Annotated in this window: 50 protein-coding genes (1 of these 50 cut by a window edge); 19 read left to right on the forward strand and 31 right to left on the reverse strand. The window is 72.6% G+C overall.

Annotated features, from left to right (window positions below; translation table 11 throughout):
• Positions 1 to 128: 128 nt before the first annotated feature.
• The gene (locus D0D15_RS07085; RefSeq protein ID WP_094008230.1) at positions 129 to 527 is read right to left on the reverse strand and encodes a winged helix-turn-helix transcriptional regulator; all 399 of its coding nucleotides are present in this window, start codon (positions 525 to 527) and stop codon (positions 129 to 131) included.
• A gap of 118 nt (positions 528 to 645) precedes the next feature.
• On the opposite strand from D0D15_RS07085, the gene D0D15_RS07090 reads away from it, so the two are divergent.
• Together D0D15_RS07090 and D0D15_RS07095 are read left to right on the forward strand one after the other, a co-directional pair.
• Complete coding sequence (locus tag D0D15_RS07090; RefSeq protein ID WP_115944319.1) at positions 646 to 1497, forward strand: SDR family oxidoreductase; 852 nt, start codon at positions 646 to 648, stop codon at positions 1495 to 1497.
• A 354-nt stretch (positions 1498 to 1851) separates the two neighbouring features.
• A complete protein-coding gene (locus tag D0D15_RS07095) occupies positions 1852 to 2652 on the forward strand; it encodes an alpha/beta fold hydrolase (protein WP_094008232.1) in 801 nt (266 codons plus the stop codon).
• Positions 2653 to 2856: 204 nt separating this feature from the next.
• Here the strand turns inward: D0D15_RS07095 and D0D15_RS07100 are convergent, their stop codons facing one another.
• The 8 genes from D0D15_RS07100 to D0D15_RS07135 all read right to left on the reverse strand — a co-directional run bounded on the left by D0D15_RS07100 (position 2857) and on the right by D0D15_RS07135 (position 10041).
• On the reverse strand, positions 2857 to 4077 hold the full coding sequence (locus D0D15_RS07100) for a metal-dependent hydrolase family protein (RefSeq protein ID WP_094008233.1): 1221 nt from the start codon (positions 4075 to 4077) through the stop codon (positions 2857 to 2859).
• On the reverse strand, positions 4074 to 5282 hold the full coding sequence (locus D0D15_RS07105; protein WP_115944320.1) for a M20 metallopeptidase family protein: 1209 nt from the start codon (positions 5280 to 5282) through the stop codon (positions 4074 to 4076). The genes D0D15_RS07100 and D0D15_RS07105 overlap by 4 nt, the downstream gene beginning before the upstream one ends.
• 32 nt (positions 5283 to 5314) lie before the next feature.
• Positions 5315 to 5704, reverse strand: coding sequence for a RidA family protein (locus D0D15_RS07110; protein ID WP_094008235.1), 390 nt, complete (start codon positions 5702 to 5704; stop codon positions 5315 to 5317).
• Positions 5705 to 5798: 94 nt separating this feature from the next.
• Positions 5799 to 6935, reverse strand: coding sequence for an epoxide hydrolase family protein (locus D0D15_RS07115; protein WP_094008236.1), 1137 nt, complete (start codon positions 6933 to 6935; stop codon positions 5799 to 5801).
• A complete protein-coding gene (locus D0D15_RS07120) occupies positions 6932 to 7864 on the reverse strand; it encodes a shikimate dehydrogenase (RefSeq protein WP_115944321.1) in 933 nt (310 codons plus the stop codon). Before D0D15_RS07120 ends, D0D15_RS07115 begins: the two co-directional genes overlap by 4 nt.
• Positions 7849 to 8604 (reverse strand): phosphoenolpyruvate hydrolase family protein, encoded by a 756-nt coding sequence (locus D0D15_RS07125; protein ID WP_158224476.1) that lies wholly within the window; start codon positions 8602 to 8604, stop codon positions 7849 to 7851. The genes D0D15_RS07120 and D0D15_RS07125 overlap by 16 nt, the downstream gene beginning before the upstream one ends.
• Positions 8601 to 9149, reverse strand: a complete 549-nt coding sequence (locus D0D15_RS07130; protein WP_094008238.1) for an SIS domain-containing protein — start codon at positions 9147 to 9149, stop codon at positions 8601 to 8603. Before D0D15_RS07130 ends, D0D15_RS07125 begins: the two co-directional genes overlap by 4 nt.
• On the reverse strand, positions 9142 to 10041 hold the full coding sequence (locus D0D15_RS07135; protein WP_338024620.1) for an NADP-dependent phosphogluconate dehydrogenase: 900 nt from the start codon (positions 10039 to 10041) through the stop codon (positions 9142 to 9144). The genes D0D15_RS07130 and D0D15_RS07135 overlap by 8 nt, the downstream gene beginning before the upstream one ends.
• 95 nt (positions 10042 to 10136) lie before the next feature.
• Between D0D15_RS07135 and D0D15_RS07140 the strand changes: the two genes are divergently transcribed.
• From D0D15_RS07140 to D0D15_RS07150, 3 genes are read left to right on the forward strand one after another with little or no spacing between them, the layout of a single operon-like run.
• The gene (locus D0D15_RS07140; RefSeq protein ID WP_094008240.1) at positions 10137 to 11552 is read left to right on the forward strand and encodes an aminotransferase-like domain-containing protein; all 1416 of its coding nucleotides are present in this window, start codon (positions 10137 to 10139) and stop codon (positions 11550 to 11552) included.
• On the forward strand, positions 11549 to 12400 hold the full coding sequence (locus tag D0D15_RS07145) for an ROK family protein (RefSeq protein WP_162830515.1): 852 nt from the start codon (positions 11549 to 11551) through the stop codon (positions 12398 to 12400). Before D0D15_RS07140 ends, D0D15_RS07145 begins: the two co-directional genes overlap by 4 nt.
• Before the next feature lie 42 nt (positions 12401 to 12442).
• Complete coding sequence (locus D0D15_RS07150; RefSeq protein ID WP_094008242.1) at positions 12443 to 14044, forward strand: alpha-amylase family glycosyl hydrolase; 1602 nt, start codon at positions 12443 to 12445, stop codon at positions 14042 to 14044.
• Here the strand turns inward: D0D15_RS07150 and hsaB are convergent.
• The 5 genes from hsaB to D0D15_RS07175 form a co-directional block, all read right to left on the reverse strand.
• Positions 14013 to 14543 carry a 3-hydroxy-9,10-secoandrosta-1,3,5(10)-triene-9,17-dione monooxygenase reductase subunit gene (gene hsaB, locus D0D15_RS07155; protein ID WP_094008243.1) on the reverse strand — a complete coding sequence of 177 codons (531 nt, stop codon included), beginning with the start codon at positions 14541 to 14543 and terminating at the stop codon, positions 14013 to 14015. The two genes, D0D15_RS07150 and hsaB, sit on opposite strands and share 32 nt — an antisense overlap.
• Positions 14540 to 15442 (reverse strand): iron-dependent extradiol dioxygenase HsaC, encoded by a 903-nt coding sequence (hsaC, locus tag D0D15_RS07160; protein ID WP_094008244.1) that lies wholly within the window; start codon positions 15440 to 15442, stop codon positions 14540 to 14542. The genes hsaB and hsaC overlap by 4 nt, the downstream gene beginning before the upstream one ends.
• A 1-nt stretch (position 15443) precedes the next feature.
• Entirely contained in the window at positions 15444 to 16289 is an 846-nt protein-coding gene (gene hsaD, locus D0D15_RS07165; protein WP_094008245.1) for a 4,5:9,10-diseco-3-hydroxy-5,9,17-trioxoandrosta-1(10),2-diene-4-oate hydrolase, read from the reverse strand.
• Position 16290: 1 nt separating this feature from the next.
• Positions 16291 to 17469: a 3-hydroxy-9,10-secoandrosta-1,3,5(10)-triene-9,17-dione monooxygenase oxygenase subunit gene (gene hsaA / locus D0D15_RS07170; protein WP_094008246.1), complete on the reverse strand. Its 1179-nt coding sequence runs from the start codon at positions 17467 to 17469 to the stop codon at positions 16291 to 16293.
• A gap of 69 nt (positions 17470 to 17538) precedes the next feature.
• Positions 17539 to 19122, reverse strand: a complete 1584-nt coding sequence (locus D0D15_RS07175) for an FAD-binding protein (protein WP_094008247.1) — start codon at positions 19120 to 19122, stop codon at positions 17539 to 17541.
• Between the two features lie 99 nt (positions 19123 to 19221).
• Between D0D15_RS07175 and kstD the strand changes: the two genes are divergently transcribed.
• Genes kstD through D0D15_RS07200 form a run of 5 tightly spaced genes read left to right on the forward strand, consistent with a single transcriptional unit; the run spans position 19222 to position 24163 of the window.
• The gene (kstD, locus tag D0D15_RS07180) at positions 19222 to 20889 is read left to right on the forward strand and encodes a 3-oxosteroid 1-dehydrogenase (protein ID WP_094008248.1); all 1668 of its coding nucleotides are present in this window, start codon (positions 19222 to 19224) and stop codon (positions 20887 to 20889) included.
• Positions 20886 to 22022, forward strand: a complete 1137-nt coding sequence (locus tag D0D15_RS07185) for a 3-ketosteroid-9-alpha-monooxygenase, oxygenase component (RefSeq protein ID WP_369806832.1) — start codon at positions 20886 to 20888, stop codon at positions 22020 to 22022. Before kstD ends, D0D15_RS07185 begins: the two co-directional genes overlap by 4 nt.
• Positions 22019 to 22285 (forward strand): hypothetical protein, encoded by a 267-nt coding sequence (locus D0D15_RS07190; protein WP_094008250.1) that lies wholly within the window; start codon positions 22019 to 22021, stop codon positions 22283 to 22285. The genes D0D15_RS07185 and D0D15_RS07190 overlap by 4 nt, the downstream gene beginning before the upstream one ends.
• A complete protein-coding gene (locus tag D0D15_RS07195; protein WP_094008251.1) occupies positions 22275 to 23288 on the forward strand; it encodes a ferredoxin--NADP reductase in 1014 nt (337 codons plus the stop codon). Before D0D15_RS07190 ends, D0D15_RS07195 begins: the two co-directional genes overlap by 11 nt.
• An 11-nt stretch (positions 23289 to 23299) precedes the next feature.
• Positions 23300 to 24163 (forward strand): MaoC/PaaZ C-terminal domain-containing protein, encoded by an 864-nt coding sequence (locus D0D15_RS07200; protein ID WP_094008318.1) that lies wholly within the window; start codon positions 23300 to 23302, stop codon positions 24161 to 24163.
• On the opposite strand, the gene D0D15_RS07205 is transcribed toward D0D15_RS07200, so the two are convergent.
• The 7 genes from D0D15_RS07205 to D0D15_RS07235 all read right to left on the reverse strand — a co-directional run bounded on the left by D0D15_RS07205 (position 24150) and on the right by D0D15_RS07235 (position 31004).
• On the reverse strand, positions 24150 to 24716 hold the full coding sequence (locus D0D15_RS07205) for a DUF5134 domain-containing protein (protein WP_094008252.1): 567 nt from the start codon (positions 24714 to 24716) through the stop codon (positions 24150 to 24152). The genes D0D15_RS07200 and D0D15_RS07205 overlap by 14 nt on opposite strands.
• Before the next feature lie 256 nt (positions 24717 to 24972).
• Positions 24973 to 26142, reverse strand: a complete 1170-nt coding sequence (locus tag D0D15_RS07210) for a lipid-transfer protein (RefSeq protein ID WP_115944323.1) — start codon at positions 26140 to 26142, stop codon at positions 24973 to 24975.
• The gene (locus D0D15_RS07215; protein WP_094008254.1) at positions 26139 to 26525 is read right to left on the reverse strand and encodes a MaoC family dehydratase; all 387 of its coding nucleotides are present in this window, start codon (positions 26523 to 26525) and stop codon (positions 26139 to 26141) included. The genes D0D15_RS07210 and D0D15_RS07215 overlap by 4 nt, the downstream gene beginning before the upstream one ends.
• Positions 26522 to 27388, reverse strand: coding sequence for a bifunctional MaoC family dehydratase N-terminal/OB-fold nucleic acid binding domain-containing protein (locus D0D15_RS07220; protein WP_094008255.1), 867 nt, complete (start codon positions 27386 to 27388; stop codon positions 26522 to 26524). Before D0D15_RS07220 ends, D0D15_RS07215 begins: the two co-directional genes overlap by 4 nt.
• Positions 27385 to 28527: an acyl-CoA dehydrogenase family protein gene (locus D0D15_RS07225; RefSeq protein WP_094008256.1), complete on the reverse strand. Its 1143-nt coding sequence runs from the start codon at positions 28525 to 28527 to the stop codon at positions 27385 to 27387. The genes D0D15_RS07220 and D0D15_RS07225 overlap by 4 nt, the downstream gene beginning before the upstream one ends.
• Positions 28527 to 29549: an acyl-CoA dehydrogenase family protein gene (locus D0D15_RS07230; RefSeq protein ID WP_094008257.1), complete on the reverse strand. Its 1023-nt coding sequence runs from the start codon at positions 29547 to 29549 to the stop codon at positions 28527 to 28529. The genes D0D15_RS07225 and D0D15_RS07230 overlap by 1 nt, the downstream gene beginning before the upstream one ends.
• A 57-nt stretch (positions 29550 to 29606) precedes the next feature.
• Entirely contained in the window at positions 29607 to 31004 is a 1398-nt protein-coding gene (locus tag D0D15_RS07235; RefSeq protein WP_094008258.1) for a WS/DGAT/MGAT family O-acyltransferase, read from the reverse strand.
• A 38-nt stretch (positions 31005 to 31042) separates the two neighbouring features.
• Between D0D15_RS07235 and D0D15_RS07240 the strand changes: the two genes are divergently transcribed.
• Positions 31043 to 32287 (forward strand): alpha/beta hydrolase, encoded by a 1245-nt coding sequence (locus tag D0D15_RS07240; protein WP_094008259.1) that lies wholly within the window; start codon positions 31043 to 31045, stop codon positions 32285 to 32287.
• Here D0D15_RS07240 and D0D15_RS07245 read toward each other — a convergent pair.
• Complete coding sequence (locus tag D0D15_RS07245; RefSeq protein WP_094008260.1) at positions 32284 to 32667, reverse strand: YybH family protein; 384 nt, start codon at positions 32665 to 32667, stop codon at positions 32284 to 32286. The two genes, D0D15_RS07240 and D0D15_RS07245, sit on opposite strands and share 4 nt — an antisense overlap.
• Before the next feature lie 106 nt (positions 32668 to 32773).
• On the opposite strand from D0D15_RS07245, the gene D0D15_RS07250 reads away from it, so the two are divergent.
• Positions 32774 to 33091: a winged helix-turn-helix transcriptional regulator gene (locus tag D0D15_RS07250; RefSeq protein WP_233157481.1), complete on the forward strand. Its 318-nt coding sequence runs from the start codon at positions 32774 to 32776 to the stop codon at positions 33089 to 33091.
• A gap of 82 nt (positions 33092 to 33173) precedes the next feature.
• Here D0D15_RS07250 and D0D15_RS07255 read toward each other — a convergent pair whose 3' ends face one another.
• Together D0D15_RS07255 and D0D15_RS07260 are read right to left on the reverse strand one after the other, a co-directional pair.
• The gene (locus tag D0D15_RS07255; RefSeq protein WP_094008319.1) at positions 33174 to 35837 is read right to left on the reverse strand and encodes a DEAD/DEAH box helicase; all 2664 of its coding nucleotides are present in this window, start codon (positions 35835 to 35837) and stop codon (positions 33174 to 33176) included.
• A 40-nt stretch (positions 35838 to 35877) separates the two neighbouring features.
• The gene (locus D0D15_RS07260) at positions 35878 to 37872 is read right to left on the reverse strand and encodes an acyl-CoA dehydrogenase family protein (RefSeq protein ID WP_115944327.1); all 1995 of its coding nucleotides are present in this window, start codon (positions 37870 to 37872) and stop codon (positions 35878 to 35880) included.
• Between the two features lie 117 nt (positions 37873 to 37989).
• Here D0D15_RS07260 and kstR point away from each other — a divergent pair, with 117 nt between their 5' ends.
• Positions 37990 to 38625, forward strand: coding sequence for a cholesterol catabolism transcriptional regulator KstR (kstR, locus tag D0D15_RS07265; protein WP_094008263.1), 636 nt, complete (start codon positions 37990 to 37992; stop codon positions 38623 to 38625).
• Positions 38626 to 38753: 128 nt separating this feature from the next.
• Positions 38754 to 39680, forward strand: coding sequence for a serine hydrolase (locus tag D0D15_RS07270; RefSeq protein WP_233157482.1), 927 nt, complete (start codon positions 38754 to 38756; stop codon positions 39678 to 39680).
• Positions 39681 to 39836: 156 nt separating this feature from the next.
• Here D0D15_RS07270 and D0D15_RS07275 read toward each other — a convergent pair whose 3' ends face one another.
• The 7 genes from D0D15_RS07275 to D0D15_RS07305 all read right to left on the reverse strand — a co-directional run bounded on the left by D0D15_RS07275 (position 39837) and on the right by D0D15_RS07305 (position 51262).
• The gene (locus tag D0D15_RS07275) at positions 39837 to 40646 is read right to left on the reverse strand and encodes an LLM class F420-dependent oxidoreductase (protein WP_094008265.1); all 810 of its coding nucleotides are present in this window, start codon (positions 40644 to 40646) and stop codon (positions 39837 to 39839) included.
• Positions 40643 to 41473 carry an LLM class F420-dependent oxidoreductase gene (locus D0D15_RS07280; protein ID WP_094008266.1) on the reverse strand — a complete coding sequence of 277 codons (831 nt, stop codon included), beginning with the start codon at positions 41471 to 41473 and terminating at the stop codon, positions 40643 to 40645. The genes D0D15_RS07275 and D0D15_RS07280 overlap by 4 nt, the downstream gene beginning before the upstream one ends.
• A gap of 103 nt (positions 41474 to 41576) precedes the next feature.
• On the reverse strand, positions 41577 to 44813 hold the full coding sequence (icmF, locus tag D0D15_RS07285) for a fused isobutyryl-CoA mutase/GTPase IcmF (protein WP_094008267.1): 3237 nt from the start codon (positions 44811 to 44813) through the stop codon (positions 41577 to 41579).
• Between the two features lie 163 nt (positions 44814 to 44976).
• Positions 44977 to 45588 (reverse strand): GTP-binding protein, encoded by a 612-nt coding sequence (locus D0D15_RS07290; protein ID WP_094008268.1) that lies wholly within the window; start codon positions 45586 to 45588, stop codon positions 44977 to 44979.
• Positions 45569 to 46291, reverse strand: a complete 723-nt coding sequence (locus D0D15_RS36950) for a DUF742 domain-containing protein (RefSeq protein WP_094008269.1) — start codon at positions 46289 to 46291, stop codon at positions 45569 to 45571. Before D0D15_RS36950 ends, D0D15_RS07290 begins: the two co-directional genes overlap by 20 nt.
• A gap of 7 nt (positions 46292 to 46298) precedes the next feature.
• On the reverse strand, positions 46299 to 46739 hold the full coding sequence (locus tag D0D15_RS07300; protein ID WP_094008270.1) for a roadblock/LC7 domain-containing protein: 441 nt from the start codon (positions 46737 to 46739) through the stop codon (positions 46299 to 46301).
• Entirely contained in the window at positions 46736 to 51262 is a 4527-nt protein-coding gene (locus tag D0D15_RS07305) for a nitrate- and nitrite sensing domain-containing protein (RefSeq protein ID WP_115944324.1), read from the reverse strand. The genes D0D15_RS07300 and D0D15_RS07305 overlap by 4 nt, the downstream gene beginning before the upstream one ends.
• Before the next feature lie 877 nt (positions 51263 to 52139).
• Here D0D15_RS07305 and D0D15_RS07310 point away from each other — a divergent pair.
• The 5 genes in view from D0D15_RS07310 to D0D15_RS07330 are tightly spaced (at most 12 nt apart) and all read left to right on the forward strand, a layout consistent with a single transcriptional unit that may run on beyond the window.
• Complete coding sequence (locus tag D0D15_RS07310; protein WP_094008272.1) at positions 52140 to 52556, forward strand: DUF485 domain-containing protein; 417 nt, start codon at positions 52140 to 52142, stop codon at positions 52554 to 52556.
• Positions 52557 to 52560: 4 nt separating this feature from the next.
• A complete protein-coding gene (locus tag D0D15_RS07315; RefSeq protein ID WP_094008273.1) occupies positions 52561 to 54159 on the forward strand; it encodes a solute symporter family protein in 1599 nt (532 codons plus the stop codon).
• A gap of 12 nt (positions 54160 to 54171) precedes the next feature.
• On the forward strand, positions 54172 to 55329 hold the full coding sequence (locus tag D0D15_RS07320; protein ID WP_094008274.1) for a type III PLP-dependent enzyme: 1158 nt from the start codon (positions 54172 to 54174) through the stop codon (positions 55327 to 55329).
• Entirely contained in the window at positions 55319 to 55699 is a 381-nt protein-coding gene (gene speD / locus D0D15_RS07325; RefSeq protein WP_094008275.1) for an adenosylmethionine decarboxylase, read from the forward strand. The genes D0D15_RS07320 and speD overlap by 11 nt, the downstream gene beginning before the upstream one ends.
• Positions 55680 to 56308: the 5' portion of a spermidine synthase gene (locus tag D0D15_RS07330; protein WP_094008276.1), read on the forward strand. It continues 235 nt past the right edge of the window; only the first 629 of its 864 coding nucleotides appear in the window; its start codon is at positions 55680 to 55682; its stop codon lies beyond the right edge, outside the window. The genes speD and D0D15_RS07330 overlap by 20 nt, the downstream gene beginning before the upstream one ends.

Below are 56308 nucleotides of genomic sequence, written 5' to 3' on the forward strand. Positions count from 1 at the left end.
CAGCCGGGCACTACCGTGGAACACGAGAACCTCCGGATCGGAGTGGGCCTTAGACAAGCCACATCCCAACCGGAGGTTCTCCTTTACTCAGCCAGACACGCCGCTACCAACGTCCTGACCGGATACATCTAGCGCGCGACCGCCGCCTTCGTCTCGTCGTAGGCGCGACGCGCGGCCATCACGTCCTGCACCCGGCCCTCGACCAGCTCGATCAGCTCCCGCAGCCGGCCCGCGACCTCGGCGCCGAGCGGCGTCAGGCTGTACTCCACCCGCGGCGGGATCGTCGGCTCGGCCTCGCGGTGCACGAAACCGTCGCGCTCCAGTGCCTGCAGTGTCTGGGCCAGCATCTTCTCGCTGACGCCGTCGACCTTGCGGCGCAACGCGTTGAAGCGGAACGGCCCCTCGGCGAGCGCGGCCAGCGCGAGCGTGCCCCAGCGTCCCGTCACGTGCTCCAGCACGCCACGTGAGGTGCACGCGCGCGCGAAGACGTCGGCGACCAGCTGGTCGTGCTCGGCGTCGCAACTCATGCCGTCGAGGATACCTAGTCGGCCCCACGGTGGTCTGTGACGGGACTTACCTATGGTTGGCACTTACCAGAAGTTAGTACTAACTTGAGGTGCAGTCGTCCGAGAAGGAGCGAGGAACATGACCATCGTCGTCACCGGTGCCACCGGCCAGCTGGGCCGCCACGTCATCGCCGGCCTGCGTGAGAAGCTGCCCGCCGACCAGATCGTCGCCGCGGTGCGCAACCCGGAGAAGGCCGCGGACCTCGGCGTCCAGGTGCGGGAAGCCGACTACGACCGGCCGGAGACCCTGGTGGCGGCGTTCGCGGGCGCGACCAAGGTGCTGCTGATCTCGGGCAACGAGGTGGGCCGCCGGGTCCCGCAGCACCAGGCGGCGGTGGACGCCGCGAAGCAGGCCGGCGTCACCCACGTGATCTACACGAGCGCGCCGCGCGCGGACGACACCACGCTGGTGCTGGCGCCCGAGCACCAGGCGACCGAGGAGATCATCCGCGCGTCGGGCGTGCCGTTCACGATCCTGCGCAACAACTGGTACACCGAGAACTACGGGCCGAACGCCCAGCAGGCCATCGCGAGCGGCGTGCTGATCGGCAGCGCCGTCTCCGGCCGCGTCGCCAGCGCCACGCGGGCCGACTTCGCCGCGGGCGCCGTCGCGGTCCTCACCGGCGAGGGGCACGAGGGCAAGGTGTACGAACTGGGCGGCGACGTGGCGTGGACGTTCGACGACCTCGCCGCCGAGATCTCCGCCATCGCGGGCACGGAGATCCGCTACCGCGACCTGACCGCCGACGAGCACCGCGCGGCGCTGATCGAGGCCGGGCTGCCGGCGGAGACCGCCGGGTTCGTGGTGGCGCTGGACCAGAACATCGCCGAGGGCACGCTCGCGGAGGCGACCGGCGAGCTGTCGGCGCTGATCGGCCGCCCGACGACCCCGCTGGGCGAAGGACTGGCCGCGGCGCTGAAGGAAGCCTGAGAACGTCCTTTTCGGACCAAGGAGGCCGGGACGGCGGTCCGGGCGGCCAACACCGCCAGTGGCAACGGCTGGGGCCGCCGACACGGCAGCCGCCGTGGCGAACAACCGGTTGGCGCGGGAAACACCACGGCCAAGCGGACAACACCATCCCGATGGCAAACCCGGGCGCGCGGTGGCGAACACGGCAACGCAATGACAGACGCCCCGAACAGGACCACCGGCACGGCAGCCGCCTTTGGCAGGCACCCGGCGGTGTGAACTCCGCAGTCGCAGCGCGCGAGGGTCGAGCACCCACGCCGGAGGGAAAGGCCGGGAGCCCACCGGTCAGCCATCGTGTTGTGCTTGACTTCGCCCATGATCTCGGAGAGCACGTGCCCGGTGCCGGACGGGGAGTTGCACGTCGAGCGGGGTGGGGCCGGACCGGCGTTGCTCCTGGTGCCCGGGGGGACCGGGGCGGCCGCCTCCTACCGGGCCCTCGCCCAGCGGCTCGCGGCGAGGTACACCGTTCTCGCCTACGACCGGCGCGGTCACTTCGGCAGCACGGACTCCACCGAGGGGCCCCTGACGATCGCGCGGCAGGCCGACGACGCGCGCGCCGTCATCGAGCACTTCGGCTACGGCAAGGCCCTCGTGTTCGGCAGCAGCGCCGGCGGCGCGATCGGGCTGGAACTCGCCATCCGGCACCCCGACGCCGTCAGCGGGCTGGTCGTCCACGAACCGCCCACGGTCGGCCTGCTGCCGGACGCCGACGAGTGGATCCGGTTCGCCGAGGAACAGGCGGCGCGCAGCGCGGACGGCGACGTTTTCGGCGCCTTCCAAGAGTTCCTCGCCTCCATCGCGGGCGCCGGACTGCCCCCGCTCAAGACCGTGCGCCTGCCGCACGAACACGAGTGGCGCCTGCTGTTCGACCGTGAACTCGTCGGCATCTACCGCTACCTGCCGGACCTGGACGCGCTCCGCCGCAGCCCAGTACCCATCGTGCTGACCGCGGGCGAGGGCAGCCGCGGCTACTACCACTACCGCCCGGCCCGCGCGCTCGCCCTCGAACTCGGCCTGCCGTTCGTCGAACTGCCCGGCGCGCACCTCGCCCCCCAGCGGAACCCGGAAGCGTTCGCCGACGCCCTGAACACCGTTCTCGCCGACCTGGTCCTCTGACCCCGCCACGCCGAAACCTGTCGAGTTCCTGTGAAACCGGTCCGCACAGCGAAACGCGCGCTATCCTGAATTCATACGGCCGGTGTCATCCTCCCCAGTTTCACACCGGCCGGTGCTCCGGCGCTTACCTCCCCCTCGGGCGCTGGAGCGAGGCCCCCGGGCCGCGCCTTCCTCCCCCAGTTTCGGCGCGGTCCGGGGGTCTTCTCACTTCTCCGAACCCGGCGCGACCACCCGCACGCCGTCCTGCCACACCTCCCGCACCCGTCCGGGCAGCGCGGCCAGGTCGTAGGCGTCGCCGGACACCACCACCAGATCCGCGCGGTACCCGGGCGCCAGCCGGCCCAGCGAGTCGCCGTAGCCGAGCAGCTCCGCCGCCGACGACGTGGCCGCCGCCAGCACCTGACCGGGGCTCATACCGGCCGCTTGCATCAACGGCAGCTCCTCGAGGTTCGTGCCGTGCGGGCCGACGCCGCTGTCGGTGCCCATCGCGATCTTCACCCCGGCCTCGACCGCGCGGCGGATGGACTCGGCGTGCACCTCGGCGACGTCCTCGGCCTTGCGAACCATCTCGTCGGTCAGCGCGGCACCGGCGCGGGCCGCGCGGATCACCGCGATCGGCGCGATCAGCGTCGGCACCAGCCAGGTGCCGTGCGCGAGCATCAGCTCGATCGCCTCGTCGTCGAGGTAGATGCCGTGCTCGATGGACCGGATCCCGGCCCGCACCGCGTTCTTGATGCCGTCGGTGCCCTGCGCGTGCGCCATCACCGCCTTGCCCTGCATCGCGGCCTCGGCGACCAGCACGTCCAGCTCGGCCGGCGTGAACTGGGTGTGCCGCGGGTCGTCGCCCGGGGAGAGCACCCCGCCGGTGGTGCACACCTTGAGCACGTCGGCGCCCGCACGCAGCAACTCCCGCGCCACCTTGCGCATCTCGTCCGGCCCGTCGACCAGCGTCGACGGACGGCCGGGGTGCGGCACCATCAGCGGAACGCAGTGCCCCGAGGGCATCCAGTCGTCACCGTGCCCGCCGGTCTGGCTGATGATGCCGATCGAGATGTCCAGCCGCGGGCCGCTGATCAGCCCGTCCGCCTGGGCCTTCTTGATGCCGAGGTCGGCGCCGCCCGCGTCCCGCACGGTGGTGATGCCCAGTTCGAGCGTGCTGCGCAGGTTCCGCGCCGCCTCGTAGAACTGGTAGGAAAACGGTTTCTGGAACAGCTTGATCAGGCTGATGTCGGACACCGTGACGTGCACGTGGCAGTCGAACAGCCCGGGCAGCACCGTGGTGCCGGTGCAGTCGACCACCTCGTCGCCGTCCAGCCCGGTGCCGATCTCGGCGACGCGGCCGTCCTCCACCACCACGTCCGCGTCGAACGGGTCGCTGCCGGTGCCGTCGAAGACCCGGCCGCCGGCGAACAGGATGCGGGTCACGCGCCCACCCCGCTCAACCGCCGCGCGGCCAGCGACGCGAGCAGCGCCGCGCCGTCGGCGACCACGCTGTCGTCGAACGATGCCTCCGGGGAATGGTTGTAGGGCGCGGAGCCGGGGTCGTCGGCGAAGGTCGCCCCGAGGAACACGAACGCGCCCGGGACGCGGTCGAGCACGCGGGAGAAGTCCTCCGATCCGGTGACCGGGGCGTCCGCCACGGAGAACCGCTCCTCGCCGAACACCTCGCGCACGGTCTCGGCGACGAACTCGTGACCGGCCGCGTCGTTGACGGTGACCGGGTACTCGGCCTGGTAGGTGACCTCGACCTCCAGGCCGTGCGCCGCCGCGATATCCCGGCACAGCGGGACGGCCAGCTCCGCGACCCGCTCCCGCGCCTCCTTCGAGAAGCTGCGGATGGTCGCCTCGAAGCGGGCGTCCGGCGGGATGATGTTGCGCTGGGTGCCGGCGTGGAAGTTGCCGACGGTGACCACGACCGGGTCGAACACGTCGAACCGGCGGGTCACCATCGTCTGCAGCGCGGTGACCATCTCGCACGTGGCCGGCACCGGGTCGAGCGCCGCGTACGGCCGCGACCCATGCCCGCCCGCGCCGATCACCCGGACGAACAGCCCGTCAGCGGCGGCCATGATCGGGCCGGGCCGGGACACGAACTGCCCGCGCGGGATCATCGCCGACACCACGTGCAGCCCGTACGCCTCGGCGACCGGGCGGCCGGCGGCCTCCAGCACCCCCTCGGCGATCATGTGCCCGGCGCCGTCGTGGCCCTCTTCGCCGGGCTGGAACATGAACACCACGTCCCCGGCCAGCCGGTCCCGGTGCGCGGACAGCAGCCGCGCGGCGCCGACGAGGCCGGCGGTGTGCAGATCGTGCCCGCACGCGTGCATCCGGCCCTCGTGCCGCGAGCTGAAGGCGGCCCCGGTGTTCTCGGTGACCGGCAGGGCGTCCATGTCACCGCGCAGCAGCACCACGGGCCCGCTGCCGCCGTCGCCGCCCTGCCCGCGCAGCGCGGCGGTGACCGACGACAGCCCGGTGCCGGTGCTGATTTCCAGGGGCAGCCCGTCGAGGGCGTCGAGGACCGTCTCCTGGGTGCGCGGCAGGTCGAGGCCGAGTTCGGGAACCTGGTGGAGCGCGCGCCGGAGTGCCACGAGGTCGTCGGACAGCTCGCGCGCGTCGTGCCTGAGATCCATTCCCCGACTCTAGAGCCGCCGGGCGGGGCAGGTCACGCGGCGATCGCGTCGACCTCGAAGAGCATCCCGGGCAGCGCGAGCCGGGCCACGCCGACGAGGGTCTGCGCCGGCGGCCGCGACCCCCAGATCTCGGCGATCTGGCTGCCGAGCACCGCCAGCTTGTCCGCGTCGTGGTCGACGATGTAGGTGCCCAGCCGCACCACCGAGCCGAAGCCGAGCCCCTCCGCGGCGAGCGCGGTGCCGAGGTTGCGGAAGGACTGGCGCACCTGCTCGGCGAAGTCGTCGGAGACGATCCGCCCGGTTTCGTCGGCCGCGTACTGCCCCGCCACGAAGACCAGTCCGCTCGGCGTGCGGGTCAGGTGGCTGTACCCGTAGGGCACGGGGTCGGCCAGGCCGGCGGGGTTGACGACGGTGTGCGTCATCTCGGTTCCTTCCACTGTGGACACATCTCGCCGGGGACGTCCCGGCGAGATCGAATCTACCGATCACCGACCTGCCGCGCCCACGATTCGTGCGTCACCGCACCATGCGGAAGAACGCGCGCACCTCCGCGGCGAACAGGGCGGGTTGCTCCCACGCCGCGAAGTGGCCGCCGCGGTCGGGTTCGCTCCAGTGCCGGATGTCGGTGTAGCGGCCGGCCGCCCAGCGGCGGGACGGGCGCGGCATCTCCTTCGGGAACACCGTGCAGCCGGTGGGCACGGTGACCGTGTCGTCGGTCGCCGTGGTGAACCACTCGCCGACCTGGCGGAAGCTCTCCCAGTACAGCCGGGCCGACGACGCGGCGGTGCGGGTGAGCCAGTACAGGGTGATGTCGTCGAGCATCTCGTCGCGGGTCAGGACCGTCTCGGGGCGCCCGCCGCTGTCGGTCCAGGACGCGAACTTCTCCACGATCCACGCGCACAGGCCGGCCGGTGAGTCGGTCAGCGCGTAGCCGACCGTCTGGGGTTTGGTGGTCATCTGCTCGGAGTAGCCGGACTCGTGCGCGGCCGCGTGGCGCAGGTCCGCCAGTGCCGCCTTCTCGGCCGGGGTGAGGTCGCCGAACGTGGCCGGGTCCGGCGCCGCGATCGGCGGCACGACGTGGATCCCGGCCAGCTCACCGGTGTCCTGCTGCCCCATGCTGGTGGTGACGCTGGTGCCCCAGTCGCTGCCCTGCGCGCCGTACCGCTCGTACCCGAGGCGGGCCATCAGCTCCCGCCACGCGGCGGCGATCCGCTGCACGCCCCAGCCCGGTGCGACGGGCCGGTCGCTGAACCCGTAGCCGGGCAGCGACGGGATCACCACGTGGAAGGCGTCGGCCGGATCCTCCGGGTCGGTCAGCAGCGGGATGACCTTCTCGAACTCCAGCACCGACCCGGGCCAGCCGTGGGTGAGCACCAGCGGCAACGCGTGCTCGTGCGGTGAGCGGACGTGCAGGAAGTGGATGCCGACGCCGTCGATCTCGGTGCGGTACTGGGGCAGCGCGTTCAGGCGCCGCTCGGTGGCGCGCCAGTCGTACTCGGTGGCCCAGTAGTGGCACAGCTCGCGCAGGTAGGCCAGCGGCACGCCCTGCGACCAGTCGCCGACCGGCTCCTCGTCGGGCCACCTGGTGCGCAGGAGCCGCTCCCGCAGGTCGGTCAGCTCCTCCTCCGGAATGGCGATGCGGAACGGGATCACGTGCCGGTCCTCCTCGGTCGGTGTGGTGCGGCGGCGGCCGCCAGTGCGGACAGGGTCTGCGGGGTGAGCGGCTCCCCGGCGATCGCGGTGAGCGCCCCCGCCCACCCGGCGACGAAGTACTCCCAGCCGTCCCGGGTGGACAGTCCGTGGGCCGCCGCCTGGTGCAGGAACGTCAGATCGCCCCGGTAGTTCAGGTCCCACGCCACCGTGCCGGGGGTCCACGGGGCGTGCCCGGTGAGGGGGCTGCCGGGCCGGTCCTTGCCGAGCCCGGTGGCGTTGACCACGAGCGTCGCGTCCGGGACGAGGTGGTCGGCCGGCCCGGACAGGTGCACCAGTCCGGGCCGCCCGCCGATCCGCTCGGCGACCCGTCGCAGCGCGTCGAGCGCCGCCGGGTCGACGTCGGCGAACACCAGCCGCTCCGGCGCGTCCGCGCGCGGCCTGCCCGTCTCGACGTCCAGGTGCAGCGCGAGCAGCAGGGCGGTCGCCGCGCCGCCCGCGCCGAGGCACACGATCCGGCCACCGGACGGGGAGCCGAGGATCGCGGTCAGCGAGCGGGCGTCGTTGGCGTAGGCGGCCACCCGCTCACCGGTGACGAGGGTGTTGATCTCGCCGGTCAGGTCGACCAGCCGGTCGCGTCCGGGCAGGTCGGCGGCGCACGCGCGGTACAGCCGCAGCTTGTGCGCGGTCACCACGGCGCCCTGGACCAGCGGGTTGCCGCGCATCGCGGTGAGCAGCCGCCGGTAGACCGGTGGCGGCGTGTCCGGCGGCAGGTCGACGCCGCGCAGCACCCACGGGCGGCCGAGCGCGCGGGCCCAGCCGTCGAACACCGCGTGCGCCAGCGATCCCGCGGTGCTGATGCCGGCGAACAGGACCAGCGGCGGGCCGGTCCAGGTCTCGACGTCCTCGACCGTGATCACGTGGTCCGGCATGGTCCTCCGTTCTCCCCCACGGCCCGCCGCCACGCGGCCACCGTGCCGTCCAGGTCCTGGGCGCGTTCGAACACCGACGCCCCGAAGAACCCGAAGCGCACCCCATCGTGTCCGGTTCGCGGGAACGCTGCCGGATCGGTCAGCGGACCACCGTGCGCCAGCAGCGGCACGGCCGGAGCGGCCGCCGCCACCGCGGTGAGGGTGGCGGTGTGCTCCGCGGTGAGCGGACCCGGGCGGGTGATGCCGAGGTGGATCACGACCGCGTCGGCGCCGTGTGCCACCAGATCCGCCGCCTGCGAGGGTGCGCACGCGTACCCCCAGGCCAGCAGCCCGCGTTCGCGCGCCAGCCCCATCAGCTCGACCTCCCGCCGGTAGCCCAGCCCCGCCTCCTCCACCGCGGCCCGCACCGGCCCGGACAGCAGAGCGGTCGTGGGTGCGTTGAGGACCCCGGCCACTCCGTGCCCGGCCAGTTCGTCCAGCACCGGACCGGGTGGGCGCAGGGCGTCGTTCGCGCACACCGTCGCCAGCACGGGCCGTCCGGCGGCCGCGGCGACGACCTCCGGGACGATCCCGAGCGTCAGCTCGTTCGCGTTGGCCCACGGCAGCAACCCGGCCACCGAGGGCAGGCCGCGGCGGCGCAGCACGCTGGAGTGGTACGCGACGATCACGTCCACCCCCGCCCGGGCCAGGCGCTCCGCGGTGTCCGCGTCCCCCGCGGCCGCGGCGATCAGCGCGTTCACAGCAGGTTCGCGTGCCGCTCGGACAGGGCCGCGTCCGGTATCGCGTGGGCGTGCTGGAAAGCCCCGCACAGGGCGTCGCCGAGCAGGAGGCAGGCCTGCTCGAACAGGGAACCGCCGTGTTGCCCGCCGCCGGTGGGGACGACCACGACGAGGTCGGCCTCCGCGGCGAGCGGGGAGTCCGGCGCCGCGGTCAGCACGGCCACCCGGGCGCCGCGGGCGCGGGCGACGCCGGCGTTCGCGAGCGGACCGGTGGTGCGGCCGCTCGCGGACAGGCAGACCAGCAGGTCGTCGGCCGTGATCGCGGGCGCGGTGGTCTCGCCGGCCACGTGCACGCGCAGCCCGAGGTGCATCCACCGCATCGCCAGCGCTTTCGCCACCAGGCCGGAGCGGCCGCGCGCGTCGAAGAACACCGTCCGCGCCGTGGTGATGGCCGCGCCGAGGGCGGCCGCGGCGGCCGGATCGACGGCGGTCACCGCGTCGTGGACCTCCGCGAGCACCGCCCGGGCCCGGTTCAGCACGCCGGACCGGTCCAGCACGTCAGGCATGCGCGTGACCTCCGATCCGGGCCCGGGCGGCGACCAGCAGACGGCTCGCCGCCCGCTCGTCGTCCCGGCTGGCGAACCTGGCCTGCAGCGCCGCGGTGAGCACGGGCGTGGCGATGCCCTGCCGCACGGCCTCCTCCGCGGTCCAGCGGCCCATGCCGGAGTCGGCGACGGCCGAGCCGACACCGGTGAGGGCGGGGTCGGCGGCGAGCGCGTCGACGGTCTGCTCCAGCAGGAACGACCGGGCCGAGCAGCCCGCCTGCCACACCCGCAGCGCGGTGAGCGGGTCGAGCCCGTCACGCGCCGACAGCAGGGCGAAACCCTCGGCGTAGGCCTGCATCAGCCCGTACTCCACGGCGTTGTGCACCGCCTTGACGAAGTGCCCGGCCCCGGTGGGCCCGACCACGGCGACCGCGCCGGGCGCGGCCAGAGCCGCCAGCACCGGGTGGATGCGCTCGGCGTCCTCCGCCGCGCCCCCGACCGTCAGCCCGTACCCGTGCCGCCAGCCCCACTGGCCCCCGCTCACCCCGACGTCGAGGAACCGGACGCCGGATTCGGCGAGCCGCGCGGCCCGCCCGGCCGCCTCCCGCCAGTCGCTGTTGCCGCCGTCGACGACGAGATCGCCGTCCGCGAGGAGTCCGGCGAGCTCGTCGACGACCCCGCCGGTCGCGGGCGGCGGCACCATCACCCAGACCGCGCGGGGCGGTGTGAGGGCGGCGACCAGGTCGGCCAGTGAACCGGTGACGCTGGTGCCCGCCGCCCGGGCCCGTTCGGCCGCGGTCGGAGACGAGTCGGCGCCGATCACCTCGTGCCCGGCCGCGGCGAGGCGCCGCGCCATCGGGCCGCCCATCGTCCCCAGACCAACCAATCCGAGCTGCATGCCTCGACCTTCCACCAGTGGATTGACATCGGATACCTCGTTGATGCCAATATGGCGGAGTTCTTCCCGCCCTGATAGGACCAATCACGGTCCGATTGGTTGGAATCGCCATGCACATCCAGGACGCGCTCGGCGACTGGTCCGCCCGCCCGGGTCCGCTGTACGCCCGGTTGTCCGCAGCGCTGGCCGCGGCGATCGATCGCGGCGACATCCCGCCCGGCACCGCGCTGCCGCCGGAGCGATCGCTGGCCACGCGGCTGGCGATCGGCCGGAGCACGGTCATGCACGCCTACGCCCGCCTCCGCGAAGCCGGGATCCTGGAAACCAGGCAGGGCAGCGGTTCCTGGGTCACCGGCGCGCGCCGGACGGGGACCGCGGAGTCTCCGCGCGAATCGCTGGCGGTCGCCGCCCTGCGGAACCCGGCGGCACTCGTCGACCTCGCCACCGCCGCGCTGCCCGCGCACCGCCGTCTGCGCGAAGCGGTCGCCGCGCTGGGCGTGGCCGACGCCGGCACCGCGGCGGTGCTCGACACCCCCGGCTACCACCCCGCCGGGCTGCCCACGCTGCGTGCCGCGCTGGCCGAGCGGCTGACCGCGCAGGGCTTGCCCACCGACGCCGGCCAGGTGCTCGTCACCACCGGCGATCAGCAGGCGTTGTCGCTGCTGGCCGCGCACGCGCTGCCGGACGGGGAACCGGCGGTCGTGGAGACCCCGACCAGCCCCGGCATCCTCGACGTGCTGCACGGGCTGTCCGTCCCCGTGCGCGGTGCCCCGCCGGTGACCGGCGGAGGCGACGACCTGCCCGCACTCGTCGACCGGATCCGCCCCGGCCTGGTGTACCTCGTGCCGACGCTCGGCCCGCTCGGCCGGATCCTCGGCCCGACTGACCGGAAGCGGCTCGCCACCGCGCTCGCCGGCCGGGACGCCCTGGTGGTGGACGACGTCAGCCAGGCCGGGCTGGCGTTCGAGCAGGCGCCGCCGCCGCTCGCGGCGTACGCGGAGCCGGGCAACCTGGTCACCGTCGGCTCGCTCAGCAAGCTCCACTGGGGCGGGCTGCGGCTCGGCTGGGTCCGCGGCTCGGCGTCGCTCGTGGCCGCGCTCGCCCGGGCCAAGGCACGCGCCGACCTCGGCACCCCGGTGCTCGACCAGGTGCTGGCCACGCGGCTGCTCGGCATCGAGGACGAGGTGCGGGCGGAGCGGATCGCCGAACTGCGCGACCGGCTCGCGCACGCGACCGGCGTGCTGACGGAGTCGCTGCCGGAGTTCCGGTGGACTCCGCCGGAGGGCGGGCTGAGCCTGTGGCTGGCTCTCCCGGCCGGGACGGCGACCCCGTTCTGCGAGGTCGCCGCGCGGTTCGGGGTGGCGGTGGTGCCGGGCGGCGTGCTGTCGTCCCGCGGGCTGACCGACGACCACGTCCGGGTCGTGTACGCGCGGCCGCCGGAGGTGTTCGACGAAGGCGTCCGCCGCCTGGCCGCCGCGTGGGCGCGGTACCGGCACGCCGGCGACGACCAGCCGGTGCTGCTGTGACCACCCTCGGCATCGACCTCGGCGCCACGCACGTCCGAGCCGGGCTGGTCGACCGGGACGGCCGGCTCAGCGACGTGACGCGGCAGGTGCTGCCGCCCGGTCCGGCGGCCCGGCTGGACGCGGTCCGGGCGGTGCTCGCGCACTACCCCGAACCGGCCGCGGTGGGCCTGGCGGTCGCCGGTACCGTGCGGGACGGTGTGCTGACCTGGTCGGCGAACCTCGGGCTGTCCGATGTGGACTTCGCAGCGGAACTGGGCCGCCCGGTCGCCGTGATCAACGACGCCCGCGCCGCCGGACTGGCCGAGGCCCGCTTCGGGGCGGGCGCCGGCGCGTCGACGGTCCTGCTGGTGACCGTGGGGACCGGGCTCGGCGGGGCGCTGGTGACCGGCGGACGGCCGCACGAAGGCACGGGGCACGCCGGCGAGGTCGGCCACCTGGTGCTGGACGCCGGTGGACCGCCGTGCCGGTGCGGCAGCCGCGGGTGCTGGGAACAGCTCGCGGGCGGGGTCGCGTTGAACCGGACCGGCGCCGGGCTGGGACCGGACGGCGGCGGAACACCCGGCGCCGCCCGGCTCGCCGCGACCGCCGCGGCCGGGCAGCCACGGGCCGTGGCGGCGCTGGCGCGGCACGCCCGGGAGTTCGCCCGCGGGCTGGACAGCCTCTGCGCCGTCCTCGCGCCGCACACCGTCGTGCTCGGCGGCGGTCTGGTCGCGCGAAGCGGCCCGATCCGGGAGGCCTACCTCGCCGCCGCGCGCACCCTGCGCTGGCACACCGGCCCCGTCCGCCCCGCGCGGCTGGGCGACGACGCCGGGGTCATCGGCGCGGCACTGGCGGCCAATCTGTCCTGATTGGTTCTGGAAACCCGCGCCGCGGCGGGGTTTCCTGGTGCCATGCGCGATCGTCCGTGGTGGCAGGACGCCATCGGTTACCAGGTGTACCTACCGTCCTTTCAGGACAGCGACGGGGACGGCTGGGGCGATCTACCCGGGCTGATCAGCCGGCTGGACCACCTCCGGGACCTCGGCGTCACGTTGCTGTGGATCAGCCCGTTCCACCCCTCACCGATGCGTGATCACGGGTACGACGTCGCCGACTACCGGGCGGTCGACCCGCGCTACGGCACGCTGGACGATCTGGACAAGCTGCTGTGCGCCGCCCACGAGCGGGGCATCCGGGTCGTCGCCGACCTGGTGGTGAACCACACCAGCAGCGAGCACCCGTGGTTCCGCAGCGCCCGCCGGTCCCGCACCGACCCCATGCGGGACCGCTACATCTGGCGCGATCCCGGGCCGGACGGCGGCCCGCCGAACAACTGGCTCGCGCACTTCGGCGGTCCCGCCTGGACGTTCGACGACCACACCGGCCAGTACTACCTCCACCTGTTCACCCCGCACCAGCCGGACCTCAACTGGGACAACCCCGAGGTCGCCGACGAGGTCGACGACATCCTGCGCTTCTGGTTCGACCGCGGCCTCGACGGCTTCCGCATCGACACCGCGCACTACCTCACCAAGCACCCCGGCCTCCCGGACAACCCGTGGCTGGCGCCGGAAGACGTGCCGTCGCAGGGCGGGGTGGCGGCCGAATGGCTGCGGCAGGACCACCGGTACGACATCGGGCAACCGTCCGCGTTGGACATCCACCGCCGCTGGCGCGCGATCGCCGACTTCTACCACGCGGTGCTGATCGGCGAGGTCTACATCCTGGACCCCGCCCGGCTCGCCACCTACGTGCAGGCGGACGGCCTGCACTCCACGTTCTGGTTCGGGCTGGTCGAGTCCGGGTGGGCACCCGAGCGGGTGGCGACCATGCTGCGGGCGGCCGCGGCCGCCGCGCCCACCCTCGCCTGGGTGCAGAGCAGCCACGACCGCAAGCGCGCGGTCACCCGCTACGGCAGCGCCCGGCGCGCCATCGCCGTGGCCACCCTGCTCATGGGGCTGCCGGGCATTCCGTTCCTGTACAACGGGGAGGAACTGGGCCTGCCCGACGGGACCGTCCCACCCGGACACGCGCGGGACCCGCTCGCCGCCGCCGACGGCGGCAGCCAGTCGCGTGACGGCGCCCGCACCCCGATGCCCTGGGAGCCGGGGCCGGGACTGGGCTTCACCACCGCACCGGCGGCGTGGCTGCCGTTCGGGGACCGCACCCCGGCCGACACGGTCGCGGTGCAACGGGAGGACCCGGACTCCCCGCTGTCGATCCACCGCAGGCTCATCGCCGCGCGGGCCCGCACCGCGTCCGTCCGAGCCGCGCCGCTGTGGCTCGACGAATTCGGCGACGTGCTCGGCTACCGCACCGGCCCGGTCGTCGTCGCCGCCAACCTCGCCGACCGGCCGCACCCGTTCGACCCCGGCCCCGGCAACTGGCTATGCGAGTTCGACACCGACGATCCCGAGGCCTGCCAGGTGCCCGCCGAGCTGGCCCCCGGCCAGGCGGTGATCCTGATCGACCGCGCGGCGGTCACAGCCAGTCGTCCGGACCGGCCCAGCTGAGCACGTCCGCCTTGACCGGCGCCGCGCCGGTGTACTGGCCGCGGTAGAACAGCAGCGGCCGCCCGTTGGACGCCTCCCCCAGCGCCGTCACGCGGCCGACGACGACGAAGTGGTCGCCGGCCTCGAACACCGTCTCCACCACGCAGTCGACCCAGGTCAGCGCGTCTTCCAGCACCGGGCACCCGGACGGCGCGGGCGTCCAGTCGACGGCGGCGAACTTGTCCCCGCCCCGCGTGCCGAACACCCGGCTGACCTGGTGCTGCCCCTCGGCCAGCACGTTGACCGCGAACCGGCCGCTGCGCTCGATCACCGGCCAGGTCCGCGACGCCAGGCCCGGGCAGAACAGCACCAGCGGCGGGTCCAGCGACAACGCCGCGAACGACTGGCACGCGAACCCGGCGGGCTCGGCACCGTCCATCGTGGTCACCACGGTGACCCCGGTGGCGAAGTGCCCGAGCACCTGCCGGAACCGCGCCGGTTCGATCGCGGAGGAGATCACTTCCGCATCCCCACGCTGAAGTCGTGGCCCCACAGGCTCACCGCGGTGCTCTCCCGCGCGATCCACGACTCGTCGTCGACCTGGCGGCCCTCGCAGCCGAACTCGACGTCGAACCCGCCCGGCGTCTTCATGTAGAACGACAGCATCAGGTCGTTGACGTGCCGCCCCAGCGTCGCCGACATCGGCACGTTGCGCCGCTTCGCGCGGTCCAGGCACAGCCCGACGTCGTCGGTGTTCTCCGCCTCGACCATCAGGTGCACGATCCCGCTCGGCGTCGGCATCGGCAGGAACGCCAGGCTGTGGTGACGCGGGTTGCAGCCGAAGAACCGCAGCCACGCCGGTGGTCCGTCGGCGGGGCGCCCGACCATCTGCGGCGGCAGCCGCATCGAGTCCCGCAGCCGGAACCCGAGCACGTCGCGGTAGAAGCGCAGCGCGGCGTCGTCGTCGTGGGTGGACAGCACCACGTGCCCGAGGCCCTGCTCGCCGGTGACGAACCGGTGCCCGTACGGGCTCACCACGCGCCGGTGCTCCAGCGCGACGCCGTGGAACACCTCCAGCGTGTTGCCGGACGGGTCGTCGAAGCTGATCAGCTCGGTGACGCGCCGCTCGGCCAGCACCTCGGCGCTGCCCTCCTTGTACGGCACGCCGCCTGCGTCCAGCCGCGACCGCACCTCGTCCAGTTCCGCGGCGTTGGCGGCCTCCCACCCGGCCACCGCGAGCCGGTCGCTGTCCCCGGGCACGATCACCAGCCGGGCCGGGAAGTCGTCCATCCGCAGGTACAGCGCGTCCGGATGCGGGCCCTTGCCCTCGACCATGCCGAGGACCTTCAGGCCGTACTCGCGCCAGGCGGCCATGTCGGTCGCCTCGATGCGCAGGTAGGCCAGGGAGCGGATGCCCATCTCATTCACCTCGCAGGAAGTCGAGGGCCAGGCGGTTGAACTCGTCGAACTTCTCGACCTGCGCCCAGTGTCCACATCGGCCGAACACGTGCAGCTGCGCGCGCGGGATCGTCTTGAGCGCCACCAGCGCGCCGTCGAGCGGGTTGACGCGGTCCTCGCGGCCCCAGATCAGCAGCACGCGTTGCCGCAGCCGGTAGGCGTCGCGCCAGAGCATGCCCTGTTCGTAGTCGGCGCCGGCGAAGGACGCGCCCATCGCGCGCATCGCGGCCAGCGATTCGGGCGTGCTCGCGTTGGCGTAGCGTTCCTCGATCAGCTCGTCGGTGATCAGCGCCGGGTCGAACACCATGAGCCGCAGGAACGCGGCGAGCTTCTCCTTGCTCGGCCCGGGCGGCGCGGCGAACCGGCCCAGCGCCTTGACCCCCTCGGTCGGGTCCGGCGCGAACAGGTTGGTGCTCAGCCCGCCCGGTCCCATCAGGACGAGCCGCCCGGCCCGGTCCGGGTGGTCCAGCGCGAACCGCACCGCGGTGCCGCCGCCGAGCGAGTTGCCCACCAGGTGCGCCTTGCCCACGCCCAGCGCGTCGAGCAGGCCGGCGACCGCGGCCGAACTGTGCGTGAAGTACTGCGGGTGCTCGGTCGGCTTGTCCGACCTGCCGAACCCGGGCTGGTCGACCGCCAGCACGCGGAAGGACTTGGCGAAGACCGGGATGTTGCGGGAGAAGTTGCTCCACGCCGACGCGCCCGGCCCGCCGCCGTGCAGCAGCACCACGGTTTCGGCGTGCTCGGTGCCGGCTTCGTGGTAGTGCAGCCGCAAGCCCCCGCCGACCTCGGCGTACTTGCCCTCGGTCATGTCACACCATCGCATTCTCGACCGGGACGCCGAACTCGCCGTTGCCGTACATGATGTAGGCGCGTTCGGGGTCGTTGGCGGCGTGCACGCGCCCGGCGTGCGCGTCGCGCCAGAACCGCTGGATCGGCGTGCCCCGCTTGAGCGCGCGGCCGCCGGAGTTCTCGAAGAGCCGGTCCACGGCGGCGATCGCGCGTTCGGTGCCGCGCACCTGGTCCCGCCGCACGCGCAGCCGGGTGGCGAACGGCAGCTTCTCGCCGCGGCAGGCCAGCTGGTACAGCTCGTCGATGTTGCGGGTCAGCTGCAGCCACGCGGCGTCGATCTCGCTGGCCGCCTCGGCGACCCGCACCTTGGCGAACGGGTCCTCCTTGGACTGCTCCCCCAGGTACGCGGCGCGGACGCGGGTGCGCTGGTGCTCCACGTGCGCCTCGTAGGCGCCCTGCGCCATGCCGATGATCGGCGCGGTGATCGTCGACGGGTGCACCGACCCGTACGGGAGCCGGTACAGCGGCCCCGGGTTGATCTTCTGCCCCGGCGTGCGGCACTTCGACGTGGCCTGGAAGCTCAGCGCGCGGTGCGCCGGGATGAACGCGTCGTCGACGATGATGTCGTTGCTGCCGGTGCCACGGAGGCCCACGGTGTCCCAGACGTCCTCGATCGCGTAGTCGCCGATCGGCAGCAGGTAGGTGCAGAAGTCGACCGGCTTGCCCTCGGCGTCGAACGCGGGCGCGCCGAGGAACACCCAGGTCGCGTGGTCGCAGCCGGAGGAGAAGCTCCACCGGCCGGAGAGGCGGTAGCCGCCGTCGGTCACGGTGGCCTTGCCCATCGGCGCGTAGGACGACGAGATGCGCACGTCGACGTCCTCGCCCCACACGTCCTGCTGCGCCTGCGGCTCGAACAGCCCGAGGTGCCACGGGTGCACCCCGAGGATCGAGGCGACCCATCCGGTCGAGCCGCACGCGCTCGCCAGCAGCTTCACCGCGGTGTAGAAGGTCACCGGGTCGGCCTCGTAGCCGCCGAAGGTCTTCGGCTGCAGCAGCTTGAAGAACCCGGTCTCCTGCAGCGCCTTGATCGACTCGTCCGGAATGCGCCGCGCGTCCTCGGTCTCCTGGGCCCGCTCCCGCAGGACGGGAAGCAGCTCCCGGACCCCGGCCAGCACCCCGCGACCATCCTGATCGGTCATCCCCACGCCCCGTCCGTCATGTACCTGCGTTGTCATCGGCAAGACTAGAACACGTTCTCGTTTTTGTCATCACTCCGCCCGCCGAGCTGCGGAAATTCCGGCTCTCCGTCCGGAAAACACACAGTCGGCGAGCGACAGCCCGCTCACGTACGACCTGGAACAGATTCCCACCGCGGACCGGCCGGCGGCGTACAGACCGGTGATGCCCGCGCCGTCGGCGTCCCGCACCTGACCGGTCGACTCGTCGACGACGAGACCGCCGAGCGTGAGCATCGGGCACGGGAAGCCCAGGCTCGGTTTGATGGAGACGTCGATCAGCGAGTACGGCGGCGTGCGGACCGGCCGCACGTACTCGGCCGGTTTGCCCGCGGGGTCCGCGGCCCCGGCCTCGGCGGCCGCGTTGTAGGCCTCGACGGTCGCCCGCAGCCCGTCCGGGTCGACCCCGGCCGTGCGCGCCACCTCGTCCAGGCTGCGCCCGGACACGCGGCCGCGGTGCAGCAGGTAGCGGGCCTGCAACCACTGGAACCACTGGCTCTCCCGCCGGGCGGTGCGGCGTGCCTCGGCGATCGTCTCGGCGTCGGCGAGCAGCCAGCCCTTGCCGTCGTGCTTGCCGATCATCGCCTCGCCGACCGCGGCGCCGTAGCGGGACTCGTCGATGATCCGCCGCCCGGCCGCATCGACCAGGACGCCCTTGAGCATCGCGCTGGGCGGGGTGACGAACCGCCACGCGGAGATCCGGTGCATCTCGCCGGTCGCCGCGCCCACCGCGGCGGCGAGCCCGATGCCAAATCCGTCGTCGGCGATCGTGCCCAGCGCCAGGCCGCCGCGGTAGGCGGGGGCGTGCTCGCGCACCAGCGCCCGGTTGAAGATGAAGCCACCCGCCGAGATCACCACCCCGCGCCGGGCGGTGATCTCCTCCTCCCGCGCGTACCGCCGCTCCAGCCGCTCGATCCGGTGCTGCAAGGCCTTGCGCACGCTGGGCACGTAGATCCCGGGCTTGGCGGCGTAGCGCGCCATGCGGGCGTGGGCGGCGCGGACCCGGGCGGGCGCGTCGCGCAGCGTCTTCACCCGCACGCCGGTCACCACGCCGCCGTCGACGATCAGCGACTCGGCCCGCGTGCCGGGCAGGACCCGCACGCCGCGGTCCCGCGCCGCCCGGGCCAGCCGCGCGAACAGCAGCTTCCCCGACGTGCCCGGCCCCTTGGTGCGGTGTCCGCGCGCGGCCGGTTTCGCCAGGTCGCGGAACCCGCCGGCGGACTCGCTGCCCGAGTAGTACAGGTAGTAGTCGTCGTTGGGATACGACGTCTTGTACGGGCACAGGCTGCCCTCGAACGGCACCCCGTTGCGCTCCAGCCACTCGATCATGGCCGGGCTCTGCTCGCAGAAGCGCCGCAGCGTCTCTTCGGAGACCGCCTCACCGACCTCGAGCCGCAGGTAGTCGTACATCGCGTCGACCGAGTCGTCGACCCCGGCCTCCCGCTGCTGGGCGGTGCCCCCGCCCGCGTAGACGATGCCGCCGCTCAGCGCGGTCGCCCCGCCCCCGTCGAACCGGTCCAGCACGAGCACGTCCGCACCCGCGTCGGCGGCCTCGATCGCCGCACAGGCGCCGGCCGCCCCGAACCCGATCACGATCACATCCGCCGTCTGGTTCACACCCGCTACCCTAGAACTGAAACACGTTCTCGTCTATCGTGACTGACGGGCCGACGAACAGGCGCTGCGCAATGTGGAACGTGTTACAGCGGAGGTGGCATGACCGACGAGTTCGACGTCGTGGTGGCCGGCAGCGGCGCGGCCGGCCTGACCGCCGCCCTCGCGGCCGCCGACGCCGGCCTGTCCGTGGTGGTGGTCGAGAAGGCGGCCAAGTTCGGGGGATCCACGGCCCGATCGGGTGGCGGGGTGTGGATCCCGGGCAACGAGGCGCTGCGCGCGGCCGGGGTCGAGGACACGCCGGAAGCGGCGCGGGCCTACCTGGAGGCCATCGTCGGCGACGTGGTGCCCGCCGAGCTGCGGCAGGCGTTCCTCGACCACGGCCCCGAGGTGGTGTCGTTCGTGCACCGGGTCACGCCGCTGCGCCTGCAGTGGGTGCCCGGCTACTCCGACTACCACCCCGAGGCGCCCGGCGGCCGGGCCGGTGGCCGCTCGGTGGAACCCAAGCCGTTCGACGGCAAGCTGCTCGGCGCCGAACTGGCCAACCTCGAACCGCCCTACAGCGGCGCGCCGCTCGGCGTGCCGATCACCCAGGCGGACTACCGCTGGCTGAGCCTGCTCGCCCGGCACCCGAAGGGGCCGCTGCGGGTCCTGCGCATCGGCGCGCGCTGGCTCGCCGGGCTGACCCGCGGCAAGCGGCTGCTGTCGATGGGCCAGGCGCTGGCCGCCGGGCTGCGGGCCGGGCTGCTGCGCGCCGGCGTGCCGGTGTGGCTGGAGACTCCGCTGGTCGACCTGGTCACGGAGGACGACCGGGTCACCGGTGTGGTCGTCCGGCGGGACGGGCGGGAGGAGATCGTGCGGGCGCGCCTGGGGGTGGTGCTCGCCGCCGGCGGGTTCGAGCACAACGAGGAGATGCGCGCGAAGTACCAGCGCAGCCCGATCGGCACCGAGTGGACCGTGGGCGCGAAGGCCAACACCGGCGACGGGATCACCGCCGGGCTCAAGCTCGGCGCGTCGGTCGCCCTGATGGACGACGCGTGGTGGGGCCCGACGATCCCGCTGACCGGCGGTCCGTGGTTCGCCCTCGCCGAGCGTTCGCGGCCCGGCTGCATCCTGGTCAACGCCCGTGGTGAGCGGTTCGTCAACGAGTCGGCGCCCTACGTCGAGGCCGTGCACGCGATGTACGGGCCGGGCGACGGGCCCGCCGAGAACATCCCCACCTGGCTGATCTTCGACCAGCGCTACCGCGACCGGTACATGTTCACCGGCGTCGGACCGCGGCAGAAGCTGCCCGGGCGCTGGTTCCAGGCCGGGATCGTGGCCAAGGCGCCCACCCTGGCGGAGCTGGCCGCCCGCATCGAGGTGCCGACGGCGGCGTTGGAGGCCACCGTCGAGCGGTTCAACGGTTTCGCCCGGCGCGGTGCCGACGAGGACTTCCACCGCGGGCGCAGCGCCTACGACCACTACTACGGCGACCCCCGCCACAAGCCGAACCCCAGCCTCGGCCCGCTCGACAAGGCCCCGTTCTACGCGGTCAAGATCGTGCCCGGTGACCTGGGCACGAAGGGCGGGCTGCGCACCGACACCCACGCCCGCGTGCTGCGCGCGGACGGGTCGGTGATCCCCGGGTTGTACGCGGCCGGGAACACCAGCGCCGCGGTCATGGGACACACCTACGCCGGGCCCGGCGCCACGATCGGACCGGCCATGGTCTTCGGGTTCCTTGCCTCACGCCACCTGGCCACCCAGAATCGCACTGGAGGTCGATGATGACTGAAGTCCGCACGATCGACGCGGGTGCGCCGCCGGCGCGGTTCGCCCGCGGCTGGCACTGCCTGGGCCTGGCCGAGATGTTCCGCGACGGGAAACCGCACGCCGTCAACGCGTTCGGCACCAAGCTCGTGGTGTTCGCCGGCGAGGACGGCAAGCTCAACGTCCTGGACGCCTACTGCCGCCACATGGGCGGCGACCTGAGCCAGGGCAGCGTCAAGGGCAACGAGGTCGCCTGCCCGTTCCACGACTGGCGCTGGGGCGGCAACGGCAAGTGCGTGTCGATCCCCTACGCCAAACGGGTTCCGCTGCGGGCCCGCACCCGGTCGTGGATCACGCTGGAGGAGAACAAGCAGCTGTTCGTGTGGCACGACCCGCAGGGCAACCCGCCGCCGCCGGACGTCGTGATCCCCCGCATCGACGGCATCTTCAGCGGCGAGTGGAGCAACTGGACCTGGGACTCGGTGCTGATCGAGGGGTCCAACTGCCGCGAGATCATCGACAACATGGTCGACATGGCCCACTTCTTCTACATCCACTACGCGTTCCCGACCTACTTCAAGAACGTGTTCGAGGGCCACATCGCGACGCAGTACCTCAACACCAAGGGCCGCCCGGACGTCGGGATGGCGTCCAACTACGGCGGCGAGGACAACCTGCTGCGCTCGGAGGCGTCCTACTTCGGGCCGTCGTACATGATCAACACGCTGCTGAACACGTACAAGGGCTTCGAGATCGAGAACGTGCTGATCAACTGCCACTACCCGGTGACGCCGACCTCGTTCGTGCTGCAGTGGGGCGTGAGCGTGAAGAAGCTGCCGGGCGTGTCGGACGAGCAGGCGGACAAGATCGCCGGCAAGTTCGCCAAGAGCATCGGTGTCGGGTTCCGGCAGGACGTGGAGATCTGGAAGAACAAGACCCGCATCGACAACCCGCTGCTGTGCGAGGAGGACGGCCCGGTCTACCAGCTGCGCCGCTGGTACGAGCAGTTCTACACCGACGTCGAGGACGTCACCGAGGACATGACGCGGCGGTTCGAGTTCGAGGTGGACACCACCAAGGCCAACGAGGTGTGGGCGCGGGAGGTGGCCGAGAACCTGGCCCGGCAGCAGGAGGCGGGGGTCGCCGGATGACCACCGCCGAGCGCACCGAGTTCCTCGCCGGTGGCCTGCGGCCGCACGCGTGCGCGTCGTGCGGCACGCGGGTGCTGGTGAAGAAGAACAGCGTCAAGCACACCAGCATCCAGTGGACCACCGACGCGGGCAGCTGCCCGGTGTTCGCGCGGGAGGTGGCTGAGGGGCGCACCACCGCGCTGCTGGACACCTGCCCGAAGCTGGTGGACAGCATCGACGGGGCGGTGCGGGACGGGGAGTTCGGGGTTCTCGATGCCGGATAGCTACACGCTGACCGTCGCCGAGGTGATCGCGGAGACGGCCGAGGCGTCGTCGATCGTGTTCGACGTGCCGGAGGAGCACGCCGCGAAGTTCTCCTACCGGCCCGGGCAGTTCCTGACGTTGCGCGCGGGTGAGGCGGCGCGGTGCTATTCGCTGTCCAGCGCGCCGCACGAGGGCGCGCGGCTCAAGGTGACGGTGAAGCGCACCGACGGCGGGTACGGGTCGAACTGGTTGTGCGACAACGTCTCCGCCGGGTCCACTGTGGATGTGCTGGCGCCGGCCGGGGTGTTCACGCCCGAATCGCTGGACGCCGACCTGCTGCTGATGGCCGGGGGCAGTGGCATCACGCCGGTGATGTCGATCCTGAAGTCCGCGCTGGCTTCCGGCGGCGGGCGGATCGTGCTGGTGTACGCCAACCGGGACGAGAAGTCGGTGATCTTCGCGTCCGAGCTGGCGGCTCTGGCGCGGGAGCATCCGGAGCGGCTGGTCGTGGTGCACTGGCTGGAGAGCGTGCAGGGGTTGCCGTCGGTGACGCAGCTGCGCGAGCTGGTCCGGCCCTACGCGGAGTTCGACGCGTTCCTGTGCGGGCCCGAGGCGTTCATGACGGCCGGGAAGCAGGCGTTGAAGGACCTCGGGATGCCGCGCCAGCGGATCCACCTGGAGCGGTTCGTGTCGCTGGGCGGCAATCCCTTCGAGGACAGAGCCGAGGCAGCCGCATCGGAAGAGGCCGGCACGACGGCGTTGCAGGTCGACCTGGACGGCGCGCAGCACTCGTTCTCCTGGCCGCGTCAGGAGAAGCTGCTGGACTTCCTGCTGGCCCGCGGTCTGGACGCGCCGTACTCGTGCCGCGAGGGCCAGTGCAGCGCGTGCGCGTGCCGGATCGTGTCCGGTGAGGTGAAGATGCTGCACAACGAGGTCCTGGATTCCGAGGACATCGCCGACGGCATCGTGCTGGCGTGCCAGTCGGTACCGTTGACCGACGAGGTGTCGGTCACCTACGAGTAGGAGTGCCCGCGTTGCCCATCGATCCCGACGTCGCCATCGGTGCCGAGCTCGACGAGCTGACGTTCGCCTGGACGCCGTCCGACGTGCTGCTCTACCACCTGGCGCTGGGCGCGGGCGCCCGGCCGGCCGATCCGCGGGAGCTGCGCTACACCTACGAGCGGGACCTGCGGGTGCTGCCGACGTTCGCGACGGTGGCGGCGAACCTGCGCATCTACGAGCCGCCCGCGGTGTCCTTCCCGGGAATCGAGGTCGACCTGGCCAAGGTGGTGCACGGGACGCAGGCGGTGACCGTGCACCGGCCGATCCCGGTCGAGGGCAAGGCCGTGGCGCGGACGCGGATCGTGGACGTGCTGGACAAGGGCAAGGCGGCGGTGATCGTCAACGAGACGTCGGTGACGTCCACGGACGGTTCACCCCTGTGGACGGCCCGGTCGAGCATCTTCGCGCGGGGCGAGGGCGGGTTCGGCGGCTCGCGCGGCTCGTCTTCGCGCGTGGAACTGCCGGAACGGGAGCCGGACGCGGTGATCGACACGCCGACGCTGCCGCAGCAGGCGCTGATCTACCGGCTGTGTGGTGACCGGAACCCGCTGCACATCGACCCCGAGTTCGCCCGATCGGCGGGGTTCGAGGCACCGATCCTGCACGGGCTGTGCACGTACGGGATCGTCGCCAAGGCGGTCACGGACGCGCTGCTGGACGCCGACGTCACGCGGGTGGAGTCGTTCTCGGCGCGGTTCGCGGGAATCGTGCTGCCCGGGGAGACGCTGCGGACGCGAGTCTGGCGCGCGGACGAGGGCCTGGTGCTGACGACGACGGCGGTGGAACGCGACGCGCCGGTGCTGGCGGACGCGGTGCTGGCGCCTACAGGCCAGTGACCAGCATGTAGGCCATGCCGGCGCCCATCAGGGCGCGGCAGACCTGGCGGACCGCGCGGTGGTCGCGCAGGCTCTCGGTGCGGGCCCAGCGCGCGCCGATGATCCCGGCGCGGACGCTGTCGACCGCGAAGTAGGCGATCCCGGCCAGGGCGAGCACCGGCCAGGCGAGTTCGCCGGGCATCATGGACATCCAGGGCCCGTCGCCGTGGCCGGGCATCGCGGTGATCATGTACAGCATCGCCGCGGCGGAGACCAGGTGGTGCACGGCGCAGCAGCGCCGCCCCCGCAGCGCGGCGACGAAGAACCAGCCCGCCGTGAGGACGAGGATCGCCTGCCACCCGGCCGCCGGAATGGGCCCCCCGAGCGGCGAGACCATCGCGAGCATCGCCAGGACCATCAGCAGTTCGGCGAGGTCCTGCTGGCGGGCGTCGGCGCTGGTGGCGGCCTCCAGGCGCACCAGCCGGACCACGCTGGGCACCGCCAGCATCGCGAACGCCACCGTCAGGCTCCACGCAACCACGGCCGGGATGTGCACGTCCTCAAGTTCGCCCATGAACGTGTGTGTGCGCTAGAGGTCATCGAGGTGAATTCCACACCGCGAGACGGCGCATCCGGTCCGGCCCCGCCCAGTGGAAATCGCCGGTGTTTGGTTGCGTACTGTGATGGGAACCACAGACCGTAGGCGACGTCAGGAAAGGACGAAAGACGATGCCGGCCACCGAACCGATCACCGACAACCCCACCATGCTCGACGACGACACCCCGCCCGAGACGGTCCTCGCCGACGACGAGAGTCACCTCATCCGCGGCTACGACTGAGCCAGCACCAGCCCGCTCGTCGGCACACCGGTACCGGCCGTCACCAGAACGTGCGACACCGAGGACACCTGGTTGCAGGACGTCCCGCGGATCTGCCGCACACCCTCGGCGATGCCGTTCATCCCGTGGATGTACGCCTCGCCGAGCTGACCGCCGTGCGGGTTGAGCGGCAGTGAGCCGTCCAGCTCCAGCGCCCCGGACGCGACGAACCCGGGCGCCTCCCCGCGGCCGCAGAACCCCAGCTCCTCCAGCTGCATCAGCACGTACGGCGTGAAGTGGTCGTACAGCACGGCGACATCCATGTCCGCCGGCCCGGCCCCGGCCTGCGCCCACAGCTGCCGCGCGACCACCCCCATCTCGGGCAGTCCCGCCAGCTCGTCCCGGTAGTAGCTGGTCATGATGTACTGGTCCGGCCCGCTGCCCTGCGCCGCCGCGGCGATCACCGCGCACGCGCTGCGCAGGTCCCGGGCCCGCTCGACGCTGGTGATCACCAGCGCGACCCCGCCGTCGGACTCCTGGCAGCAGTCCAGCAGCCGCAGCGGCTCGGCGATCCACCGCGACGCCTGGTGCTCCGCCAGCGTGATCGGCTTGCCGTGGAACCACGCGTCCGGGTTCGTCGCCGCGTGCTTGCGGTCCAGCACCGCCACCCGGCCGAAGTCCTCGGTCGACGCGCCGTACTCATGGAGGTACCGCTGAGCCACCATCGCGACGGTGGCCGCCGGCGTGGCCAGCCCCATCGGGTAGTGGAACGCGTTGTCCACCCCCGACGAGTTCACCTGCCCGGCCGCCGCGGACGACACCTGCCCGAACCGGTGCCCGGACCGCTCGTTGAACGCCCGGTAGGCCACCACCACGTCGGCCACCCCGGTGGCGACCGCCATCGCCGCCTGCTGCACCGTCGCCGCCGCCGCACCGCCGCCGTAGTGGACGCGGCTGAAGAACGTCAGCTCCGGGATGCCCAGCTCCCGCGCCACCGCGATCTCGGCGTTGCCGTCCATCGTGAACGACACCAGTCCGTCCACATCGGACGGGCGCAGCCCGGCGTCGTCCAGTGCCGCCCGCACCGACCCGGCCGCCAGCCGCAGCTCGCTGCGCCCCGAGTCCTTGGAGAACTCCGTCGCGCCGATCCCGGCGATCGCCGCCTTGCCCGACAGTGTCATGCCGCCAGCTCCACGGTCACCGTGCCGCTCACGTGCGACCCCAGTCCACCGGTCCCGGTCACCTCGACCACCGCGACCCGCCCGTCCACCGACGCGACCCGCCCGGTGAACACCAGCCGGTCCCCGGCGTAGCAGGGCACCCCCAGCTTGATCTTGATCGAGCGCACCAGCGCGTCCGGCCCCGCCCAGTCGGTGACGAACCGCTGCACCAGGCCGGTGTCGGTGAGGATGTTGAGGAAGATGTCCTTCGACCCGCGCGCGACCGCCGCGTCCCGGTCGTGGTGCACGTCCTGGAAGTCCCGCGTGGCCAGGGCCGTGCTGATCACGAACGTCGGCGTGACGTCGAAGGCCAGTTCGGGCAGCTCGGTTCCGGCGGCGATCATCGCGCCACCCGCCAGGCCGGCAGCGTCAGGTCGTCGTCCACCTTCAGGAACGTCGCGGTCACCGGCAGTCCGATGTGGACCTCCGCGGGATCCGCGCCGACCAGTTCGCCCAGCATCCGCACGCCCTCCTCCAGCTCGACCAGCGCGATCACGAACGGCAGCTGCTTGCCGGGCACGGCCGGCCGGTGGTGCACCACGTAGCTGTAGACGGTGCCGCGCCCGCTCGCCACCAGCCAGTCCGGCTTCGCGTCCAGGTCGCCGTCCGGTGGCATCGGCCCGGGCGGGTGCCGCAGCACGTCACCCCAGCGCTGGATCCGCAGCTCACCGGCCTTCGTGCCCGCCCAGAAGAACTCGGTGTCCCGGCTGATCACCGGCCGCAACGCACCCGGTGACGAGGGCGGCGGCGCGAACTTCAGCACCCGGAACAGCATGTCGGCGACCAGCTCGTCGCCGACGTACCAGGACGTGCGGGTGGTGACGAACCAGCCCTCGCCCAGCGCGGTGCGCTTCGGCCCCACCACCGACTCCAGCGCGGTCGAGGCCGACACGTGCTCGCCGACCCGCAGGTAGCGGTGGTAGGTCTGCTCGGAGTTCGTCGCGACCACGGACGTGTACCCGGCCTCGTCGAGCACGGCCATCATCGCGCCCAGCGGGTCGTCCGCGGCGCGCTGGCCGTGCAGGCCGTTCATCGTCCACACCTGGGCCATCGCCGGCGGCGCGATCCCCTCGGCGTACCGGGGGTTGGTGTCGCCGATCGCTTCGACCCAGTTGTTGATCATCGCCTGGTTGACCGGATCGCGCGCCAGGCGCCGGGACGACTCGCCCTGGGCGCGGATCCGGGCCGCGGCCTCCTCGACGCTCATCGCGGCACCCTCGGCAGCTTCAGCCCGGCCATCGCGATCAGTTCCCGCTGGATCTCGTTCACGCCACCCCCGAAGGTCAGCACGATGTTGCGTCGCGCCAGCACGTCCAGCCACTCCACCAGCGCGGCGGTGTCCGGATCGGACAGATCGCCGTGCCGCGCCACGATCTCCTCCATCAGCCGCGCCACGCGCTGGATGCGGTCCGAGCCGAACACCTTGGTCGCCGAGGCGTCCGCGATGTCCAGGTCCGCCGCCGCGACCTGCCAGTTGAGCAGCTCGTTGATCCGCACCACGGCGAGCGTCTCGCCCAGCGCGCGGCGCACGTCGGGCTCGCCGAGCAGGTCCCGGGCGGCGGCCCAGGCGCGCACCCGGTCGTAGAGCCCGCCGATCCGCCCGGCCGGGCCAAGCATGACCCGCTCGTGGTTGAGCTGCGTGGTGATCAGCTTCCAGCCCTGGTTCTCCTCGCCGACGCGCATCGACACCGGCACCCGGACGTCGGAGTAGTAGGTGGCGTTGACGTGGTGCGCGCCGTCGCAGGTGATGATCGGCGTCCACGAGTAGCCGGGGTCGCTGGTGTCGACGATGAGGATCGAGATGCCCTTGTGCTTGAGCGCGTCCGGATCGGTGCGCACGGCCAGCCAGATGTAGTCGGCGTCGTGGCCGCCGGTGGTGAAGATCTTCTGCCCGTTGACCACATAGGACTCGCCGTCGCGCACCGCGGTGGTGCGCAGGGACGCCAGGTCCGTGCCGGCGCCGGGTTCGGTGTAGCCGATCGCGAAGTGCACCTCGCCGGCGAGGATCTTCGGCAGGAAGAACGCCTTCTGCTCGGGCGTGCCGTACTCCTGCAGGGTCGGCCCGACGGTCTGCAGCGTCACCGACGGCAGCTGCACGTCGGCGCGGGCGGCCTCGTCGGCGAAGAGGTGCTGTTCGAGGTCGCCGAACCCGCCGCCGCCGTACTCCTCGGGCCACCCGGCGCCGAGCCGCCCGTCGCTGCCCATGCGCCGCACGATGCGGCGGTAGACCTCGCCGTGCCGCTCCCGCAGCAGCGCCTGCCGCTCCTCCGGCGTGATCAGCCCGGCGAAGTACTCGCGCAGCTCGTCCCGCAGTTTCCGTTGCGACGCGGTCAGTTCGATGTGCATCAGCCCTCCACCAGGTCGCCGAGCCGGTCCAGCCGCGTGCTCGCGCCGCCGGTGACCGCGGCGAGTTCCTTGACCATCCCGTAGTGGCGGTGCAGCGGGTAGGTGATGTCGACGCCGAGGCCGCCGTGCAGGTGGTGGCACGACGCGAGCGCCTTGGGCGCCTCCTCGGCGAGCCAGTACGCGGCCACGGCCAGGTCCTCGTCCGGATCGAGCCCCTCGGCGAGCCGCCACACGGCGGACAACGCGGCCAGGTGCAGCGTGCGGGAGGTGATGTAGACGTCGGCGATCTGCTGGGCGACCGCCTGGAACGTCGCGAGTGGACGGCCGAACTGCTCGCGCCGCCGCACGTGCTCGGTGGTCAGCGCGAGCGCCCCGGCCACGGCGCCGTCGCCGAGCGCGACCGCACCGGCGAGCGCGAACCGGTGCAGGTCGGCCACCGATCCGTCACACAGCAGGTCCGCCTCCCCCACCCGAACCCCGGACAGGCGCAGCGACGTGCCGTGCACCTGCGCGCCGTCGGCCCGGGGATCGACGAGGAACACGCCGGTGCCCCACGGCAGCGTGGCCGGCACGAGCACGCACCGGGCCTCCGGCAACGACGGCACCAGGGTCTTCGTGCCGGTCAGCGCCCAGCCCCCGTCCGCGGCCACGGCCTCGGTCGACGGCTGCGTGACGAACGGCGCGGACGGTTCGTGCAGCGCGGCGGTGACGACCACCTCGCCGGAGGCGATCTCCGGCAGCCACCGCGCCCGCTGCTCCGGGCCGCCCAGCCGGTTCAGCGGCAGCACCCCGAGCGCGAGGGCCGCGAGCGCGGGCACCTGCGCGCCCGCCCGGCCCACCTCGGTCAGCACCACCGCGACCTCGGCCGGCCCGAGCCCGTCCCCGCCCAGCTCGGGCGGCAGGGCGAGCGCGAGCAGGCCGGCCTTCGCCAGCGCCGGCCACGCGTGCTCGGGATCCCGGGCCAGGACCTCCGCGGTCAGCGCGGCGATCTCGGCCTGGGTCGCGTCCAGGGTGAAGTCCACACCGGCTCCTCGGCAGCAAGACTGAAACCTGTTCTAGTCTTAGCCGAGGAGTGGCGTTCAGGCAAGGGTCGAGGCCGCGTGCAGCAGTTCCGTCATCTCCTCGCGCATCGCGTCGGCCAGCGACCACAGATCTGGAACGAGTTCTCGCGCGGCGAGCAGGCCGATGTCGACCTTGCCCGCGTAGGACAGCACGGTCACGTTCAGCCCGGCGCCGTGGAACACCGGGCCGAGCGGGTAGAACGCGGTGATCCGCGCGCCGACGAAGTACAGCGGCATCGGCGGGCCGGGCACGTTGGAGACGACCAGGTTGTGCACCACCGGGTGCTTGTCGGCCAGCCGCAGCGCGGAGTAGGCCCGGACCGCGAGCCCGAACAGGCCGGACGGGGCGAACTGGGCCCAGTCCTGCAGCATGTCCGCGTCGATCGAGTGGTGGTGCTCCTTGGCCTGGCGGTTGCTCTCCGCGACCGCGTAGACCCGGGCGGCGGCCTCCGGCAGGTGCGTGGGCAGGGTCGCGAAGAACGCGGACACCTTGTTGTTGCTGTCGCCCTCCTGGCTGGTGCGGTCCAGCGTCGACACCGGGACGGTCGCCACCAGCGGGTCCGTGGGCAGCTCGCCGCGCGCCTGGAGGTACCGGCGCAGCGCGCCCGCGCACAACGCCAGGATCACGTCGTTCACCTTCACCCCGAAGGCGTTCTTCACGGTCTTGACGTCGTCCAGCTCGACGGTGCCGTAGGCGATGGCGCGGACGCTGGAGATGGTCGAGTTGAACGAGGTGCGCGGCGCGGTGAACGGCACCGGCATGCCCTGGCGGCGCAGGGCGCGCCCGAGCCAGCGGGGCGCCATCCCGGCCAGGCCGGGCAGCAGCTTCGCCATCTCCACCGGGCGCCGCGCCAGCTCCTGCACGCTGGTGCGGAGCAGCTCGAGGTGCGAGGGCGGCGCGGGATTGCGCTCGGGCTCGGGCAACGGCGGAAGTTCACCCGGTTCGGGGCCGGCCAGGTAGGCGATCAGGCTCGCGCCGCCGACGCCGTCGACGGTCGCGTGGTGCATCTTGAACATCACCGCGACCCCGTCGTCCGGGAGGCCCTCGATCACGTACAGCTCCCACAGCGGGCGGCCGCGGTTGAGCGGCTGCCCGGCGAAGTGGGCGCACAGCTCGGCCAGCGTCTCGCGATCGCCGGGCGCGGGCACGGCGACCCGGTGCAGGTGGTGGTCGATGTCGAACGCGTCGTCCTCCACCCACACCGGGTGCAGGAAGTTCAGCGGCGAATTGTGCAGTTTCCGGCGGAACTCCGGGATCGCGGCGATGCGCTCGGCGAGCACGCGCTTGAACTCGGGGAAGCGATATCCGCCCGGTATGGTCGATCCGTCCAGCGTGAGCAGTCCGCACACGTGCAGCACCTGCGAAGACGTTTCCAGGTACAGGAAACTGGCGTCGAGTCCACTCAGCGGTCGCACCTGATAAGGGTAAGCGAGATTGACTACGATCACGGAGTATGCGACCCCGTTTCCTCACCCGCCGGGCGATCCAGCTGGCCCTGACCGCGAACGCGCTCCGCCCGGTGCCGGGGGTGCGGGCCTCGGTGCCCGCGTTCTTCGCCGGGTGGCTGACCGGGGAACTGGCGCCGCACCTGCTCGCGCTGACCGCGGCCGACACGGCGGCGCACCTGGCGCGGCACGGTGCGCGGTCGGTGCCGGACCGGGTCGGGCTCGGCCTGGCCGCGGCCTCGGCCGCCGGGCTGGGGTCGCTGATCGTCACCTCGCAGCGGGCCCGGGGCGCGGTGGAGGACGCGCTGGCCGAGGCGCTCGGGCCGGAGTACGTGGCGGACCTGTCGCGGCCGCCGGACGCGAAGGACCTGGCGACGCCGTGGGGCCAGCTGGTGCTGCCGTTCCGGATGCGCAACCCGGACGTGCGGCGGGACCGCAACCTGGCGTACGCGCCGGGCGGCAAGCGGTTCCTGATGGACATCTACCGGCCGCGGGAGCCGGTCGAGGGGCGGCCGGTGCTGCTGCAGATCCACGGTGGCGCGTGGATGATCGACAGCAAGGACCACCAGGGCATCCCGCTGATGCTGCACATGGCGCAGCGCGGGTGGGTGTGCGTGGCGGTGAACTACCCGCTGTCGCCGAAGGCGCACTGGCCGGACCACATCGTCGGGGTGAAGCGAGCGGTGGCGTGGATCCGGGAGCACATCCATGAGTACGGCGGTGACCCGTCGTTCCTGGCCGCGACGGGTGGTTCGGCGGGCGGTCACCTGGCGGCGCTGCTGGCGCTGACCCCGAACGACGCCGGCCTGCAGCCGGGTTTCGCCGAGGCGGACACGTCGGTGCAGGCGTGCGCCCCGCACTACGGCGTGTACGACTTCGCCGCGACGAGCGGTTCGCCGGCGAGCAAGCAGCGGCTGCACGGGCTGCTGGCGAGGTACGTGGTGGGCAAGGACCCGGTGCGGTTCCTGGACGACTACATCGCCGCGTCGCCGCTGGACCGGATCACCGAGAAGGCGCCGCCGTTCTTCGTGATCCACGGCGCGCACGATTCGCTGGTGCCGGTCCGGGAGGCGCGCGAGTTCGTCCGCCGCCTGCGGGAGACGTCCGAGCAGCCGGTGGCGTACGCGGAGCTGCCGGGGGCGCAGCACGCGTTCGACGTGTTCCCGTCGATCCGGTCGGCGCACGTGGTGCGCGGGGTGGAGCGCTTCCTGGAGTGGACGTACCTGCGCTGGCTGCGCGACCAGCGGGGCTAGCCGGCGAGGCCGAACGGGTTGTCCACCACGTAGCGCCACCGCCCGTCGCCGCCGCGGCGGGCGATGTCGGTGGCGGTCCCGTCGATGCGCACCGGGCGGCCTTCGCGGTCGGTGCCGTCGATCACCCAGTCCACGATCAGGAGGGCGATCTCCCCGGTGGCGTAGACCTGCCGCGGCCGGACCGTGATCGGCACGCCGAGGGCCTGGAACCGGGCGTTGGCGGCATGCGCGTCGGCGCCGGTCAGCGGCGAGCCCGGCGAGGCGACGAACACGGCGCCGGGTTCGTACAGCTCGGCGATCGCGGCGGGGTCACCGGTGTTGAACCGCTCGGCGAACACGGCGGGCACGTCTTCCGGGCGATCAGCGAGAGGGCGTGGCATGGTGGACCATCCTTTCGGTTGACGACGCCCGCGAACGCTAGGAGACCGCCCCGTGACTCACCAAACGGTTAGCCGCCCGGGCCTGCCCGCGGATCCGCTCGCGGAAGTGGGCGCACCGACGCCGTCCTGCCCGGTGGAGATGACCCTGGATGTCCTGCGCGGCCGCTGGACGACCCTGGTGATCCGCGAGCTGCTGCGCGGTGAGCTCGGGTTCAGCGAACTGCGGGAGCGGCTGCCCGCGCTGTCGGACAAGGTCCTGTCCGAGCGGCTGGCGCACCTCACGAGCAGCGGGGTCGTGGAACGGCATCGCGAGCGCGGCCGGCCGCCCCGGACCCGGTACCGGCTCAGCCCCGACGGGGAGCGCCTGGGGCCGGTGCTGCAAGCGCTGTGGGACTGGGGCGTGGACCGGGCAACCCCAGGTTGATCACCCGCTCCAGGTGGACGCGCGTCGCGATGGGTGCCTTCATCACGGTGCCGAGAGCCCCGGCCGCGGCCCCTGCGCGCGCTCATCCCGGCTTCCCCAGGCGGACGAGCTCCGTCAGCTCCTCGTCGCTCAGCTCCGTGATCCAGTCCTCCCCCGCGCCGATCACGCGTTCGGCCAGGCCGCGCTTCTCCGCGAGCACCTCGGCGATCCGCTCCTCCAGCGTGCCCTCCGCGATGAGCCGGTGGACCTGCACCGGCCGGTCCTGCCCGATCCGGTACGCCCGGTCGGTCGCCTGGTCCTCCACCGCCGGGTTCCACCACCGGTCGTAGTGGATGACGTGCGTCGCGCGGGTCAGGTTCAGCCCGACCCCGCCCGCCTTGAGCGACAGCAGGAACACCGGCACGTCACCGCGTTGGAACCGCGCCACCATCTCCTCCCGCTGCCGCACCGAGTCGGCACCGGAGAGCAGCTGCACCGGCAGCCCCCGTTCGGTCAGCCGCGCCTCCAGCAGCCGGCACAGCCGCACGTACTGGCTGAACACCAGCACGCTCTCGCCCTCGTCGAGGATCACGTCCAGCAGCTCCTCGAACGCGGCGAGCTTGCCCGACCGCCCGGCGACCGGCCCGCTGTCCGCGAGGTACTGCGCCGGGTGGTTGCAGATCTGCTTCAGCTCGGTCAGCAGCTTGAGCACCTGCCCGCGCCGCTGCACGCCCCGCGACTCGCGGATCACCGCCAGGTTCTCCCGCACCACCGCCTCGTACAGGGTGGCCTGCTCGGTGGTCAGCGGCACGTACCGGTCGGTCTCGGTCTTGCGCGGCAGCTCCGGCGCGATGTCCGGGTCGGTCTTGCGGCGCCGCAACAGGAACGGCCGCACCGTCGCGGCCAGGCGTTCGGCACCGCGGGCGTCGCGGTCGCGCTCGACCGGGCGCGCGATCGTGCGGCGGAAGTGCTCCAGCGTGCCGAGCAGCCCCGGCGTCGTCCAGTCCAGAATGGACCACAGTTCGGTGAGCCGGTTCTCCATCGGCGTGCCGGTCAACGCGACGCGCGCCGCGGCCGGGATCCTGCGGAGTTCCTTCGCCGTCACCGAAAGCGGGTTCTTGACGTGCTGCGCCTCGTCGGCCGCGACCAGCCCCCAGTCCACTTCGGACAGCGTCGCCCGGTCGCGGCGCAGCACACCGTAGGTGGCGAGGACGACCTCGTCGGGCGCCAGGTCGTCCAGGTGCCGCCGCCCGCCGTGGAACCGCCGCACCGGGACCTTCGGCGCGAACCGGGCGAACTCACGCTCCCAGTTGCCCAGCAGCGACGTCGGGCACAGCACCAGCGTCGGCCCCGACGGGCGGCGGTGCAGGTGCAGGGCGATGAGCTGGATCGTCTTGCCCAGGCCCATGTCGTCGGCGAGAACACCGCCGAGGCCCAACTCGGTCATCCGGACCAGCCACGACAGCCCGGTCCGCTGGTACGGCCGCAGCGTGGCCTGCAACTCCGGATCCGGCTCGACCGGCCCGGCCGGGGCACGCAACCGGTGCACGAGACCGTCGAGCGCGGGCGGGGCGGCGAAGTCCAGCTCCTCGTCGTCGAGCCGCAGCTCGCCGGTCAGGGCCGCGGCCAGCGCCTGCGCGCCGGTGACAGCCGGGCGCGCGCGACGCAGGCGTGCCAGCAGGTGGGAGTCGGCACGCACCCACTGCCCGCGCAGGCGCACCAGCGGGCGCTTGGCCTCGGCGAGCGCGGTGACCTCGGCCTCGCTGAGGGTTTCGCCGCCCAGGCTGAGCTGCCAGCGGAACCGCAGCAGGTCGGTCAGCCGGAACACGGCCCCGCCCTCGCTGCCCGGCGACGGCGTCACGCTCGCCTTGGCCCGCACCGGTTCGCCGAACACGCCGCGCGGCCACAGCACCTCGACACCGGCGGCCGCCAGGGCGTCGCGGCCACCGTCGAGCAGCTCGACGACCTCGGTGTCGTCCAGGGTCAGCTCGCTGGGCGGGGCGGCGTCGAGCACGCGGCCCAGCGGAGCCCACGCGCGGGCGCCGCGCCGCAGCCCGATGAGCAGCTGCGCCTCGACCTGCTCACCGAAGCGGGACAGGACGGCCTCCGGTGCGTCCCACAGCGCGGCCGCGTCCACGACCAGGCTGGGGTCGGCGCGGCTGCGCACGGCGAGGACGCCGGTGAACGCGAAGTCGTCGCCGGTCTCACGCACCTCGACGCGGAGCTGGATCTGCGCGCCGAACGCGGGCCCGTCGGTGACCACGCGGGCCGCGGGGGTGCGGCCGAGCACGTCGGCGGTGGCGTCCCAGAGCGCGCGGACGAGCGTTTCGGGCGAGTGCAGGCGGATGCGCTTGAGGCCGGACAGCGGGAGGGCGTGCGCCTCGGGCGGCAGGGCGGCGGCCAGGTCACGCAGCAGGTCCTCGTCGGCGGTGTCGAGCGGCCCGGCGCACCAGCTGTCCACACCGGACGGACGCCGGAGCCGGCCGCGGGCGACGAGGTTCAGGCCCGCGGCGACCGCCGCCGACCACGCCCGCACCGAAGGGCTTCCGTCGCTCACGGCGAGCAGGCGCGGGATGGCGCCGGCGAGCGGGAGGACGTGCGCGTCGACCCTGGTGCGGCGGAAGGACTTGCCGGCGCCGGCGGGCAGCACGAGTTCGACCGGTACCGGCCCCGGCTCGTCACCCCAGACGGCGAGCACACCGTCCCGGGGCGGGTCCGAGGGCACGAAGATCGCCCTGGTCGTCTCGGTCCATTCCACGGTGATCACCATAGGCGGGACCACCGACAGTTTCGGGACGGCGGCGACCTCAGTCGCGCGGCAGCCCCAGCAGGCGTTCCGCCGCCACCGACAGCAGGATCTGCGTCGTCCCGCCGGCGATGCTCAGGCAGCGCGTCAGCAGGAACTCGTGCTGGACCGGGGCGGTCTCGCCGGTCACCAGCACCCCCGGCGGGCCCAGCAGCTCCAGGGCGGCCTCGGCCGCGGCCTGCCGGTGCCGCACCCCGATCAGCTTCCGCACGCTCGACTCCGGCCCGGGATCCTGCCCGGCCAGCCGCCGCAGCGTCGAGCGCAGGTCGAGCAGCGCGCACGCCGACCCCTCCGCCACCAGCGCGCCCAGCCGGTCCAGCACCGCGCCGTCCGGATCTCGCACCGGCGCCAGCAACGTCTCCACCGCCTCCCCCACCGACGAGCCCCCGCTCATCGCCACGCGCTCGTTCGCCAGCGTCGTCCGGGCCAGGTGCCAGCCGCCGTTCACCTCGCCCACCACGTTCTCCGCCGGGACGAACACGTCGTCCAGGAAGACCTCGTTGAACCGCTCCACCCCGGTGATCTCGCGCAACGGCCGGACGTCGATCCCCGGCGACGACATGTCGACCAGGAAGTACGTGATGCCCCGGTGCTTGGGCGCGTCCGGATCGGTGCGCGCCAGGCAGATCGCCCAGTCCGCCTCCCGCGCGAGCGAGGTCCAGACCTTCTGCCCGGACAACACGAACCCACCCTCCACCGGCCGGGCCCGCGTGCGCAGCGAGGCCAGGTCCGAACCGGCGCCGGGTTCGCTGAACAGCTGGCACCAGGTCAGCTCGCCACGCAGGGTCGGCAGCACGAACCGCTGCCGCTGCTCGTCCGTGCCGTGCTCCAGCAGGGTCGGCACGGCCCAGGCGCCGATCACCAGATCGGGCCGCCGCACCCCGGCCCGCGCCAGTTCGGCGTCGATCACCAGCTGCTGCGCCGGTGTCGCGTCCAGACCGTAGGGCGCGGGCCAGTGCGGCACCAGGTACCCGGTGGACGCCAGCCGCTCGCGCCGGTCCCCCTCGGGCAGCGCGGCGATCTCCTCGACGGTGGCCCGCACGGCCGGGTCGAAGTGCTCCGACAGGTCGACCGCCAGGTCCCGCCGCACCCCCGCGAGCGCCAGCGACGCTGCCGAGCGACGCCAGGCCGCCGAACCGCCCAGCCACTGCCGCAGCGCCACCGCGCGGCGCAGGTACCGGTGCGCGTCGTGCTCCCAGGTGAAGCCGATCCCGCCGAGCACCTGGATGCAGTCCTTCGCGGTGTCCACCGCCGCGTCCAGCGCCCCGGCAGCCGCGACCGCCGCGGCGAACTCGTGCTGCTCCGGCGACTCGTCCGCCGCCCGGGCCGCGTCCCACGCCAGCGCCCCGGCCAGCTCGGCCCGGCACAGCATCTCCGCGCACAGGTGCTTGACCGCCTGGAACGACCCGATCGGCCGGCCGAACTGCTCTCGCACCTTCGCGTACTCCGCCGCCGTCGCCACGCACCACCGCGCGATCCCGGCCGCCTCGGCCGCGGCCAGCGTCGCCGCGAAGATCCGCGGGTCGCCGCCCTCGAACACCGTCCCGTCACCGTCGCGGAGCCGGCCGAACGAGCGGGACAGGTCGAACGACTCGATCCCCTCCGCGCCGGACTCGCGGACGCTCCAGGTGTCACCGTCGGCCACCAGGACGTGCGTGGCGTCCGCGTCGAGCACCGGCCCATCCGGCGACAACGCCACCCCCGCGCTCGCCGAACCGTCCGCGAACGCCGGGAGCAGCTCCTTCGCCACCGGCGATTCGCCGTGACGCGCGAGCACCAGCGCCGCCAGCACCGTCCCGAACACCGGCCCCGGCACCAGCGCGGCCGCGGCCTCCTCGACCGCCACCACGGCGTCGGCGACCGTTCCGCCCGCGCCGCCCAGCTCCTCCGGCACCCCGATGCCGAACACGCCGATGGCCGCCAGGTCGTCCCTGCTCCGGCCGCCGGAGCGGATCGTCCCGGCGAGCGCGCGCTGCTCCGCGGTGAGGACTGACATGCGGCTCACTATAGAACGTGTTTCAGTTTTGTGGCCAGATCCACTCGATGCGCGAGATCAGCAGGCGGACCGGTAAGCTGTCGGGTGAAACTGAAACAAGTTCCGGAGCAGGTGCCGATGGCCGCGAAAGCGAAGACGTCCACCCCACCCAAGAACGGGATGAGCGCGTTGTCCAGCGACGAGCTCGGGTCCGCCGCGCAGCGGGACCGGCGACGGCGCATCATCGACGCGACCCTGGCGCTGGCGTCCAAGGGCGGGTACGACGCCGTCCAGATGCGGGCGGTGGCCGAGAAGGCCGACGTCGCGCTGGGCACCCTCTACCGCTACTTCCCGTCGAAGATCCACCTGCTGGTGTCGGGTCTGGCGCGGGAGTTCGAGCGCGCGCACGAGAAGCTGCAGCGGTCGAGCATCCCGGGCGACACGCCGAGCGAGCGGCTCATCTTCGTGCTCAGCCGCAACACCCGGCTGATGCAGCGCGATCCGCACCTGACCGAGGCGATGGTCCGGGCGTTCATGTTCGCCGACACCACGGCCGCCGCCGAGGTCGAGCAGGTCGGGCGGCTGCTGGAGAGCATGTTCGCGCGCGCCATGGGCATCGCGGAGCCGACCGAGCACGACCGCGCGGTCTTCCACCTCATCGCCGACGTGTGGATGGCGAACCTGGTCGCGTGGGTCACCCGGCGCGCCTCCGCCGCCGACGTGGCGAACCGGTTGGAGCTGTCGGTGCACCTGCTGCTGGACAACACGCGCTGACACCGTTTCGTCGCTTACCGTCACGGTTACTGGGAACCGTCTGGCGAGCGGCTGTGAGTTCCCTGTAGATCACGGAAAACCGGGGTCCGCCTGCAACAGGCGCTGATCAAGCCCGCGTTTGTGTGGGCATGAGAAGAAGGACGGCCGGCAAGGTCGTGCTCCCGGCCGCCGTGTTCGGCGCCGTCACGATGCTGATCTTCACGATCCAGCACCAGCCGCGGGTTTCCTCGGCGAGTTCGGTCGTGCAGGTGAGCGCATCGGCGGCGCCGGCGACGCAGAGCGCGCAGCCCGATCCGACGCCGACCGCCAGCGCCTCCCCGTCGCCGGCGCCTGCCGAGAACGACGACATCGCCGCGCGGGCCCTGGCGCTGATGCGCGAGAAGGTGGCGAGCGCCGAGGCCGGGATCGAGGTGTACGACCGGGAGACCGGCGTCGTGCTGACCCAGCTCGATGCCGACCGGCAGTTCTGCTCGATGTCCCTGGTCAAGCTGCTGATCGCGCTCGATGTGTTGCGGGACAACGAATGGGAGCTGCCGGACTCCGCCACCCAGAGCCGGCTGACCCGGATGATCACCGCCAGCGACGACACCATCGCCAGCAGCCTGTGGGTGCAGCAGGGCGGCACCGCGATCGTGACCCGCATGGCGGAGCTGATGCAGCTGACCGGCACCGAACCGCCGTCCTCGCCGGGCCAGTGGGGTTCGACGAAGATCACCGCCGCGGACGTGGTCAAGGTCTACAACTACATCGAGGACACCCTGCCGCAAGCGGGCCGCGACCTGCTCTACAACGCGATGTACCACGCGTCCCAGGCCGGTTCGGACGGGACGAACCAGTTCTTCGGCATCCCGGACGCGCTGCCGGGCACGACGTGGGCGATCAAGCAGGGCTGGGGCACCAGCGGTACGCAGGCTGTATACAACACGACGGGCCTGCTCGGCGAGGACGCCCGGTACGTGGTGGTCGTCCTGAGCAGCGCGCCGTCCCGCTACTACCGCACGCTGCCCGCGGCGCTCACCGCCGGCACCCGAGCCCTGGGATCACTGGTCGACTGACGCGCGGCACGAGCACCCCGCACCGGCGCAGAATGCCTGCACCACTGCCACATGCCGGCCACGGCACCGCAGCCCCGCAACCCTCGCCCAGGTGATGCGGCACGAGCACCCGCACCGGCGCAGAGCGCCACCACTACCGCCCGCCCCGCAGCCCGCTCAGCTGAACCGCGGCACCAGCGCGGCCAGCGCGTCGAGCCGGCGCAGGGTGTCACCCTCGGAGGCGGCCGGCAGGCCCAGCGTGACGCGCTCGGCACCGGCCTCGGCGTAGGCGTCCAGCAGCGCCGGGTCCGGCGGGGCGGACGTCGCGGTCACCGGCACCGATCCGGCCTGCGCCACCTGCTCGGCCGCCGCTTCCGGGTCGCGCAGGGCGTTGGGCAGCCAGCCGGCTCCCAGCCGCTTCGCACGTTCCAGGGCCGCGGCGCTGTTGCCTCCGATGTAGACCGGCACGTCCCGCTCGGGCTTGGGCCACTGGAACACCGGGTCGAAGTTCACGTGCACACCGTGGAACTCGGCCTCGTCGTTCGTCCACACTGTCCGGAGTGCCTGGATCTGCTCGTCCAGCAGCGCCCCGCGCGTGCGCGGGTCGGTGCCGTGGTTGCGCATCTCCTCGCGGTTCCAGCCCACGCCCACCCCGAACAGGAACCGCCCGCCGGACAACAGGTCCAGGCTCGCGACGGACTTCGCGGTGTGCAGGACGTCCCGCTGGATCAGCAGGGTGATGCCGGCGCCCAGCTTCAGCGTCGTGGTCGCGGCGGCGGCCGCGGTCAGCGCGACGAACGGGTCGAGCGCGCGGTAGTAGGCGCGCGCCATGTCACCGCCCGCCGGGTACGGGGTGTCCCGGCTGACCGGGATGTGCGAGTGCTCGGCGACGAACAGGGCGTCGAACCCGCGGTCCTCGACCGCCTTGGCCAGCACGTCCGGCCGCGCGCTCTCGTCGGTGACGAACGTCGAAATGCCCAGTTTCACCGGTAGCCCTCCGCGAGTGCGGCGAGCTCGTCCAGCTTGGTCAGCGTCTCCGGCTCGGGACGGGTGCCGAGCAGGAACGTCACGCGCTCCACGCCGGCCTCGGCGTACCCCGCCAGCGCCTCCTCGCTGCGACCCGCGCCGAAGACGGTGAACGGGACGTCGGTGCGGCCCTGCTCGGCCAGCCAGGCGCGGACCCGCTTGATCTCCTCCGGCGGGGTGTGGGCGCGGGGCATCCAGCCGTCGGCGTGCTTGGCGAGCCGGGTGAGCGCGGCCTCGCTCTCGCCGCCGACGTAGATCGGCGGGTGCGGGCGCTGCACCGGCTTGGGCCACTGCCAGATGGGGTCGAAGTCGACGTGCTCGCCGTGGAACTCGGCCTCGTCCTGGGTCCAGATCGCCTTGAGCGCCTGGATCTGCTCGTCGATCAGGGCGCCGCGGGTGCGCGGGTCGGTGCCGTGGTTGCGCATCTCCTCGCGGTTCCAGCCCACGCCGACGCCGAAGGCCACCCGACCGCCGGAGAGCAGGTCGAGGCTGGCCACCTCCTTGGCGGTGTGGATGACGTCCCGCTGGACCAGCAGGGCGACGCCGGTGAAGAGCAGCAGGTCACGGGTCTCGGCGGCGACCGCGGTCAGCGCCACGAACGGGTCGAGGGTGCGGTAGTAGACGCGCGGCAGCTCACCGCCGCCCGGGTAGGGGCTTTCCCGGCTGACCGGGATGTGCGAATGCTCGGCGAGCAGCAGCGAGTCGAACCCGCGCTCCTCGAGCGCGCGGCCGAGCGCGCCCGGACGGATGCCTTCGTCGGTGACGAACGTCGAGATCCCGAACTTCATGCTCCGACCCAACTTCCGCACCCGGGCGCGCTATTCCCGCTCCGGACGATCCGGACGTCCGGAGCGGGATCACACCGGCTGCGGCCCGGTTCCCCGGTCCGCGTCAGATGTTGCGCCGGTACTGGCCGCCGACCTCGAAGAACGCCTCCGTGATCTGGCCGAGCGAGCACACCCGCGCGGCGTCCATCAGCACCCCGAACAGGTTGTCGCCCCGGGTGGCGGCTTCGCGCAGCGCCTGGAGCGCCTGCTCGGCGTCGTGGCTGTGCCGCTGCTGGAAGTCGGCCAGCCGCGTCAGCTGCGACTGCTTCTCCTCCTCCGTCGCGCGCGCCAGTTCGACCTCGACCTCGTCGTCCTCCGGGTGCGGGTTGCGGAACGTGTTCACGCCGATGATCGGCAGCGTGCCCTCGTGCTTGAGCCGCTCGTACAGCATCGACTCGTCCTGGATCTTGCCGCGCTGGTACCCGGTTTCCATCGCGCCCAGCACGCCGCCGCGCTCGGCGATCCGGTCGAACTCGGTGAGCACGGCCTCCTCGACCAGGTCGGTCAGCTCGTCGATGATGAACGAGCCCTGCAGCGGGTTCTCGTTCTTCGACAGGCCCCACTCCTTGTTGATGATCATCTGGATGGCCATCGCGCGCCGCACCGAGTTCTCCGTGGGCGTGGTGATCGCCTCGTCGTAGGCGTTGGTGTGCAGCGAGTTCGCGTTGTCGTACAGCGCGCACAGCGCCTGCAGCGTGGTGCGGATGTCGTTGAAGCTCATCTCCTGCGCGTGCAGCGACCGGCCGGAGGTCTGCACGTGGTACTTCAGCTTCTGCGACCGCTCGTTGGCGCCGTAGCGCTCCTTCATCGCGACCGCCCAGATGCGCCGCGCGACCCGGCCGAGCACCGAGTACTCGGCGTCCATGCCGTTGGAGAAGAAGAACGACAGGTTCGGCGCGAAGTCGTCGATGTGCATGCCCCGGGCGAGGTAGGACTCGACGTAGGTGAACCCGTTGGCCAGCGTGAACGCCAGCTGCGAGATCGGGTTCGCGCCCGCCTCGGCGATGTGGTAGCCGGAGATCGACACCGAGTAGAAGTTGCGCACCCCGTGCTCGATGAACCACTCCTGGATGTCGGCCATCATGCGCAGGCTGAACTCGGTGGAGAAGATGCAGGTGTTCTGCCCCTGGTCCTCCTTGAGGATGTCGGCCTGCACCGTGCCGCGCACCTGGCGCAGCGTCCATTCGCGCAGGTCCTCGGCCTCCGACGGCGTGGGCTCGCGCCCGTGCTCGGCCCGGAACGCGTCCATCCGCTGGTCGATCGCGGTGTTGAGGAAGAACGCCAGGATCGTCGGCGCGGGGCCGTTGATCGTCATCGACACCGACGTGTTCGGCGCGGTCAGGTCGAACCCGTCGTAGAGCGCCTTCATGTCGTCCAGCGTCGCGATGGACACGCCGGAGGTGCCGATCTTGCCGTAGATGTCCGGTCGCGTGTCCGGGTCGTGCCCGTACAGCGTCACCGAGTCGAACGCCGTCGACAGGCGCTTCGCCTCGGAGTCGGCCGAGAGGTACTTGAACCGGCGGTTGGTGCGGAACGCGTCGCCTTCGCCGGCGAACATGCGCGCCGGGTCCTCACCCTCCCGCTTGAACGGGAAGACGCCGGCCGTGTAGGGGAAGTAGCCGGGCAGGTGCTCACGGCGCAGGAACGACAGCAGCTCGCCGCGGTCGGTGTAGCGCGGCAGCGCCACGCGCGGGATCCGGTTGCCGGACAGGGTGTCCCGCCACAGCTGGGTGCGCAGCTCCTTGTCCCGGATGCGGACGACCAGCTCCTCCTGCCGGTAGGACTCGGCCAGCTCGTCCCACCGCTCCAGCAGCCCGGCCACCGACGGGTCCACCTCGGACTCCGCTTTCGCCAGCAGCGCCTCGATCGGGCCGGTGTCCGCGCCGTCCGCGGCCAGCGCCCCCTTCGCGGCGCGCAGCTGGTCGACCTTGCGCACGGCCGCGACCTGGTCCCGCGTCTTCTCGTGGTAGCCGCGCACGGTGGCGGCGATGTCGGCGAGGTAGCGCTCCTTCGACGGCGGGATGATCACCGTCGCCCCGGTGGACACCTTGGCCTCCACCTTCGGCAGCTGGCCCGCCGACACCGACAGGCCGCGCTCGGCGAGCGCGTCGCGCAGGTACTGGTACAGCGCGGTCACACCGTCGTCGTTGAAGCGCGCGGCGCTGGTGCCGAACACCGGCATGTCCTCGGGCAAGGCCCCGAACGCCTCGCGGTTGCGCACCAGCTGGCGCGCCACGTCGCGGCGCGCGTCCTCGGCGCCGCGGCGCTCGAACTTGTTGATCGCCACCACGTCGGCGAAGTCGAGCATGTCGATCTTCTCCAGCTGCGACGCGGCGCCGAACTCCGGCGTCATCACGTACAGCGAGTAGTCGACGTGGTCCACGATGCCCGCGTCGCCCTGCCCGATGCCCGGCGTCTCGACGACCACCAGGTCGTAGCCCGCGGCCTTGCACGCCAGCACGGCCTCGTCCAGGCCGTCGGGTACCTCACCGCCGGCCTGGCGGGTGGCCATCGAGCGGAAGTAGACCTGCGCCCCGTCCAGGCCGTTCATCCGGATCCGGTCGCCGAGCAGCGCACCACCGCCGCGGCGCCGGGTCGGGTCGACCGCCAGCACCGCGATGCGCAGCTTGTCCTCCTGGTCCAGCCGGAAGCGCCGGAGCAGCTCGTCGGTCAGCGACGACTTGCCCGAGCCGCCGGTGCCGGTGATGCCCAGGACCGGGACCGTGCGGGCCCGCGCCGCCTCGGTGATGCGGGCGAGCCGGTCCTCGGTCACGCTGCCGGCCTGCAGCTGGGTGATGAACCGCGCGAGCGACGGGACGTCCCCGGCCAGCAGGTCGTCGTCCGACCCGGCCGGCACCTCGGCCAGGTCGTAGTCGCACTCCTTGATCATCAGGTTGACCATGCCCGGCAGGCCCAGCTGGAGGCCGTCGTCCGGGGAGAAGATGCGGGCGACGCCGCGGGAGTGCAGCAGCTCAATCTCCTCGCGGACGATGACGCCGCCCCCGCCGCCGTACACCTTGATGTGCCCGGCGCCGCGCTCGTTCAGCAGCTCGACGAGGTAGCTGAAGTACTCCACGTGGCCGCCCTGGTAAGCGCTGATCGCGATGCCGTGGGCGTCCTCGCTGATCGCGGCCGTGACGACCTCGTCCACCGACCGGTTGTGCCCGAGGTGGACGACCTCCGCACCCTGCGACTGCAGGATGCGCCGCATGATGTTGATCGAAGCGTCGTGCCCGTCGAACAGACTCGAGGCGGTGACGAACCGCACCGGGTGCACGAGCCGGTGAAGTGAGGCGTTCATGCCTCAAAAATACTTGGACTTCCTACTATCGCAAACCCAAGCGTGACCGCGGCGACATCCAGCGCGGGACCGTAACGATTCAGAAGGCGGACAGCACGACGACGGCGTCGTCCGGACGGGTGCCGGGCCCCCGCCCGGCACTTCCCCAGCTACCTCGCCGGCGTCAGCGCGCGCCGGCCGTGCGCATCGCGATCCACTGCCGCATCGCGTACTCGACCAGCGTGATCAGCGTCTGCTTGGTCGACTCGCGGTCGCGGGCGTCGCAGCGCACGATCGGAATGCTCTCGTCGATCGCCAGCGCCTCGCGCACGTCGCTCAGCTCGTGGTGCAGCTGCCCGTCGAACGTGTTGACGCCGATGATGTAGGGCAGCCTGCGGTCCTCGAAGAAGTCGACCGGCGCGAACGAGTCCGCCAGCCGCCGCGTGTCCGCGAGCACCACGGCACCGATCGCGCCGCGGACCAGGTCGTCCCACATGAACCAGAACCGCTGCTGACCGGGCGTGCCGAACAGGTACAGGATCAGGTCCTTGTCCAGCGACACCCGGCCGAAGTCCATGGCCACGGTGGTGGTGGCCTTGTTGGGTGTCTGGTCGAGGTTGTCGATGCCGCGGCTCGCGTCGGTCATCATCGCCTCGGTGGTGAGCGGCACGATCTCCGAGACCGAGCCGACGAAGGTGGTCTTGCCGGCACCGAAACCACCGGCGACCACGATCTTCGCCGAGGTCATGGTCTGCGGCGCGGCCTGCCGCGGTGCCTTAAAGCCGACGGAGTCCACTCAACACCCTTTCCATCAACATGAGATGCGCCTCGGCGTCGTCGTTGGTCGACACCGTGCGGTGCACGGTGACCAGACCAGCATCGGCGGCGTCGCTGATGAGGACTCTGGCCACGCCGATCGGGACCCGCAGCAGCGCTGCGACCTCCGCGACCGACCGCGGTGTACGACATTCTTCCATGATCGAGCGGTGCTCGAACTGCACCGTCAGCGCGCCGGCGTCGAGCCGGGCGAGGACGGCGTCCTGGACGGAGATCAGCGTCTCCAGTTCCAGGGCGACCCGGGCCTTGGTGCGGCCGCCGGTGAGCGCGTAGGGGCGCACCACCGCGGTCTCCTCGGCGGGGTGGAGCTCCGGCTCCTCGCGGCGCGACGGCACGCGCGGGGCCGGCTGCGGGGGCTGCACCGGGTCGAAGAACCCGCTGCCCGGCGAGGAGTCGAAGAGGCTCGCCGACCGGGCCGGGTGCTCCGGCTCCGGTCGCGGCGCGGGTGCCGGTTGCGGTGACGGCTGGGGCACCGGCGGCGCCTGCTCGGCCTGCGGTGCTTCGGGGGCCTCGGCCGTTTCGGTCCCGGGCTGCTGGTCGCGCTGCTTCTTGCGCTTCCAGCGGCCACGCCCGGAGTCCAGGCTGAAGCTGTTCATCACGTCGGCGAACGTCGGCTCCGGTTCGCCGACGGATGGGGAGCCACTCTCGGATCCCGTGGTCATGTCGGCATCATCCCACCGGTTCACCGATCAGGGGGCCACCGGCTCCCTGCAGCTGAGCCCGCAGTTCGGGGGTGAGGATCTGGCCCACCCGGTCGACCAGCATGGTCATCTCGTAGGCGACCTGGCCGATGTCGCAGTTCGGGGCGGCCAGGACCGCCAGGCACGAGCCGTCGCTGATGGACATCAGGATCATGATCCCGAGTTCCATCTCCACGACGGTTTCGTTGACCGCACCGGCTTCGAAGCACCGCGCCGCGCCCTGGGTCAGGCTGACGAGCCCGGAGGCCACCGCGGCGAGCTGGTCGGCGCGGTCGAGCGGCAACCGGTTCGAAGCGGTCAGCAGCAGGCCGTCGGCCGAAACGACCACCGCGTGCGCTACGCCAGGCACACGCTCGGCGAAATCATTGACCAGCCATCCGAACTGGTTCTGTGGCTGCGGCGTGGTCATTCACCCTCCATGGTTCCTTGTTCGGGGTCGGCGGACTGAGCGGTCCGGTGCCTTCCACGCTGAACACCTTGCTGGAAACTGCTCAGCCTGCCACGCACATCCTGCGGGTCACGGCGTGTCCGCGGTGCCGGGGCGGGCGCCCCCGGGGACAGGGCGCTGCCGGGCAGCAACTGCTCACCGCGGCGCCGCTTGGGCAGCCCCGCCGCGGTGAAGTTCGACGGCGACGACGAGGAGACGGTCTGAACCGCCGCCCAACTCTCGTCCGAGGCGAACGACCAGGCGCCACCCGGGACACCCTCCGCTCCGGCCGGCTGGCGGTCCGGGGTGGATCCGGACTGCTGGCCGCCGCCGGGTCCGGACTGCTGGGCGCGGGCGGGTTCGGGCTGCTGGCCGCCGCCGGGTCCGGGCTGTAGGTCGCCGGCGGGTCCGGGCTGCTGGGCACCGGCGCGTTCGGGCCGCTGGAAGAGGCCGGTGCCCTCGCCGGTGCCCGGACGCTGGAACAGCCCGGTGCCCTCCACCGGCCGCGGCTGGCGCCGGGGCAGGCCGTTCTCGGCCTGCCCCGAGGCCGGCTGCCGCTGGGGCAGGCCGTACTCCGGCTGAGCCTCGGCACCCTCGGCAGGCTGCGCCTTGCGCTGAGGCAAGCCGGGCTCCGCCCCGGCGGCCGCGGCAGTTTCGGCCGACGGGCGCTGCGCCAGGCCGCTCTCGGCAGACTTCGCCTTGCGCTGCGGCAGGCCGCTCTCGGCAGACTTCGGCTGCCGCTGCGGCAGGCCGGGCTCCGCCCCGGCAGCAGCAGCCGTCTCGGCCGGCGGGCGCTGCGCCAGGCCGCTCTCGGCAGGCTTCGCCTTGCGCTGCGGCAGGCCGCTCTCGGCAGACTTCGGCTGCCGCTGCGGCAAGCCGGGCTCCGCCCCGGCAGCAGCAGCCGTCTCGGCCGACGGGCGCTGCGCCAGGCCGCTCTCGGCAGACTTCGGCTGGCGCTGCGGCAAATCGGGCTCCGGCTGAGCGTCCGCGCCCGCCGCAGGCTTCGCCTGACGCTGCGGCAGGCCGGGCTCCGGCTGAGGCTCCGCGGACGGCTTCGGTTCGCGCTGGGGTAGCTCGGGGCCCTTGTTCGTGGCGGTGGGCTCGGGCTTTGGCTCGGGTTTCGGTTGGCGGCGTGGCAGGCCGCTGTCCGTGGCGGTGGGCTTCGACGAGCCTTCCGCATCCTTCGCCTTCGGGAGAGCGGCCTCGGCGCCTTCGGCTTCCTTCGCCTGCGCGCCGGCCTTCGGCTTGCGGCGGGGTAGTCCGCTCTCCGTCGCCTCGGTGCTCTTCGGCTCGCGCTGCGGGAGGCCGCTGTCCAGCTGCGGCGCCTCCGCGCCCGGGCGCGGCTTGCGGCGCGGCAGGCCGGTCTCCGGCTGCGCCGTCCCGGCGGCGGTGCCCTCCGCCGAAGTGGCAGCGCTTTCCCGCTGCGCCGCGGCACCTTCCTGCGCCGCGGCGCTCGCCTTCGCAGCGGCACCCGCCTGCGCAGCGCTAACCCCTTGCGTCGCGGCGCTCGCCTTCGCAGCAGCATCCCCCTGCGCAGCAGCTTCCTGCGCGGCAGCACCCTCCTGCACTGCGCCAGTCCCCTGCGCGGCGGCGCTGCCCGGCACGGGGGCACTCCCCTGCCCAGCGGATCCCGGCACAGCAGCAGTCCCCGCCGCAGCAGCAGCTCCCGGCGCGGCACTGCCCGCACCCGCGCTGCCCTGCGTAGTCGCAGTGTCTCCGTCCGCGCTGGTAGCGCTTTCCCGCCCCGCAGCGGCTTCCGCGGACTGGTCCCGCTTCGCGTGGCGGGCGCGGTTCACGCCGTGCTGGAAGCTGCTCAGCCGGCCCCGCACGTCGGCCGGGTCGCGGACCGGCATCTCCCGCTGCGGGTTCGGCTCCGGGGTCTCCGCGGCGGCACTGCCGGGCAGCAGCTGCTCCCCGCGGCGGCGCTTCGGCAGGCCCGCGTCGGTGAAGGTCTTCGGCTCCACCTGGGACGCCGCCTGGACCGCGCGCCAGTTCTCGTCGACCGCGAAGTCCCAGCCGCTGGCCGCCTTGGCGCTCTCCGGCTCGTCCGAAGTGGACTCACCCGCCGTCGAGGCCACCTTCGCAGCCGCCGGCGGATCGTCGCTGCGGAACCACGCCGACAGGGTCTCGTCGAAGATCGGCGTCGTCTCGCGGCGCGACGGCGGCGGCGTGGCCGGCTTCGGCTCGTTCGCCGCCGAGCTCCACCACTCCGACAACGGGCTGCTGTTCGCCGCGAACAACGCCTTCCCGCTGGGCAGCTCATCCGAGGCCGGCGTCGGCTCCGGCTCGGCAGGCGCCTCGGGCGCGGGCGACGGCTCCGCACCCTCCGCGGGGATCGGCGTGAACAACGCGGTCCCGGAGATCTCCAGGTCCGACGGCGGCCGCGGCGGCAGCACCCCGGAGTGCCCGTTCTGCGCCCACGACGGGGCGTTCGCACCATCCCCGGGCGTCGGCGCCTGACCGAAACTCGCCAGCGCCTCCGGCCGCCCCGCACCGTTGACCGTGCGCCGCCGCGGCGGCGCGGCCGACGGGTCCGGCTGGGCCGGGGCCGGCGCGGGCAGGTCCATGACCAGGTCCGCGGGCACGGTGACGGTCGCCCGCACCCCGGCGATGTCCTTGCCCCCGTGCAGGACCACCCCGATGTTGTGCCGCCCGGCGAGGCGGCCGACCACGAACAGGCCCATCCGGCGCGAGGTCGCGAGGTCGACCGTGCCCGCCTCGGTCAGCCGGGCGTTGGCCTCGGCGACCTCGGCCTCGTTCATCCCGATGCCCTGGTCGATGATGTCGATGACCAGGCCGCCCTGGTCGTTCGCGCGGGTCGTGACCGTCACGTGGGTCTCCGGCGCGGAGAACGCGGTCGCGTTGTCCAGCAGCTCGGCGACCAGGCGCATCAGGTCGCTCGCGGCGAACCCGACGATGCGCGCGTCCGGCGGGGTCTGCACCACGACCCGCTGGTACTGCTCGATCTCCGACACCGCGGCGCGCAGCACGTCGGAGGTGGTGACCGGCTGGCCGGAGCGGCGGCCCGGCTCGGCGCCGGAGAGCACCATCAGGTTCTCGTTGTTGCGCCGCATGCGGGTCGCCAGGTGGTCCAGCTGGAACAGCGTCGCGAGCTGGTCGGCGTCCTCCTCGTCCCGCTCCAGCCGCTCGATCAGCTGCAGCTGCCGCTGCACGAGGCTCTGGCTGCGGCGCGAGAGGTTGACGAACACGCTGCTGTAGCCGGTGCGCATGTTGGCCTGCTCGACCGCGAGCCGCAGCGCCTGGCTGTGCACCGCGTCGAACGCCTTGGCCACCTCGCCGATCTCGTCCTTCGTGCCGACCGGCACCGGCTGCACATCGGTGGTCTGCTCGCGGCCCTCCTGGATGTTGCGCACCGCGGCAGGCAGCTGCCGGTCGGCGACGTCCAGGGCGCCGGCCCGCAGCACGCGCAGCGAGTGCAGCAGCTGGCGGGTGATGAGGATGACGACCGCGGCGGTGACCACGAGCGCGAGGAACAGCAGCACCGCGAGCAGGCCGGCGTCGGTGCCCGCGCTGTCCGCGAGGTCCGCGGAGGTCGCGGTGAGCTCGTCGCCCAGGCTGTCGCTGACGGTGTTCAACGCGGCGATCACCGACGCCGACACCGCGGTCCACTGCTGGGCCGAGATGCCGCGCAATGCGCTCGGCACGGAGGCGCCCTCGGCCGCGAGCACGCCGTTGACCAGGCGGCTGCGGGTGTTGAAGTCCTGGCCCATCACCGTGCGGTCGAACAACGCCTCCTGCGCGGAGCCGGCCGCGGCGCGGAAGTCGACGAGCCGGTCGGTCAGCCGCAGCTCGGCCGTGCGCAGGTCGTTGAGCTGGCTCGGGGTGAGGTTGCCGCGCGCGATGCCGTAGCCGAGCAGCGACTGGGCGATGGACGCCTCTTCCTTCACCACCAGCACGTCGTGCAGCGCGCTCGGCGTGCCGCCGATGGCGTCGTCGCCGATGCCGGCGACCAGCGAGGTGTCCAGGCCGATCAGCGACTCGGTCATCTCGCTGTAGGCGGCCAGCGCCGGCACCGCGTCGAGGCGGCCCTCGGCGACCTGGCGGCGCACCTCGGGCAGACGGCCGACGGCGGCCGCGGCGGCCTCGCCGGGCGCGCGGATGCCGTCGTCGGCGTCCGCGGCGTGCCCGGTGGCGCCGGCGAGCGGGCCGGTCGCGCTGTCCACCAGCTGCCGGGCGGCGTCCAGCCGCGGGGAACTGCCGACGGTGCCCTGGGTGAGCAGCGCCGCGGTCTCGGTGCGCTCCTGTTGCAGGGCGTCGACCAGCGTGCGGACCGCGCCGTTCAGCTCGACCAGCCGGTTCATCCGCTCGTAGTTGCCGGAGCGCTCGACCTGGTTGCCGATGGTGATCCCGCCCAGCACCAGGGCGACCACGATGGGCACCAGGGACACGGCGGCGAGCTTGGCGGACAGCCGCCAGTCCCGCCAGCGCGTGAGCGTGGCCCACTTCGACGGCTCCTCCGGTTGCTGGCCGAGGAGCTGTCCCACAGGCACTTGGCCCTGTCCTGCAACGGTCACGAAGGTGACTCCCTGTCCGGCGTCTGCTGTGCGTGGTGGGCCGGACCCGTGCCGGAGCGCACGGCGGCGGCACCGCGTGACCTCAACCGCATGGCTCTCCTCATCACGGGTGGAACTCGTCGCTTCTCTTGCAGCCCCAGCCGACGGCGCTGTCCCGGCCGCCCGCCGTCCCGCCGGACCGGCCCGGCGCCGTTGCCGGTGCATCATGCGGTGTGCACGATGCGGCGCACAACACCGGTTTACGCTCGGTCACAGCGAGTCAGCGTGGCCCAGGAAGCGTACACCAAACGGGCCCCACCGAAGCCCGCCGAACCTGGCGGTGCTGACCTGCGGAAATACCGCTGGTGACCAGGGGTTTACGCGAAATGCCTTGTCAGGGCGCCAGAAGCGCGGTTTCCGGTTACCGCAGGGCACACCCACACCGTGGACCTGTCACCCACTTAGCCCAGAGCTGACTGGGACGAAGCGGAAAATCCACACCGACCGTGCGGACGCCCCGTGTCCGGCGAGCCGAATACCCCCCGATCTTGTGGCTTTCGCTGTGATGTGGATTTCTGCCCGGTCACCACGTCTGGCCAGCGCTTTTTCACCACCGCCGCGGTGTTACGCGGTATCGCGCGCCTCACCCCTTCCAGGGACGGCACCCCGCGTCACCTCACTGCCGGTTACGTGCTTCGGCGGAATCCCGCCCGCCTTTCGCCCGATCAGCGGATTAACCCGTCCGGGTGGCCCAGGCCCGCTTCACTCTGAAGAGGTCCTCCGATGTCGGAGGCCCAGGTCGGCGTAGTTAGCATGTGCGCCCACTGAAAGAGTTTCACCGACTTCGCTCGCTTGCCGGGAGGCAGAGATGCAGAACGTCGCCCCCACCGCCGCGACGCGCCCCGGGGAAGACACGGGGCAGATGCGGCCGCTGTTCGGCAACCCCAGCGAGCAACCGCCGCCCGCGCCGCGGCGTCCGGCCGGTCCCGACTTCGTCGCGATCCAGCGCAGCCCCGAGTTCGGCGAGCTGCGGGGGCGGTTCCGGCGGTTCGTGTTCCCGATGAGCCTGGCGTTCGTGCTCTGGTACCTGGTCTACGTGCTGCTCGCCGCGTACGCGCACGACTTCATGAGCATCAAGGTCTTCGGCGAGGTCAACGTCGCGATCGTGCTGGGGATCCTGCAGTTCGTCTCGACCGCCCTGATCACGGCCGCGTACCTGCGGTTCGCCCGGCGCCGCATCGACCCCGCCGTGGACGAGGTCCGCCAGCAGGCAGGAGTGCAGTAACCCGATGACCCACCTTCTCGCCGCGGGCACCGCGACCGCGGCCAGCAACCCGGTCCTCAACATCGCCGTCTTCGCGTTGTTCGTCGCCATCACGCTGTTCGTGGTGTACCGCGTGAGCAGCCGGAACTCCTCCCGCTCCGACTACTACGCCGCGGGCAGCGCGTTCACCGGGCGGCAGAACGGCATCGCGCTCTCCGGCGACTTCCTGTCGGCCGCGTCGTTCCTCGGCATCGCCGGCGCGATCGCCGTGCACGGCTACGACGGGTTCCTCTACTCGATCGGCTTCCTGGTCGCCTGGCTGGTGGACCTGCTGCTCATCGCGGAGCTGCTGCGCAACACCGGCCGCTTCACCATGGGCGACGTGCTGAGCTTCCGGATGAAGCAGCGCCCGGTGCGCGCCGCCGCCGCGACGTCGACCCTGGTGATCTCGCTGTTCTACATGCTGGCCCAGATGGCCGGCGCCGGTGGCCTGATCGCGCTGCTGCTGGACATCCACGGCGGCTTCGGCCAGGCCCTGATCATCGGCGTGGTGGGCATCGTCATGGTGCTGTACGTGCTGGTCGGCGGCATGAAGGGCACCACCTACGTCCAGATCATCAAGGCCGGCATCCTGATCCTGTCCGCGGTGCTGATGACCGTGTTCCTGTTCGGCAAGTTCGGCTTCAGCCTGTCGAACCTGCTCTCCCAGGCCGCCTACCACAGCCCGATGGGCGACAAGCTGCTCGAGCCGGGCGGCCAGTACGGCGCGAACGGCACCACGAAGCTGGACTTCGTGTCGCTGGCCATCGCGCTGATCCTGGGCGCGGCCGCCCTGCCGCACGTGCTGATGCGCTTCTACACCGTGCCGAACTCGCAGGAGGCGCGCCGCTCGGTCGTGTGGGCCACCGCCTGCATGTTCGTGTTCTACCTGTGCACCCTGGTCATCGGCTTCGGCGCGGCCGCGCTGGTCGGCACCGACGCGATCAAGGCCGCGCCCGGCGGCGAGAACTCCGCGGCGCCGCTGCTGGCCCTGCACATCGGCGGCACCCTGCTGCTGGGCATCATCGCCGCGGTGGCGTTCGCGACGATCCTGGCGGTCGTGGCCGGCCTGACGCTGACCGCGTCGGCATCCTTCGCCCACGACGTGTACGCCAACATCTTCAAGCGCGGCCACGCCGACCCGGTCGACGAGGTGCGGGTGGCGCGGCTCACCGCGATCGTGATCGGGGTGCTGGCGATCCTCGGCGGCATCCTCGCCAACGGGCAGAACATCGCGTTCCTGGTCGCGCTGGCGTTCGCGGTCGCGGCCTCGGCGAACCTGTCGACGCTGCTGTACTCGCTGTTCTGGAAGCGGTTCAACACCACGGGCACGCTGTGGGCCATCTACGGCGGCCTGGGCGCCTGCCTGGTGCTGGTGATCTTCTCGCCGGTGGTGTCCGGTTCGCCGGACTCGATCATCAAGGGCGTGGACTTCCACTGGTTCCCGCTGAAGAACCCGGGGCTGGTGTCGATCCCGTTCTCGTTCCTGTGCGGCTTCCTCGGCACGATCCTCGCCAAGGACAAGGCCGACCCGCGCAAGCACGCCGAGATGGAGGTCCGTTCGCTGACCGGCATCGGCTCCTGAGACGCTTCGGGGGTGACACCCCGAAGCCTCGGCCGGATCCGGCGCTTCCTGGCCGCGCACGACGTGCCGACGCCGTGCCTGGTCGTGGACACCGACGCGGTCGCCACGCGCGTGCGGGAGCTCCTCGGCGAGTTCCCGCACGCCCGTCTGTGTTATGCGGTGAAGGCGAACCCGGAGCCGGCGGTGCTGCGGGCCGTGCTGGGCGCGGGCGGCGGGTTCGACGTGGCGAGCCCGGCCGAGATCGAGGCGTGCCTAGCGGCCGGCGCCGAGCCCGCGGCCCTGTCCTACGGGAACACGATCAAGAAGCCGGCCGACATCGCGTTCGCCTGGTCGCGCGGGGTGCGGGACTTCACCACCGACGCCGAGGGCGACCTGGCCGCCTTGGCCGCGCACGCACCGGGCGCGTCGGTGTCGGTGCGGATCCTGGTGGACGGCCCGGCGTCGGCGACGCCGTTCGGGCAGAAGTTCGGCTGCGAGCCGGGCCGCGCGGCCGACCTGCTGGTGGAGGCGGACCGGCTGGGCCTGGACGCGGCCGGGATCGCCTTCCACGTCGGCTCGCAGCAGCCGGAACCGCAGGCGTGGGAGGCCGGGATCGCCGCGGCCGCGAAGATCTTCGCCGACTGCGCCGCGCGCGGGGTGCGGCTGCGGCGCCTGAACCTCGGTGGCGGTTTCGGCATCACCTACCGGCAGGCCGTGCCGTCGCTCGCCGCCTACGCCCGCACGATCCGGGCCGCGGTGGCGGCGTACTTCCCCGACGAGCCGGAGCTGCTGCTCGAACCGGGCCGGGCCGTGGTCGCCGAGGCCGGGCTGATCCGCACCGAAGTCGTGCTGGTGTCCACCCGGTTCGGGCGGCGGTGGGTCTACCTCGACATCGGCCGGTACAACGGCCTGGCCGAGACCGAGAACGAGGCCATCCCCTACCGGCTGGAGCCGCTGGACTCGCACGGTGAGCGGGGTCCCGTCGTGCTGGCCGGGCCGACGTGCGACGGTGACGACGTGCTGTACCAACGGACTCCCTACGAGCTGCCGCTGTCGCTGCGCGCCGGGGACCGGCTCGACATCCTCGACGCCGGCGCCTACACGGCGAGCTACTCGTCGGTGGCGTTCAACGGGATCCCGCCCCTGCGCACCTACTGCCTGGAAGGAGGCACCCTCGCCGATGGCACGTGAGATCGGCGCGTTCGCCGGACGGCACGTCCTGGCCGAGCTGCGCGGCATCGACCCGGGCCTGCTGGACGATCCGGCGTTCCTGCGCGACGCGCTGCGGACCGCGGTGACCGAAGCCGGGGCGACGGTCCGCGAGGTGGTCGGCCACCGGTTCGAGCCGCAGGGCGTGACGGTGCTGGCGCTGCTGGCCGAGTCGCACGCTTCGGTGCACACCTACCCGGAGATCGGGGCGGTGTTCGCGGACGTGTTCACGTGCGGGGACCAGGCGGATCCGGTGCTCGCGGTGCGCCTGCTGGCCGCCGCTTTGGGCACCGCCGAGGTGGAGATGTCGGTCGTCGAGCGCGGGGAGAAGCATGTCGCGGCAGATCGTTGAGCCCCTGGGAGCCGGGTTGTCGCGGGTGTGGGACGTGCCGGAGGTGCTGTTCGACGAGCACACCGGGTTCCAGCGGCTGCTGATCGGCCGGACGGCCCAGGGCGTGTCGCTGTTCTGCGACGACGAGCGGCAGAGCACCGAGGCGAGCCAGCTCGTCTACCACGAGGCGCTGATGGTGCCGGCGATGCTGCTGGCCGAGCGGTTGCGCAGGGTGCTGATCATCGGGTCGAGCGAGGGCGTGGCGAGCCAGCTGGCGGTGGCGTTCGGCGCGTCGCAGGTCGACCACGTCGACATCGACCGGGTGGCCGTGCGTACGTGCGCTTCGCTGCTCCCCTACGGCTACACGGCCGAGGAGCTGGAGGCCGCCGAGCGCGGCGAGGGGCCGGTGCGGGTGCACTACGCCGACGGGTTCTCGTTCGTGGAGTCGTCGCCGGGCGGGTACGACCTGGTGGTGATCGACCTGCCGGACGAGAACACCGATCCGCGGGCCCAGCACAACCGGCTCTACGGCGCGGACTTCCTGCGGCGGTGCGCCGGGTTGCTCGCGCCCGGCGGGGTGGTCTGCTGCCAGGGCGGCTGCCCGACGCTGTGGCGCAACGAGACGCTGCG

It is taken from the genome of Amycolatopsis thermalba (genome assembly GCF_003385215.1).
In the GTDB taxonomy this organism is placed as follows: Bacteria; Actinomycetota; Actinomycetes; order Mycobacteriales; family Pseudonocardiaceae; genus Amycolatopsis_E; species Amycolatopsis_E thermalba.

What these genes read in the sequence shown, in the direction of transcription:
- D0D15_RS07085 (WP_094008230.1), bottom strand. Translation starts at nt 527, where the DNA reads ATGAGTTGCGACGCCGAGCACGACCAGCTGGTCGCCGACGTCTTCGCG.
- D0D15_RS07090 (WP_115944319.1), top strand. Translation starts at nt 646, where the DNA reads ATGACCATCGTCGTCACCGGTGCCACCGGCCAGCTGGGCCGCCACGTC.
- D0D15_RS07095 (WP_094008232.1), top strand. Translation starts at nt 1,852, where the DNA reads ATGATCTCGGAGAGCACGTGCCCGGTGCCGGACGGGGAGTTGCACGTC.
- D0D15_RS07105 (WP_115944320.1), bottom strand. Translation starts at nt 5,282, where the DNA reads ATGGATCTCAGGCACGACGCGCGCGAGCTGTCCGACGACCTCGTGGCA.
- D0D15_RS07110 (WP_094008235.1), bottom strand. Translation starts at nt 5,704, where the DNA reads ATGACGCACACCGTCGTCAACCCCGCCGGCCTGGCCGACCCCGTGCCC.
- D0D15_RS07120 (WP_115944321.1), bottom strand. Translation starts at nt 7,864, where the DNA reads ATGCCGGACCACGTGATCACGGTCGAGGACGTCGAGACCTGGACCGGC.
- D0D15_RS07130 (WP_094008238.1), bottom strand. Translation starts at nt 9,149, where the DNA reads ATGCCTGACGTGCTGGACCGGTCCGGCGTGCTGAACCGGGCCCGGGCG.
- D0D15_RS07140 (WP_094008240.1), top strand. Translation starts at nt 10,137, where the DNA reads ATGCACATCCAGGACGCGCTCGGCGACTGGTCCGCCCGCCCGGGTCCG.
- D0D15_RS07150 (WP_094008242.1), top strand. Translation starts at nt 12,443, where the DNA reads ATGCGCGATCGTCCGTGGTGGCAGGACGCCATCGGTTACCAGGTGTAC.
- hsaC (WP_094008244.1), bottom strand. Translation starts at nt 15,442, where the DNA reads ATGGGCATCCGCTCCCTGGCCTACCTGCGCATCGAGGCGACCGACATG.
- hsaD (WP_094008245.1), bottom strand. Translation starts at nt 16,289, where the DNA reads ATGACCGAGGGCAAGTACGCCGAGGTCGGCGGGGGCTTGCGGCTGCAC.
- hsaA (WP_094008246.1), bottom strand. Translation starts at nt 17,469, where the DNA reads ATGACCGATCAGGATGGTCGCGGGGTGCTGGCCGGGGTCCGGGAGCTG.
- kstD (WP_094008248.1), top strand. Translation starts at nt 19,222, where the DNA reads ATGACCGACGAGTTCGACGTCGTGGTGGCCGGCAGCGGCGCGGCCGGC.
- D0D15_RS07185 (WP_369806832.1), top strand. Translation starts at nt 20,886, where the DNA reads ATGATGACTGAAGTCCGCACGATCGACGCGGGTGCGCCGCCGGCGCGG.
- D0D15_RS07190 (WP_094008250.1), top strand. Translation starts at nt 22,019, where the DNA reads ATGACCACCGCCGAGCGCACCGAGTTCCTCGCCGGTGGCCTGCGGCCG.
- D0D15_RS07195 (WP_094008251.1), top strand. Translation starts at nt 22,275, where the DNA reads ATGCCGGATAGCTACACGCTGACCGTCGCCGAGGTGATCGCGGAGACG.
- D0D15_RS07205 (WP_094008252.1), bottom strand. Translation starts at nt 24,716, where the DNA reads ATGGGCGAACTTGAGGACGTGCACATCCCGGCCGTGGTTGCGTGGAGC.
- D0D15_RS07210 (WP_115944323.1), bottom strand. Translation starts at nt 26,142, where the DNA reads ATGACACTGTCGGGCAAGGCGGCGATCGCCGGGATCGGCGCGACGGAG.
- D0D15_RS07215 (WP_094008254.1), bottom strand. Translation starts at nt 26,525, where the DNA reads ATGATCGCCGCCGGAACCGAGCTGCCCGAACTGGCCTTCGACGTCACG.
- D0D15_RS07220 (WP_094008255.1), bottom strand. Translation starts at nt 27,388, where the DNA reads ATGAGCGTCGAGGAGGCCGCGGCCCGGATCCGCGCCCAGGGCGAGTCG.
- D0D15_RS07225 (WP_094008256.1), bottom strand. Translation starts at nt 28,527, where the DNA reads ATGCACATCGAACTGACCGCGTCGCAACGGAAACTGCGGGACGAGCTG.
- D0D15_RS07240 (WP_094008259.1), top strand. Translation starts at nt 31,043, where the DNA reads ATGCGACCCCGTTTCCTCACCCGCCGGGCGATCCAGCTGGCCCTGACC.
- D0D15_RS07245 (WP_094008260.1), bottom strand. Translation starts at nt 32,667, where the DNA reads ATGCCACGCCCTCTCGCTGATCGCCCGGAAGACGTGCCCGCCGTGTTC.
- D0D15_RS07260 (WP_115944327.1), bottom strand. Translation starts at nt 37,872, where the DNA reads ATGTCAGTCCTCACCGCGGAGCAGCGCGCGCTCGCCGGGACGATCCGC.
- kstR (WP_094008263.1), top strand. Translation starts at nt 37,990, where the DNA reads ATGGCCGCGAAAGCGAAGACGTCCACCCCACCCAAGAACGGGATGAGC.
- D0D15_RS07270 (WP_233157482.1), top strand. Translation starts at nt 38,754, where the DNA reads ATGAGAAGAAGGACGGCCGGCAAGGTCGTGCTCCCGGCCGCCGTGTTC.
- D0D15_RS07280 (WP_094008266.1), bottom strand. Translation starts at nt 41,473, where the DNA reads ATGAAGTTCGGGATCTCGACGTTCGTCACCGACGAAGGCATCCGTCCG.
- icmF (WP_094008267.1), bottom strand. Translation starts at nt 44,813, where the DNA reads ATGAACGCCTCACTTCACCGGCTCGTGCACCCGGTGCGGTTCGTCACC.
- D0D15_RS36950 (WP_094008269.1), bottom strand. Translation starts at nt 46,291, where the DNA reads ATGACCACGGGATCCGAGAGTGGCTCCCCATCCGTCGGCGAACCGGAG.
- D0D15_RS07300 (WP_094008270.1), bottom strand. Translation starts at nt 46,739, where the DNA reads ATGACCACGCCGCAGCCACAGAACCAGTTCGGATGGCTGGTCAATGAT.
- D0D15_RS07310 (WP_094008272.1), top strand. Translation starts at nt 52,140, where the DNA reads ATGCAGAACGTCGCCCCCACCGCCGCGACGCGCCCCGGGGAAGACACG.
- D0D15_RS07315 (WP_094008273.1), top strand. Translation starts at nt 52,561, where the DNA reads ATGACCCACCTTCTCGCCGCGGGCACCGCGACCGCGGCCAGCAACCCG.
- speD (WP_094008275.1), top strand. Translation starts at nt 55,319, where the DNA reads ATGGCACGTGAGATCGGCGCGTTCGCCGGACGGCACGTCCTGGCCGAG.